Origin of the sequence: Pseudoalteromonas luteoviolacea NCIMB 1942 (genome assembly GCF_001625595.1) — a bacterium.
GTDB lineage: Bacteria > Pseudomonadota > Gammaproteobacteria > Enterobacterales > Alteromonadaceae > Pseudoalteromonas > Pseudoalteromonas luteoviolacea_A.
In genome coordinates this window covers 1-50,952 of record NZ_AUXT01000170.1, presented here as the reverse complement: position 1 = coordinate 50,952, position 50,952 = coordinate 1, and the positions used below count along the sequence as shown (strand labels likewise).

The following is a 50,952-nucleotide window of genomic DNA, read 5'->3' as shown; positions in this document are numbered from 1 at the left end:
AAATGTGTTCAAGAGAATGGATTGAAGTGACTTAATATTTAATGAAATTGGTATTAACAACGAATCTCTACAGACATGTATGTCAAGAAACCGTCAGCATTTGACATTAAATGGCATATTTTGATCAAGATCATATGCTGACTACCTTAATTAGTACGAAGATTTTCTTTGCGATACTATACTCGTGAAATGTCACGAGGGGGTATCATGTCTTCTGTTATTAAGCACTTTTTAAATGATCCTAAATTACTGCTCAATGCAGTAGGGGAAGGGATCTATGGTTTCGACTTATCTGGTAATGCTGTATTTATTAATCCCGCAGCTGAAAAAATGACCGGTTGGGAAGCGGGGGAGTTACTGGGTAAAAAAATTCATCAATACCATCATCATAGCCATGCAGATGGTAGCGAATACCCCGCAGATGAGTGCCAAATTTATAAAACCATGTTTGATGGCGAAACACGATATGTTAAAGGTGAAGTGTTTTGGCGAAAGGACGGCACATGCTTTCCCGTTGAGTACACATCGACACCTGTTTTTCGAGATGACCAGATCATCGGTGCTGTGGCTATTTTTCGTGATATATCACAACAGGTAGAGACTGAGCAGGCACTTAGAATTGCGTTGAAACAGGTTCAGAGCTTGTCAGAACAACTCAAAGATGAAAACAGTTATTTACTCTCGGAAATAAATCAAAATTGGCAGGGCTCTGGGCTGGTTGGTGAAAGTCATGTGTTTATCAGAATGCTCGAACAAATAAAGCTGGTTAGTAAAACGGATAGTACAGTTCTGATCCTCGGTGAAAATGGTACAGGTAAAGAGCTAGTTGCTAGAAATTTACACTTTTTAAGCGGACGCTCTGAGATGCCATTTGTACGCGTCAACTGCGCTGCTTTTTCCCCAAGTCTTTTGGAGTCTGAGCTTTTTGGTCATGAAAAAGGAGCGTTCACTGGTGCGCACGATAAGAGGAAAGGGCGTTTTGAGCTAGCTCATAATGGTACTTTGTTCTTGGATGAAATTGGGGAACTTCCACAAGAAGCACAAAGTAAGCTGCTAAGGGTATTGCAAGAGCAAGAGTTTGAGAGAGTCGGTGGCAGTAAAACCATTTCTGTGAACATTCGAGTTATCGCGGCAACGAACCGTGATCTGTGGAAAATGGTCGAAGATGGCGCATTTAGAATGGATTTGTACTACCGTCTTAATGTCTTTCCGATCAAAGTTCCACCATTACGTGAGAGAGTGGAAGACCTGCCAATGCTCTGCGCAAACATGATAAACAAATTGAACGTCCGCCTAGGAAAGCAAATTAAAGGCATTGCCAGACAATCGTTGAAAAAGCTGCAAGCTTACAGTTGGCCAGGTAATATTCGAGAATTGCAGAATGTGTTAGAGCGTGAAGCCATCTTGTCACACAGTCATACGCTGCACTTGTCCCAACCTTTAGATTTAGGTGCGATTGATTCGCATGATGACGATAAGAATCAAAGCTTGGAGGCGGTACAAAAACGTCATATTGCAAAGGTTCTAGCATTATGTGGTTGGAAAATATCAGGAAAGTTCGGTGCAGCAGAAAAGTTAGGTCTTAACGAAAGCACTCTGCGGTCTAAAATGAAAAAGCTCAATATTATCAAAAACCGTGATATTTAACGCTTGCTCGCGATATTTAACGAGTTCTTTGTACGTCAAAAACTATTAATTTAATATAAAACAGTGGCTTAGTAAACTTTCAGTTTGGTCTGAAAGTTGCAAAGTGTTGAGTGTATTTCACTATTGTAAGCAAGTAATATGAAGTTTGATATCAAAGAAGAAGATATGATTATAAAGCCCTATAAGCAAGAGGGCCCAATTTATATCCGTGAGCAAAAAGGCTTTTTCCAAAAAATCCGTCGTTATCTTGGTTGGATCCTTATGTTTGTGTTTGTCGCTATCCCTTGGATACCTTACAAAGGCCAACAAGCCGTTTTATTAGACGTAGCGAGTCAGCAGTTTAGAATTTTCGGTCAGACCTTCCTTCCCCATGACTTTATGATCCTTGCATGGGTCTTTATGGCCGGCGCGTTCGGCCTTTTCTTTGTTACAAATTGGTTAGGTCGTGTTTGGTGTGGTTACACCTGCCCTCAAACGATTTGGATGCTTATGTTTACTTGGGTGGAGCACAAGATAGAGGGAACTAGCAATCAAAGGATAAAGCTAGATAAGTCTGACTGGAGCATCCAAAAAGCAACAAAAAAAGTTGCGAAGCATGTTATTTGGTTAGTTATTTCTGTTTTTACTGCGACTTCATTTATGGTCTATTTTGTGCCTGCTAAAACGTTGTATATAGAAATGTTCACATTGGAGTGGTCGGGGTTAGTAAGCTTTTGGGTATTCTTATTTGCGTTTTGCACGTACGGTAACGCTGGATTCTTACGTGAAAAAATGTGCACTGTCGCTTGTCCGTACTCACGCTTTCAATCGGTTATGTTTGATAAAGACACCTTAGTCGTAGCGTATGACGCGATTAGAGGAGAAAACAGAGGTCGACGTAAACGCAAATCTGATCATAAAGCACAAGGACTTGGCGACTGCGTAGATTGTAATTTATGTGTTGAAGTGTGCCCTGCAGGGATTGATATCCGTAATGGACTGCAGTATGAGTGTATTAATTGTGGGCTTTGTATCGATGCTTGTGACAATACTATGGATAAGTTTGGTTACGCCAAAGGACTAATAAAGTATACCAGCGAAAATCAAACTGCTGGCAAAAAATCGAGCCCATTTAGACTTAAGTTAGTGGGTTATGCTGGTTTGTTTTGTTTGATTATCGTTACCATGGCTATTTGGACGTTCAATCGCACCCCGATTGAAGCGTCAGTAATAAGAGACAGAAATGCACTTTATCGAGTGAATTATGAAGGGCTGGTTGAAAACCCTTACACTTTGAGTGTTATTAACAAAACTCAGCAAATGATGCACTATAGAGTCAGCTTTAGTGGGATAGATAATGCTAAATTAACCGCGCCAGAGCGCATTGAGATTCAAGCAGGTAAGATGTTATTGGTTCCAGTCACTATAGCGGCTGATGGTTATGACCTGAAAGGCAAACGTATTCCAATTACTTTTACGATTTCCGCGAATGAAGATAGCAGCATTTCGATAACGAAAGAGAGCTATTTTTATAAAAACTAGTGTTTTAGTAGAGCACTGGGTTATTCCTCAAGGGCCATTAGGCCCTTTTTTAATTTCTTTCGACATAACCTGTACAATTAGTCAATCGATAGCTGTCAAATCCCCTTTGCTTTGATGTCAGCTTATGGTGGTTGTAAACTCAGCGGGGTTTTGCTCTTTTATTATGGTGATACTATAATCTTCAGCTTTGCCAAACTTGAAATCGCCACATGCTGCAAGTTGTGATTCTCCTTCACGTAGCGTGTTTGATTGAATAACACGCATTCGAGTCGTGTCCGCTAGTGTGCACTATCTGGAATTGTGATATCGGCAAGTATGGGTTCTGGAGAAGACTTGGATAGAGGCTCTGAAAAATAAATAAGTTCGCCTGGATCATCAAAGCTGTTGTTTTGGTTCAAATCAACATACACAGCCCCAATACGCAGAGAAGGGGCCTAACTTACTGCCACGGGTATCCTATTGCAGTTCAAGTCCTTTAGCCGAACCGGCGTAAACTGCAAATGGCTCTAGTTCTGTGTGATCGGTTTACTGCCTTCTATCTGACTGATATGCTTTGCCATTAACGGACACACTTTGTGTATATTGATGGACGTCATTTGTCCTTTTAGCCCCGCAGTAGCTTTGGCTTGATGTGGAGGTAATGGTGACTTGTTGTGAGGCTGAATGGATCAAGCCTTGGTTATCGGTAGCCGTATACCTAACAATGTAAGTACCTGGGAATAAATAGGTATGTCTAACAGAGTCACCTTGTGCATATGGTTTATTATTGTATACACCGTCACCAAAGACCCATAGTGTATAGACAATATTACCATCGCTGTCATTTGCTTGACCTGAGAAATTGGCTGTTAGGTTACCTAGAGTGATGATTGCTTGAGTAATCGTAGCTGATGGATCGTTGTGAGCTGAGGTTCGCAAAGCAGCCATAAAGGTAGCGCGTTCATTATGTACACGTGCGTTTTTATTAGACCAAACATTTAGCCTGTCTCCACAATCACTAATGGCCATAAGTGTGCGACAAGTTTTAGACTCATCACAAAACCCATGGCCAAAAGCACAAGGCGTGGTCGTTGAATCGTTGTCATGCCTTACGCCATAAAAGTGTCCAAGCTCATAACCAAAGGTGTTTTTACTCATTGTAAACAGAGCGATCTCGGCATCCGCTCGCCCAAGGCGAACTGGCATTTTGGTCCGCCAAAAATACCATGATATCTGCTTGGTGTTCATCTCGGATACACTTTAATTTCACGCCAAATACGTTTGGGGCCAGAGGATTATGTTCTGCCAGCCAACTACTGGTATTTTCATGTAATGGTAAGGAATTATCCTCAGACATATCACTGGTTGATACATAGCCAGTTTGATAGGAATGTAACACTCCAACACAGGCGTTAATGCCACTTGCTGCATAGCTGTCGTTAGTGTCTTTTTCCATTAGTGCTATGTTATGCGTCAACGTCGCCAACCCCTGCTGCGAGTAAAAAAGGCGATACCGCTGTGTCCCACTAAACCGTGAGATGAATCACCATGTTCTAGATCTAGTCTATCTGATGTTGAATCAATAGGGGGCGTTGTCTTATGTAAATTTACTTAATTTATAAAATCCATTTTCCGATGGTGTTAATAAGTAGCCTGTATTACCGATATAAATTTTTGCGCTGTAACTGTGATTTGTTTTTATCATTGCCAGCTTGGCGTGCCAATCTGCAGAACGGTCGTTAATGTAGGTTGCTTTAATGTTTTGTACCGTTACTTCTTGTAATTGAATTTGTACAAACTGTCCGTCAATTTTAAGGCTAAGCGAATTTTCCACTTGCAGATTTGCACCTAAAGACTGTTTTGTTTGATCTAATCTAAGATCTGTTTATGCCTTGTATGTGTTGGTTCAGTTGTCGATGATTGTGCGAGATTTGAAATTTCATTTTTGAAGCTCAATTACCTTTCGAATAAATAGGTTCCTGAGCCGAAGCTGAAAACGAAACTGTGATAGCCGTTGCTAGGACTAACTATCTTAATTGGTTTTTATGTTGCACTGTAACTTTGCTTTAACGAGTATGGGTAAAGCAAACATGCCTTACATGTTGTTAAAGAGGTTGTGATAGTCCCATAGGTTCATAGACATACCTCTTGCCTATCACACTTCAATGACAGTTTACAAGGTTTTTGTATGCAATATGTAATATGTAATATGTAATATGTAATATGCATTTAAGGTTTGTACATGGTTTTGTTGAATTTTTATCAACACATTTGGGCGTATGGATTAGGAAATAAAGCTAAGATATTCCTTTTTTATTAACAAAATCAATGTAGTATCAACTTAGGTATTAAAGGGGAAAATGAAAAAAGTTATTAATTTTTTGAGGAAGGCTCAAACGTAAATTAAGGCGCGGGATTAAAATTATCAGTCAGAAAGGGTAGAGGCTGAACAGAAAGCCTTATACTTTTTCATGTCAATTAGAGCAAACTCTAATTGGATTCACTAATAAGTTTCATGAAAAGAAAAGTCCGATATTTGCACCGGACTTATCAGTGACTATTATTCTAACGGGCTTTTATAACCATCAGGCTTGAGTGCTAATACATCGCAATCAAGGCTATCAATGACGTGCTCAGCGGTGTTACCAATTAAAGCAGCGCTAATACCTGTTCGCCCAACTGTGCCAATGACGACCAATTCTGCCGACTTTTTCTGGGCTATTGCTGGTATCACATCTTCGGGTAAACCTTCTTCTACTATACATGTCTCTTTTGCAATATTGAACTCATTGGCAAGTGACCAAGTTTCATCTTCGTGATGTTTCTTGACCGCTTCGCTATATTGAGAAGGGTTAAATTCTGGAATTTCTATTGCAATATTAACCGGTGTTGCTGGGTAGGTATTTACTAAGCTTAAGGATGCATCAGCTAGGTCACAAATAAACAGAGCGTCCTTAATAATTCGCTTATTTAATGTTTGATGTTGTTCATTGTCGCTGACAGCATTGACGGCGGCGATGATCTCTCCATGTTCTGGCCAAGCCTGATCTTTAACAAGTAAAACTGGAGTAGGGCACTTCCTGATTAAGTGCCAGTCAGTAGGTGTGAAAATCACTGATTTCAATGTGTCGTGTTGATGTGTTGATTTAATGACAATATCAAACTGAGCATTTAGCACTTCTTCGATAATTGCTTCGTAGGGTCGATTATGCCACACAACTTTAGCCTTGATATCAAGGCCTACATAATCAGTAATGAGCTCATTGATCCACTCTTCTCTATCTTTAATAACTGCTAACCGCATGGCTTCTCTTTCTTCTTTAGAAAGCATGGTGGTCATTTCATATGAAAAGTCATATATAGATAAAAATGCCGTGATTTGAGCTCTTGTTTTTTTAGCTAGACTGATAGAGCGTTCAAGACTATTTTGCTGCTCTTTAGTTGGGTCAATGACAGTGAGAATACGTTTAATCTTATCCATCGGAGCCTCCTATGGCGCTTGGCTAACCAGTATACTTTGAGTGTAACCGATATAGCCAAGGTATAAAGCTATTTCGATGGTAAAATTGGTTTAGATCAACTACTAATACTAGCTGCACTCGCTAATCCATCGGCTTCGAGAATTGTTATGAATTTCCCTTCCACCTTAATTAATCCTGCTTTTTGGAAGCGGCTTAAGAGTCGGCTGATTGTCTCAACAGTGAGTCCTAAATAGTTGCCGATTTCACCGCGAGTCATCGTAAATCTAAACTCTTTACGAGAGAAACCTCGTTCACCAAAACGGTTGGACAAGTTATAGATGAAAGTTGCGAGCCTCTCTTCAGCGGTTTTTTTGTTAAGTAGCAACAACATTTCTTGGTCATAATTAATTTCGCTACTCATCAAACGCATGATTTGTTGTCGTAACTTAGGAAGTTTACCCGCTAGTTCATCTAATGTATCAAACGGAATTTCACATACCATTGATGTTTCGAGCGCTTGAGCAAAGCTTTGGTGTTGCATTTTATTTATGGCATCAAAGCCAACGAGATCCCCAGCAAGGTGAAAGCCAGTGATTTGTTCGTCGCCTTGTTCTGATAAGGTATAAGATTTAAATGACCCTGACCTGACAGCATAAATAGCTTCAAGCTTAGAGCCCGACTCGAACAAAAAGTCACCTTTGTGCAAAGGCTTTTTACGTTCAATGATTTCATCAAGTTTGTCCATTTCATTCCCATTTAGAGAATAGGGCAAACAAAGCTGACTAATACTGCAGTTTGTACAACTGATCGTACACTGACTTTTGGAGCGATTATTTAAATCCATAATAAATCCATTACTCTTAGACGCACATAAAAAATATTAAATTCAAAAAGTTATTGGTAAATACTAGACAAACTAGAGTACTTTTGATCTCTACCACAAAACTTCCACGATTTAGGCGAATAAAAACTCCTGCTTCCAATCGCCTATTGTATGATTGGTATTATCTTATAATAACCACCATAAAACCAGATTAAAGTACTAATTTGTTACTAGCTATTATAATTAGATACAACCCATACCAAACAAACAAGTTTCCTAAAATTATTCGAGTAACAGGGTGGTTCAGAAAATTGTTTAACACTTGAGCTGACTGGCCCGCTACGATAAGAGCCGGAAAGGTTCCCAATGCAAACGCAACCATTGTAAGCGCACCCAAAAGTGGGCTAGAGGCTTGTAAACTCCAGATTAATGCGCTGTACACTAAACCGCAAGGTAGCCATCCCCACAGAGCACCATATGCTAATGCTTTTTTCTTGGTGTCGATGGGCAATATATATTTGTTTAATTTTACGATTCTTTGCCAAACTACAAAGTTACCTAATTTTTCTAACCAATTTAAGGTCCCCACAAAGCGCATAATATACAGACCGACCAGCAGCATAAAAATACCACTTAAGTATGAGAGTCCGAGCGCGAACGTTGTGTTTTGTTTCGCAAAAGATGTACCAAGTAAAGCTACTAAAGTTCCCGCCGTTGCATAGCTCAAAAGTCTGCCGAAGTTATATAAAAACGCGACCACTAATGGGTGTTGTCTGTCTTGTGCAAGCTGCAGACTAGAGGCGACGCCACCGCACATAGCTAAACAGTGTCCACTACCAGCAAGCCCCATGAAAAATGCGCTAGCCAAGTTAATTTCCATCATTACTCTTTTTGTGCTGCTCTTTGTCATCTTCAAACAGTATGCTGTGAGCCTGCTTGTTTAAATCAGAAAATTGCTCACTTCTTACTGCCCAAAAGAATACGCCAATAGCAATGACGACAAATAGAATCGCTATGGGAATTAATACATAGATAATACTCATAGTTTTAATAACCTCAATGAGTTAGAAATTACTACAATAGAGCTTGCCGACATACCTATTACTGCAAGCCAAGGTGGCACCATCCCCAAGGCGGCCAACGGTAAAATGGAACCGTTGTAGAGTAACGAAATCGTCAAATTCTGCTTGATGATTCGCTTTGTTTTAACCGCAACTGTTTGCAATGTCCGCAGCGAGTTTAAATCACTATTTAACAGTACTACATCGGCTGTATTTTTTGAAATATCGGCACCTGTTTCCATAGCAATTGATAAATGAGCGCTATTGAATACAGGGCTATCGTTTACGCCATCTCCAATCATGGCAACAATATCTTGGTCACGGGACCACTTTTCGACACTGAGCTGCTTGTCTTTGGGTGAACACGCTTGTTTGAATGAATCGAGCCCAAGCTCGTCAGCTAAGTCTTTTGCAGCATTTGAGCTGTCGCCTGTAAGCATATGGCAGGTTAGGTTTTTACTTTGTAAGTAGGCAACAACTTTATGAGCGCTATTTCGAACTTTATCTTGAAGATAAAAGTCAGCAATTGGCTGTTCGTTTATAAAAAGGGTTGCTTGCGCAAATGACGAGTGACTGTTAAACCAATTAGGTTTTCCTATTGCAATCTGCTCGCCATTCATTACACCAGCGACACCAAGGCCTGTTTTTACGGTAGGGGAGGTAATCTCAATGATTTGCGCGTCTTTTTGCGTAAATGCTTTTGCGATAGGGTGCTCTGAGTATCTCTCTAGTGCACTTGCGAATCCGAGAACTTGCTCAGCAGAATAATTCTGAGAGAGGATTGTTGTTTTTACAATTGAAAAACGTCCCTCTGTTAAGGTGCCTGTTTTATCAAAGGCATAACGTGTTACTTTGGGTGTGGTTTCAAGAACATGGCTTTCTTTAATCAAAATTCCTTTTTTGGTGAGGGTCGCAACGGCACACGTAAGTGCCGTTGGTATAGCCAAACTAAGTGCACATGGACAAGTTGCAACAAGCACAGCAATGGTTACCCAAAATGCATGTTCGGGTTCTACGTGATACCACCCAATCGCAGTTATTGAAGCGAAAACCAAAAGGCAAGCGACGAACCACTGCGCTACGTTATCCGTTACTTCAACAATTTTTGGCCTTTTCATCAGCGCATTATGTTGCAGTTTAATGATTTGGTTGAGCAAAGTGTTTTGTCCAACCTTATTGATGCGAACCGTAATAATGCCATCGTGATTTAATGTGCCAGCATATACTTGGTGGCTCTCAAACTTTTTGATGGGCAGATGCTCACCTGTCATCATTGACTCGTCGACGGTACTGTTTCCTTCGACGACTAGACCGTCTGCTGGAATTGCTTCACCAGGCTTTACTAAAATTATGTCATTCAATTGCAGGCTTTTCGCTGCAATTACTTCTTCTTTGTTGCCTAATATTTTTCTTGCGGTGAGCGGCAGCAGTTTTTGTAAATTTGCTGTAAATTCACTGGCTTTCATTCGCGCTCTAAACTCGAGGTACTTACCCAACAGCAATAAAAATGTAAACATGCAAATTGATTCAAAGTAAACCTCACCGACCGACATGACAGTGGCATAGCAGCTCGCGCCGTAAGCGCCAAAAATAGCCAGAGATACAGGTAGGTCCATATTGAGTTGTTTACTTTGCAGACCTTTTACCGCATTGCTCAAAAAGGGTAGAGCAGAGTATAGAATAACCGGTGAAGCTAAAACCAAACTGATCCATCGAAAATACTGTTCAAATCCTTCATCCATGCCAGAAAACATGCCAAAGTACATCGCAAAGGCAAACATCATTACTTGCATAGTCATGAGGCCAGCGACGCCCAGACGTCTCATATAAGCTTTGGCAGCTGCCTGTTTTTGACTTGCTTCTTCATCAGCTTGGAAAGGGTAGGCTTTGTAACCAATCTGCATAAGTGCAGCAATGATTTCACTGAGTTTGGCATTTTTGTCTTGCCACAAAATCATGGCGCGATGCGTTGAGGTATTGACATCTACTCGCTTGACACCTGAGATTGCAAGGAGTTGTTTTTCGATTAGCCAAGCGCATGCGGCACAACTTATACCTTCGACGCTTAATAAAACCTCTTTAAGGTCTCCCTGCTGTTCAACAAAGTCTCTCTGTATATCTTGGTTATCGTAACTCGTTAATTCTTTAAGTTTTTCGGGAACTAATTCTTCGACTTTGCCGTTGGTTTCGGTTCTAAATTTGTAATAATCGCTCATGCCTTGCGCGAGTATAGTGTCTGCGACGGCCTGACACCCTGTGCAACAAACAGGGTTAGAAACACCTTCAAAAATAATTTCGCCAGTAAAGCCTTTCGGTACGGGCTCAAGGCAATGAAAACAACTTTTTGCCATATCGCCTACTTGTACTGCGGTGTGATTGAAATAAGACTCTTAGTGGGCAGTTGTAGATTTTCTTTCATTTTCCAACTTCCATCCATAGGCTCGATAAAGACAGTAAAAGCGCCTTGGTGAGGTTTTTCAAGCAACCCAGTAAACGCACCACTGGCGTTGGCTAAAAGGGTAAGGGAAAAATCGTATTCTTTAATAGTGCGGTGGTAAAAAGAGACTTTAAGCGCGTTTACTTTGCTATGATCACCTTTGGTGAAATTGAAACTTACTCTGTCGTTTTCTACTCGTAAATCTCCGTGCAGATAAAGCGCTTTTGCTTTATTAAATTTGCTCAATTCTAAGTTGATAGCTTTGCCTTTTTTATAATAATCATCAACTACCATATCGGGTCCATTGCCAACGGCAAAACTGACCAAAATAACACACGCTATAATCGTAACAAGCGGGAAAAACATTAAAAACCAAGGCCAAAAATTCTTATACCACGGGGTTGGATTCATAATTGTTCACTACTTTACAATGTTGTTATGTACTTAAAGTACGGTTGTATAAATATTTTAAGTTTGGGTGTTTGCTTATTTTAAAAGTAAGCCTCTGAATACCAGAGGCCTACTAGGTTATATATAATCTAATTATTTGTCTTGTGAAAGGCTGTAGACATATGCAGTCAATAAGTGAACCTTATCTTCTCCTAGTATGTCTTTCCATGCCGGCATCACACCTGCGCGACCGTGACGCACCGACTCTTCAACGGCTCTTTGAGAACCGCCATAAAGCCATATATTGTCAGTTAAGTCTGGCGCACCAAATGGTAAATTATGTGCAACGGAACCTTTGCCGTCCATGCCGTGACATGCGGCACACATTGCAAATTTACTTTTGCCTGCATCGGCGTCTTTTTGATTGACCTTACGGCCTGAAAGACTTAGAACATAGGCTGTCATCTCTTTTACGCCTTGCTCGCCTAGTGCTGCTTCCCAACCAGGCATTGCGGCAACACGACCGTGCAACAGCGTTTCTTTAATTTGGTCTGGGTTGCCACCATATAGCCAGTCTTTGTCCGTTAGGTTAGGGAAGCCCAACCCACCACGTGCATCCGAACCGTGACACTGTGCACAGTTTTGAGCATATAAACGTTGGCCGATTTCAAGTGCTTCGCTATTTTCTGCTAGCGCTAATACGTCTTGCTGAGCAAAAGCTTTGAATATAGGTCCAAATCGCTCGTCTGCGGCTTCAAACTCTTTATCAAGCTGCACCCATATGCCACTTTCTTGTGCATCTAGTACGGCTTGCTTGGACTCTTCCATCGAAGTGACACCTTGGTTTGAACTTGTCCAGCCTAATAAGCCTGCAAAGTTGCCCAAACCTGGGTACATTGCTAAGTAGTAAACTGACCAAACAAAGGTTGCGAAGAACATATAGGTCCACCATTTTGGTAGTGGGTTGTTTAATTCTTCGATGCCGTCAAACTCGTGACCACAGCTTTCGCCTTCTTCGACACCTGTGTAGTTTTTCAGGTTCCAAATAAGCAGGCCAAATATCAGAGCCAGACATGCAAGGGTCAATACGATGACCCAAATACTCCAAAAGCTAGTCATTTTTCAGACTCCTTTTCCTCTTTTGAGATCGTGTTGCCATGTTTAATTTCGTCGTCGAAAATTGCTTTAGCGGCATCGTCAAATCTACTTTTGGTCCGCTTGCTATAAGCCCACACAACAATCACAATGAACAGTACTAAAATTACCAGAGTTAAAATGCCTCTGTATGTGCCATAATCCATAATTTATTACTTCAAATGCGTGCCAAGTTGTTGCAAGTATGCAATGAGTGCTTCCATTTCTGTTTTGCCCTCAACAGCTGCTTTTGCACCTTGAATATCTTCGTCGGTATAAGGAACGCCGAAGTTTTTGAAGACTTCAAGTTTTTTGGCGGTTAATTTACCATCCAGAATGTTCTCTTCGAGCCATGGATAGCCAGGCATATTCGATTCAGGAACTACTGAGCGAGGGTCGATTAAGTGTGCATAATGCCAATCATCAGAATAGCGGCCTCCAACACGGGCTAAATCAGGCCCTGTGCGTTTAGAACCCCATTGAAATGGGTGATCCCAAACAGATTCACCAGCTACTGAATAGTGGCCATAGCGCTCAACTTCATCTCTAAAAGGGCGGATCATCTGAGAGTGGCAGTTATAACAGCCTTCTCTCACATAAATATCTCGTCCTTCCATCTCTAGCGCTGTAAGTGGACGCAAGCCATCAACAGGTTGGGTAGTGTCTTCTTGGAACATCAGAGGTGTAATCTCCACGAGTGCACCAAAGCTGATTGCAAACACTGTTAAAATAGCCATTAAGCCGACATTCTTTTCTACAATTTCATGTTTATTAGTAGAACCATTGCTGCTCATAATCGTTACCCCTTAAGCCATTTGTGTGTTTGCATCGGTAGCTAAAGAGCCACTTTTCGCCGTAACAGTGCGGAACACGTTATAAGCCATAACTAGCATGCCTACGACGATGAACACACCACCTAAGAAGCGCATAACATAGAATGGGTAAGATGCTTCAAGCGACTGTACAAAGCTATACATTAATGTTCCGTCAGAATTAACCGCTCGCCACATAAGACCTTGCATTACACCAGAGATCCACATTGCAACTATGTACAGAACAACGCCCACAGTATGAAGCCAGAAATGCGTATTTACTAACTTAACGCTGTACATGTTTGAGTGTCCAAACAGTGCTGGAATTAGGTGGTAGATTGCGCCAATCGAAATCATAGCAACCCAGCCAAGTGCGCCTGAATGCACGTGACCAACAGTCCAATCAGTGTAGTGAGATAGGGCGTTAACCGATTTGATTGACATCATTGGGCCTTCAAAGGTTGACATGCCGTAGAAAGATAGAGAAACAACCAAGAACCTTAACACAGGATCGGTACGAAGTTTATGCCATGCACCTGACAGAGTCATAATACCGTTAATCATACCGCCCCAAGAAGGTACAAAGAGGATAATTGACATAACCATACCTAAAGACTGGGTCCAATCAGGCAGTGCAGTGTAATGAAGGTGGTGAGGACCTGCCCAAAGATACAGAGATACTAGTGCCCAGAAGTGAACGACAGATAAACGATATGAATATACTGGGCGGCCCGCTTGTTTTGGAACAAAGTAGTACATCATCCCCAAAAAGCCTGCTGTAAGTAAGAAGCCTACTGCGTTGTGTCCGTACCACCATTGAACCATGGCGTCTACTGCACCCGCGTAGATAGAGTAAGACTTAGTTAATGAAACGGGAACTGCCATGCTGTTTACAATGTGTAAAACAGCCACCGTAATTATAAATCCAGCATAGAACCAGTTGGCAACGTAAATGTGCGATACTTTACGCTTAATAAGCGTGCCAAAGAAAACCACGGCATATGTTACCCAAACGACAGCAATTGCGATATCAATTGGCCATTCTAGTTCAGCATATTCTTTTGAGCTTGTTATACCCAAAGGAAGAGTAATTGCTGCTGCAACTATGATTGCTTGCCAGCCCCAAAAGGTAAAAGAAGCTAGTTTATCGGAGAATAAACGCGTTTGACATGTGCGTTGAACAACATAATACGATGTTGCAAATAATGCACTTGTACCAAATGCGAAAATAACAGCGTTCGTATGTAACGGACGAAGTCGAGAGTAAGTTAACCATGGAATGTCGAAGTTTAAAGCAGGCCAAGCGAGTTGCGCTGCGATAAAGACACCTACACCCATGCCAACGATGCCCCAAATCACTGTCATAATAGCGAATTGGCGTACAACTTTATAATTGTACTCAGATTGTGATGCTACTGTTTGGCTCATTTTCTGGATTCCGCTGCAGTTAATGCGATTAGAAATGAATAACCTGTAAAACAGGCCCTATTTTTATATTTCAACAGGCTTGCTTTGAGTACGCTAAAGTGACAAAGCAATCCCGAGAAACCCTTATTTTTGCAAGGAAATAATAATTTTTTTGCAAAACAAAAGATACCTAAAACACCCTAAAGCATGACATCAATCAAATTTTCAGTGAGTAGACTGTATGTACAGAGTTTTGCCGCACCAAATCTAGACTCTGCCTAAACTTAACTGGCTCAAATCAATCGAAAAGCGTAACATTGAGCTTACTTACTAAGCCTGATGTCAGTTTAAATTATGCGCTATTTTTCAACATTCGCAGTGGTATTTTTAGTTTCTTTTCTAGTGGCTTGTTCAGACCGAGATATAAGTATACATGAAGTTTCAGAAAAAAGTGAACGTTCAGTTAAAACTAAAAATTGCACGCAGGCAATGCCTTGTGTTTTTCACGACAACATAGAGTTTTGGGTTGAAATTGATAAGCCCCAACCTGAAACATCATTTAAGGTTTTTTTTACTTCACGGCGGCCTATTGATATTAGCAATGCCCATTTGGAAGGCATTTCTATGTATATGGGTAAGATCCCACTGATGTTTGTAGAACAAGGGGATGGACGATGGCAATCTGAGGTAATAGTAGGGTCATGCAATTTGTCTGAAATGGAATGGAAACTCGTGTTGTATGATTCAAATAAAGACAAATTAGAGCTCTCTCCAAGTGTTTATACTTATCAATAACCACTCATCATTCGTTCTACTAAATTTACTAGCCAAGCTCATTAAACACACTATTAATAAAAATTTCATCCCCGTTTAATACTCTACATGTCAAATATCGCCTAGACCTCGTATTAGATGAAATTAACTTTTTAATTACCTTTCAAACTACAAATATCAATAAAATTTAATTTTCATGATTATTTTTTTAGGCGTGTTGCATTTTATTTATAAGTCTGGTCTCATAGGTTTAATATTTTGGGTTTTTTTACACTCTTAGCGCTTGTATTGTTGCGATTTTTGTTTTGTTTGTTGGGTATGTCGTATTTCGGTTTGGCCTGAATACAGTAATTAGGCTAGTCGAGTATAAGCTAAGTACAAAATATCCAACAAAAAATATGAACCATCGCTAGAGTTTTATTCTTTTACAACTACGCTTTATATAACTAAAAGAAAAATGTTGGGCATTTAAGGAGGCCTCAGTGGTGAATAATAAAATTTACCTTACCCCATTAGCTGCATCGCTAGCTTTAACACTTGGTTTAACTGGATGTAGTCTTTTTGACAGTGAAGACGGTGCCTCTACTGTACCAGTCGATCCAGTAACCCCCATAGACCCTACAGATGTAGAAGGTACGGCCACCGCAGAGTTCAATGTTTTTGTTTCGGGCAAAGCGGTTAAAGGAACTATGCGAGGTGCAGAATTAACCGTTAAAGAGCTGAAAGACGGTGAACTAATCGATATTGCTTTTAGGTCTGAGTTAGTGAGTGTCGAAGAAAAGGCTACTTCCTCAACAGAAAGTGAAGCCATCGCAAAAGCAAATACACAAATCATTGCTGGCAGTCCAAGTTCGCTGCAGACTGCTGACGATGGCACCTACGGTTTTTACATTGACCAGAGTTTTAGTGGTGCACTTTATATCACTGTTAAGACAACCAAATCCAGTGGCTCCATTAAATGTGATGCAATTTTAGGGTGTGGTTCTTTTTCAGCTGCTTCTGACCTTGACGTGAACGCCAATTTAAAAGTCGATTTTGATGAATGGTACCAAGATGACTTGACGTTAAATGTCGTGAAGGAAATAACCGCCCAAGCAAGTCAAAAAGCAAAAGGGGCTGAAGGTACAACAAAAGCATACACTGCCAATGCAACAATTTTTACAAGTCTTGCAACGGAGTTGCTGCAAGCGGAGTCTGAAAACGGAAATGCTGTTACCAGCGATGCAATATCAAAAGCGAGTTTAAATACTTTACTCTTGCTATTGGGTCCAGATGCTGCGAAAGAGGCGATTCTCCTTGCGGGTGATATTTCTATTGGAGGAGCAATCGACTTTACAAATGTTGGGCCTGAAGATGTGATTAATGCAGGTACTCTTACCTTAATCAATGTTGCATCGACGATACAGAATATCGCTTCCAATGGCGTTGGTTCTTCTTTAGATTCAGTTATAGGCGTTCTGAAAGAAGGGGTGTCTGGTGGCGCAGTAAAGGGTAGTAGTAACCAAGCTGTTGCAGCGCTTGCCGCAACACTTCAAGAGGAAGTAACGAAAACAGCAACTGTATTTGTGGCCATTGCCAGTGGAGATATTGAAGCGATAAAGAGTGCTTTAAAAGAAATAGCCCCAGAATTGGACGATGATGAAATTTCTGATTTGGCAGATAAAGCAAAAGAAGCGCGAGACAACGCGATTGAAGCCGGTGCAACAGATGAAGCGACTTTGAATGATGCTGCGGAAGACTCTAAAAAAGCTGTTGAAGATCTAGGTTGTACTGGCGATGAGTGTAATGCAGATGATCAAGCACTGATTAACGAAGGGGTTGCTCAGTTAAGCGAAGCACTGACAAATGCTCAGGCTAGATTCGCTGCATTGAATGAACAGTTTGATGGACTAAATACGAGCTTGGCTGCTGTAGTTACTGCGGGTCAAACACTTGATACGCAGGCTCAAAAAGAAGCTTATTTACAATTGGCGGATGGTTTAGTTGTAACGATTACTTCGAGTAATCTCATTTCTGATATTACGAACCTAATCGCACAAGTGACCCTCATTGAGAGCAGTGCAGAGTCATTCTCTTCTATAACGAGTGATGCGCAAGCTGTACTAACTGGTGCGCAAGCACTGTTACAGAGTGCCAACACTGTGAATTCTAATTATACTATTTTGGTGACAAGTGCGAATGAAGAGCTACAAAAGGCACTAAATGCGTTTGACGATGGTGACAATACCGCGAAAATATTAGCTGAAATCGCGCTAGCGAGAATTGTCGAGACTCAAAACAGCTTCAATGCTCAAAATAATACTTTAGATAACACGGTAGAAGATGCAACTAGCCAGTTTGCTGCTGCTACAGACACAAGCTCTCTTGAGGTTGCACTAGCAACAGCACAAAGTGCAGTTGAATTGTTTGGTGAAATAAATAGCGGTGTGGACGGAATTCTTAGTGACATCGCGTTGGCAAAAACGCGAGCTGAAAGTTATGTTTCATCTGCAACAGACTCCCAAAAGGAAGAGGCAGAACAAATTCTTGCAGATGTGCAAGGCATTGAAAGTCAATTTAACTCAAATCTCGCAGCATTTAGAGCGAAAGATCAGTCAATTCGCGCACTACGAACCCAGATTTCGGCAGGGTTTGATGTGGCGAGAGGTAAGGAAGGCACAACCAAACTTACTTCAATTGGGTTTGTTACAAAAGATGGCGCAGATGCAGTCTTTAATGCCGGCGAAGTAGTTTATGATGTAGTAAGAGACATTTGGGAGCAAGACCTTGGTTCTGGGTTTAATACAGGTACAGCGCCAAACTATCCGGCTTGGACGTATACATACGACACAGACGGGTATCGAATTGAATTGAGTAATGCTCAGGAAGGCACTGATATTTCGGCAGTTGCGCAAGTAAACTCAGGTGCCTCCAGTAGGATTATTTTGACTTGGAGCGGTATGTTAAAAGCGGTTGAAGGTCAAACTGTTGAAGTGAAGTCACCAGATTTAGCAGAGTGTGAACGTTGGGCTCTTGGCACGATAGATACACCTAACGCGTCATGTTCAGTAATTTCAATCGACGGCAACATTGCGACGATTGAAGACGCTAAAGATTTTGAGGCGTCCAAAGCTGAAACGTTCAATATCGTTGAGTTTATTGATGGTCAATATGGCTTCAATGGCACAGTGTTTGCTGAGTTGACTTCAGTGGATGCAAATGGCAATCCATCCCCTCTATTTGTTGATGACGCGATTGAAGTTGCAGATGTAAGAATCAACGGCACAACGCAAGACCTAGTAATGGGCCTTGAGCTAGCATTGAGAAATGAAGATGGCGTTGATGAACTGGGTATGGCAAAGGTGACGTTAGATTTGTTTAATGGTTACGCCTTCAATGTCAATCTAGTCGATTCAGATGCTCCGCTTGTAGGTGAGGTCTTAATCAACAATAACTCGTCTCCATTAAAAGTGGGTGATGTACTTGAAATCACCAATGGATTCCGAGTCACGTACATAGACGGTGTTTCAATTGACTACACTGACATTGACTTCTTAGGTCAATCGACCAATCAATAAAAAATAATAACACAGGAAAGGCGGCACAATAGTTCCGCCTTTGTTCTACTTGCTTATGATAAAATACAGCCTTTCTACTATGGCGCTGTGTGCGGCGTTTACTTCCAGTGCGGCAGACCTTGAGCTTCTTCACTCGTTTGAGTCTGAGGTTTATACAGAAGCACAGCCTGTAAAGTCTTTCCTTGATGAATTTAATCACCCGCTAACTTCAGGCGATAGTGCGTTTACTTACAATATTTTTGAACTAGGAGTGAAGTACAAAGGGTTTTCTTTGGGTGCGCAAAGTCGTTACAACTATGTTTTGGAATTCGATCCCGATACTGCACTATTCACTTATTTGGAGAAAAATGATTTATCTTTTGAAAAGAGAAACTATCGATATTTACTCAAAGGTAAGCAGTCTACAACACATGGCGTATTTTTAGCTTATGACATAGAAGCGCTCGGTAATGGGATCACGATTACACCCAAAGTGACATATTACCAAAGTGCACATTTCCAAGACGCCGTCGTCGATGGCAACGTATTCAGTGATGAAATTAAAGGGCAATTACAGACTGAGTACTATTTTTCACGAGATATACTGTTTAAGTCTTTCACTCCTACCGAAAGACCAGATGGAAAAGGGTACTCATTTGATCTTGAAGTTAAATGGCAAGTAAATGATGACCTTAAACTGTCGATAAGAGCAAAAGATTTAATCAATGAAACTAAATATGATGGGGTTGGGTTTGTAAATGGGTTTACAACAGAAGTACCTTTTACAGAGCAAGGAGATAGTATAGTTACTGAGCCATCAGTTCGATTCCAAACCTCTGCTTTTGGCGGTGAAATTGAGTATTCATTTGAACATGATGCTCGCTACTATTTTGATATATCTTACCGATACAACGATCAATTTTCATTTGATGTATTTACCCGAAAGTATAACAGCGACACATTTATTCAAAGCAATGTCCATTATCACTTTAGCGATAATTGGAGCATATTTTCTGGATATGAAACACATTCAAAGGCGGTAGAGCTTGGCATTACAAATAAGTATTTTGGGGTCTCGGTTAAAACGGACAAACTAGATTTAGATGATGCATATTATGCAAAAATTAACTGGTATTTTAAGTTCGCGTTTTAGGGAGTAATTATGAAAAAGTTAAGTGTAATATGCGCTTTGGTTGTCTCTCTAGCTGGTTGCGGTGGAAGTGGTGGTGATGCGCCAAAAGTATTGGATATTGAACCTGGGTTTGGCAATGATGTAAACGCGCAATTAGAAGCTGAAGTAGAGTTTTATTTACCCTCATTTTTAGAGCAAAAAGGTGAATTGGTTATCACTAATCTACAAGATAGCTCTATTTCTAGTCACACAACGGATTCCTTGAGTCAGTTTAGCATCACATTAGCTGTAGGCGGACAGTACCATATTAAATTTGAGCCACAAAACGACCAAATAATGTGTCCTAGAATGCTTGGTTGTGGCAGATCCAAGTTGAATGACCCCAACGATCTAAACGAAAATAATGAAATTGACTTTGGTGAACCAGTCAATGCTAAATTAAACTTAGAACTCATCGCGCTTCCAGTGCCAGGTCTGAATCAGCTTTATTTATCGCCTTATTCGAGCGCAGTTACGTTTAGTAATTATGATAGCCGACCACTATCATTGACAGCAGCGCCGCACTACCATTTAACAATTAACTCTGTGCTACAACGTAGAAAAGCAGAATATGTCGCCAGTGCAATTACTTACGCAGACATCATGCAGCAATACCAATCAGAAATTTCTAACTCGTCACAGTTTGTCGATGCGTTCAACGCAGCCATGTCTGAGGATAACGACATTTGGACTTCGTACTCGGAGTTGGCGAATGAATATCTATCAGACACGCTATTAGGTGAAGACACTAACACTTTATATCGCCAACACGCGGCAAAAACACTTCTCGAGGTTAATGAGTTATTTAGATTGCGACCACTAGATAAAATGCAAAGCTCCATCACGCCTTATAGTAATGAGCTGCTAAGTGAATTAAGAAATGCACTTGGCGTACTTAGGCTTCAAGATGAACAATACAGTGCAGAATTAAAAGAAAAACTTAATGATGTTGAAAACATCGCGAGTGATGATGCACAAGAGGCTTTAGTGACGATCGGAGAGGTGATAGGAGATGTTGTAAAGCACGTATCTCCTGCAGAGGGTTCTGAGGCGGGGCAGTATGAATTAACTGGTTTAGATATTACCTATGAAATACAGTCAGGTTTTCGTTGGAAGGTCACTGGAACTCGTCGTGGCTTCGATGTTAATATTGATGTTAGTGTTCCAGAGTGGCGAATTAGCCCAACCTTAGGAGATAAGGTAGTTGGTACAGGTGGCGGTGTCGTTACCAAAGCAGGCACAAATCTAAACTTTACATTTGAAACTTTTGAAATTGTGTCTAGTAGCAGTTTTGATCCAAACAATGTACAAGAGGTAACTGGTGTAGCGTCAGCTAAAGGTAGCTTAGAGCTGACACAAACGAATGCTGTTTTAACTGGCAAAATTGAGCTTAATGCGATTCGTGAAGCACTGAACATACGTTTAACTAAAACGATAATTCCATATCTGATGGTAGATGGTGTACTAACGACTCCAAATCAAACTACACCGATTAGGCTTTATGCCAGTGAACGGTCTCCGCATGCGTTAACTGAGGAACTTGATCTTACATTTGGAGTACAGTTAGAATTGGCGCTAAATGGTGGTAAAGATCTTCGCATGCAACTGGACGGGGAGCCCAACACTTTTACTAACTTTGGTACGATTGATGTCGCAATGATATTAGGCGGACATGTAAGCGAATTAACAGTAACAAATGTCGGTGGCAATATTAACTTAATCGTTCGCGGTAGAGACGGCTATTGGGTTGATATCAAGAAGAAAGATAAGCTCTATACTGGCGGATTTTATTTTGGTGATAAAACCGTTGGGGATGTTAGGACTATTCGAGGGATCCCTGGAGTGTTGTTTCCAGATGGCAGCTTCGAGTCTTTGTTTTAAATTTAATGAGTAAAAGCAAGAAGGGCCTATTGGCCCTTTTTACTTTTCAGAGGATACAGTGAAGAAAATAGTTGTTATTGAGGCGTTGAAACTCGCCCTAGAAGGTAAGTTGTATGAAGCTAAAGCTGCGGCTGATAGTGCTCGTCAGGATGCTATCCACGAACAGAGCGCCGCAGAAACTCAATATGACTCTTTGAGTATTGAATCGGGTTATTTAGCCGAGGGCCAAAGTGAGAGAGTTGAGCAGGCAATAAGTTCCATAAACGCTTTTAAAGAGGTCTATAGCTTAAATATAACGGAACATGTCGTTGAGGGCGCACTAGTGCGAGTGTCGGACGAAGAAACTGCTGCCTCGAGCTGGTATTTCATTGGACCGACAGAAGGGGGGCTAAAAATTGAGTTCGGGTCAAATCACGTTATGATTTTGACGTTAGCCTCGCCACTGGGACAAGCTATTACGGGTAAAAGCTCAGGTGACGAGGTCGAATTTAATTTTAATGGCCGTATTCAATATCTATGTATTGAAAACATTCTGTAATTACGAAAATAACTTTTTCCTGACGATTTGCCGGTAATTGCTTGGTGTCTGGTTCATGTGCTCTTTAAATGCTCGTGATAATTGACTTTGCGAGCTAAAGCCCACGGTCAGTGCGATGTCTTGAATACTCAAGTTGGTTGAAGACAGTAGATCAGAGGCCTGTTGTATTCTAACCTCTTGTACATAATGAATAGCCGTTTTTCCAGTTGCTGACTTAAAACGCCTATTAAAACTGCGATAGCTCATGTCAAACTGTTCTGCCACATCACTAAGCGAAGAGATTGAGTTTGCGTTATTTTTCAGCCAAAACTGAATTGCAGCGATTTGCTCATCACTATGTCTGTCAACAGCGCCTTCTAAATAACGCTGTTCCTCATACGGCTTTCTGATTTCATGAGAAAAGTTTTGCTGGACGTGATTGGCTGCCTCTTTGCCATAAAACTGACCAATTAGATGTACAATTACGTCAGCCAAGGCATTGAGGCTTGCTACTGTATATATGCGATCGGATTGTGTGATGAAGTAGTCAGGTTTCAGCTGAACATTAGGGTAGCGTTTTGAAAATTGCTTGGCGTAGTGCCAATGTGTCGTAGCAGAATGGCTGTCTAGTACTACTGATTCTGCTAAAAAGCACACTCCAGTGCCCACGCCAATTAAAGTTGCACCGTGATGCCAAGCCTCTGACAGACTCTCTGCAAGCTGAGGGTTATTGGCAACAACGGGTCTTGGATTACGCCAAATGCTCGGTAAAATCACATAATCATACTCCTTCAATGCTTTAAAATTGGACTGTATGTCCATAGAAAGGCCCATTGGTGTTTTTATAACTTCACCTGTCTGGCTTAAACACTCTATGTTAAGCGGCACGAATGAGTCTCGTGAGTGCCGTTTTGCAAATGCTTCGCCAGCGCGGAGCATTTCAATTGGTAAAGTTACGCTAGTGATTAATAATTGTTCATATAATGTTAGTGCTATTCTAATTTGATTCATTATAACTCATCTGACCACTCTATGTTGGCGAAAAAGGCATGATTAATGGCGAAATGTGTGAAGTTATATTATCTACTTCATTCTAGAATTATTGCAACAAATAAGTATTAAACGAGTTATATATGACAGCATTACCTATCATAGTCGGTATGGGCGGTATCAACGCCGCAGGTCGTACATCTTTCCACCAAGGTTACCGAAGAATCATACTTGATAAGCTTGATGATGCTGCGAGAAAGGAAACTTTTCTTGGCCTCGCCACGTTGATGAACTTAGTATCTTTTGAAGAAGGCAAACTAGTAACTCAAGACGGTGAGGTCGTGTGTCCTGAAGATGTTGAGAAAAAATTCGGTGAGCAGATAATTTCTGGCACTTTGATTAGAAAAATAGAAAAAAATCACTTTGATGTGGATGCCACACATTGGCACCAAAAGCTGACGATTACCGCAAATAGTAGTGACGGTATCTCTTTTACTTGTAGAAAACGCGACTTACCGTCACCGGTGCCTAGTAGTTGGGTTGTTGAGGAAATTGAACCAAAAATGGTTAGCGTTAGAGTTCCTGAGCAGCTAGAAATAAAACATGATAGTTATAGGGATAATCCGGTAAAAGCGGCAGGTCAGCTACCGACCGGCTTTGAACCTGCGAAAATGTACAATAGCCGCTATCAGCCAAGAGGCTTGCAAGCTACTATTTTTGCTGCAACCGATGCGATTAAGTCAACAGGCCTAGATTGGGACCAAGTAATTAACAGTGTAAAGCCTGACGAAATTGGGACTTACTCGGCTTCTGTGGCGGGACAAATGGACGCAGAGGGTCTTGGTGGTCTCGTTCGAAACAGATTAAAGGGTGATCGTGTAAGCACAAAGCAGCTAGCTTTGGGCTTAAACACTATGTCTACTGACTTCATCAATGCATATGTTACCGGAAGTGTTGGAACGACTTTTTCTACAACGGGTGCGTGTGCAACATTCTTGTATAATCTAAGAGCCGCTGTAAATGACATTCAAGCTGGGCGTACACGCATTGCAGTTGTTGCGAGTGTAGAATGTGCGTTGACACCAGAAGTCATTGAAGGCTTTGGTAATATGGGCGCATTAGCAAACGAAGAGGGCTTGAAAAAGCTTGATAACTCAGACGTTGCAGATCACCGTAGGACCAGTAGACCGTTTGGTGATAACTGTGGTTTCACAATTGGTGAAGGTGCACAAGTTGCGATTTTAATGGATGACAAGCTAGCACTTGAATTAGGCGCTGAAGTAATGGGTTCGGTCGTGGACGTGTTTGTAAATGCTGATGGTGTTAAAAAATCTATAACAGCGCCAGGGCCAGGTAATTACATTACGATGGCTAAATCCGTTGCGCTTGCACAGCAAATTGTTGGGTCTGAATCCTTACAAAAACGCAGTTTCATCCTAGCACATGGTTCGAGTACTCCACAAAACCGTGTTACTGAATCAGCAATTTATCATAAAGTTGCTGAAGCATTCTCAATTGAAGGATGGAAGTTAGCAGCACCAAAGGCATTTGTAGGTCACACAATCGCTCCAGCTTCTGGTGATCAACTGGCGATGGCATTAGGTGTATTTAGCCATAATATTATGCCGGGCATTACAACTATCGATAAAGTTGCTGATGATGTATGGAATGAGCACCTAGACATCCGAACAGAACACTATGACTGCGGTGAAATGGATGTCGCATTTATTAACTCGAAAGGGTTTGGTGGTAATAATGCGACAGCGACCGTATTCTCACCTAATGTGACTCAAAGTCTATTGAGAAAACGTCATGGAGAAGAAGCGCTTAAATCCTATTCACAAAAGTTGAATCAAACTCTCGTTAATCAGCAAGCTTATAAAGACGCGGCTGATCTTGGTCAATACGAGCTCATTTATCGTTTCGGCAACGGTATGATTGATGAGTCTGGTTTAAAACTTGATCAGGGTGAATTATATATACCAGGATTTGAACAGCCGATATCCCTAAATAATTTGAATCAGTATCAGGATATCAGTAAGTAATTAGAATTAATGTTAAGCAATTAAAGGCGCTAGGGAAAAGCGCCTTTTTTCTGTTTGTAGTTTAACAAATAACACAGCAGCGCAACGACACTCACTTTAAGAAATTTGCATGAAATTCAATGTGGTGTTCGATAAAAGAAGAAATGAAAAAATAACTGTGATCATAACCTTCATGGTTCTGATAATCGACTTCAAAGTTATTAGCACTTGCAGCTTTTACAAAGTTTTCAGGCTTTAACTGTGACTCCAAAAACTGATCTGCGGCACCTTGATCTATCTTGATAGGGAGTTTTCTTTCGTAAGATGATGTTTGCATTAATATAGTAGCATCGTACTCATTCCAAGTAGCAGTATCGCCACCTAGGTAACCTTTAAACGCTTTTTGACCCCAAGGACAGTTAATAGGATTAACGATAGGTGAAAATGCAGATATGCTCTCGTAATCTTGGCTATTTCGCAAACCAATGACTAATGCGCCATGTCCGCCCATTGAGTGCCCACTAATACTTTTTTTGCCGTTTAAAGGGAAGTTGGCTTCAATAAGTGCGGGTAATTCTTTGGTGATGTACTCATACATATTGTAATGGCGACTAAAAGGCGCTTGTGTCGCGTTGATATAGAAGCCAGCTCCTAAACCAAAATCATACGCACCAACACTGTCATCAGCAACATCTTCACCTCTTGGGCTTGTATCAGGTGCGATTATGGCTATACCATGCTCGTTTGCATATTCAAACACGCCGGCTTTTTGCATAAAGTTCTCGTCACTACAGGTTAACCCTGATAACCAATATAAAGAAGGAACCCGTTCACCACTTGCGACTTGCTCAGGTAAAAAAACTGCAAAAGTCATCACGCAATTATTAACGATGCTTGTGTGTTTATAGCGCTTATGCCAACCGCCGAATACTTTGTTTTCGCTGATCAATTCCATACTTACTAATACACCCTTACGTTATTTGGATTGAAGTTTGGTTTATTGGCGGTAGGAAAATCCACCGCCGCTTAGGCATTTAGTAGTGGATGACAGAGCGAATACTTTCGCCTTTGTGCATCAAATCAAATGCCTCATTAATGTCTTCAAGTTTCATTGTGTGCGTAATAAAGTCATTGAGTTTGAATTCGCCATCCATATATCTCTCTACGATTTCAGGCAGCTCAGAGCGACCTTTTACGCCACCAAAAGCACTACCGCGCCAAACGCGGCCTGTCACCAATTGGAAAGGCCTTGTAGAGATTTCTTGCCCAGCACCAGCGACACCAATGATTACCGATTCACCCCAGCCTTTATGACAACACTCAAGTGCGCTTCGCATAACATTAACGTTGCCGATACACTCAAATGAGAAATCAACACCGCCATCTGTCATCTCAACTATGACGTCCTGAATAGGTTTGTCGTAGTCATTCGGGTTGATTAAATCAGTTGCACCTAGCTTTGTGGCTAATTCAAATTTGTCAGTATTGATATCAATACCGATAATACGGCCTGCACCTGCCATCGTAGCGCCGATGATGGCAGACAGACCAATACCGCCTAAGCCAAAAATTGCAACTGTGTCTCCATTTTGCACTTTAGCGGTATTAAGTACAGCACCCATACCTGTTGTGACGCCACAACCGAGCAAGCAAATTTCTTCAAGCGGAGCCTCTTCGTTTACTTTCGCAAGAGAGATCTCTGGCAGTACGGTATACTCTGAGAACGTAGAAGTTCCCATGTAATGGTAGATTGGTTCACCGTCTTTATAGAAGCGTGTTGTACCATCTGGCATTAAACCTTTACCTTGAGTCTCGCGAATTTTTTGACACAAGTTAGTTTTACCTGAAGTACAGAACTTACATTCGCCGCACTCTGGGGTGTAAAGTGGAATAACATGATCGCCAGCTGCTAGACCAGTTACTCCTTCTCCAACAGCTTCGACAATACCAGCGCCTTCATGGCCTAGAATCGCAGGGAATACGCCTTCAGGATCGTCGCCAGAAAGGGTGAAAGCATCTGTATGACAAACGCCAGTAGCGGTAATTTTTACCAACACTTCGCCAGCTTGAGGCATCATTACATCTACTTCTTCAATGCTAAGTGGTTGACCAGGGCCCCATGCAATGGCTGCTTTTGATTTGATAAATTGTCCCATTTCTTTGTTTTCCTACTTTTATAGATGAGCTTAGTATAACCTTTATTGTAAATTTGATAATCTATAAAATAATAAAATACTTTTACGGATATGTAATAATGGACAGATGGGTGGGTATTGATGAATTCGTCGCGGTTGCGGTGTGTGGTTCATTTACTGGGGCCGCAGAACAATTGGATACATCCGTAGCGCAAGTCAGTCGTCGTGTGAAAGCATTAGAGGGAACGTTAGGCTACCAATTATTAAATCGTACGACGCGCAAATTATCTCTAACTACAGAGGGAAACGTTTTTTTATCTCATGCTAAACACTTGCAGCATGTCCTTGATGATGCAACATCTGCACTTCGGCAACGTGATGCGGAACCAGCGGGTAAAATAAAAATAACTGCACCTGTGATGTATGGAGAGCAATACATCATGCCACTCGTTAATAAGTTTATGTCTTTATATCCCAATATTCAGATAGATATGGAGCTAAATAACAATCAGCTTGATTTGATAGAGCAGGGCTTTGATTTTGCAATTAGACTTGGCAACTTAAAGGACTCTTCTTTAAGAGCGAGATTGCTAGCTCACCGGCAAACTTTGGTATGTGGCGCGCCCAAATATTTGCTTAACGTACCTAAATTAGAAAATCTGAATGATTTAGAGCACCATTACTGCTTGTTGGGCAAGTCAAGTGTATGGAGGTTTGTAGATGAAGGGAAAGAGGTGCATTTACATGTTAAAGGTAGACTAAGGTGTAACAGCGGGTGGGCATTAGTGAATGCGGCTGAGCAGGGCCTTGGTTTGGTGCAACTTCCACACTATTACTTAGAGGAAGCAATCGCGAACGGTGCATTGGTAGAGGTCTTACAACAGTTTGAGCCAGAGTCAGAAGGGATCTGGGCGGTATATCCACCCAGAAGGTATTTGCCCACTTCTGTTAGAGAATTACTTGAGTTTCTTGCTAAAGGGTTAGGAAGATACTAACACCCTTTTAACTTAAATTCATAACATCCAACGCTTTGTTTAGTGCTGATTCTCGGCTATGACAAAATGCATCATCGCCTAGCTTTTCACGTACATTAATCTTGTTTAACCTTTCACTCGTTTCCTGATTCGGTGAATAGATAAACACTTGTACGTTTGCATCAACTGCGTCTGAGATAGCGTTTTCAATAGCAAGGCTTACTGTTACGTCCAACATCGCAACGTCACTCAAGTCCAAAACCATCGTTTTATATTCGCTAATCTGCCTATGTTGACGAGCGATAGCTTTTGATACGCTAAAAATCATTGGGCCAGATAAGTAGAAAAATAGTAACTGACCTTGTGCTTTTTCAAGTAGAGATTTCTCATGCGAGGTTAGAGGTACATCCTCGTCAGTATCACTGTCACTGATTGCTTTCACGTGTTGCTCTTGCACACGGCTCAACCTCTCAATCACCATAATATTAGAAATGAAAACACCTAATCCCACAGCAACAATCAAATCAACAAACACGGTTAGTAGCATAACACCATACATGATCGCCATCTGGCTGATACTGATCTTGTGCGCGCGCTGAATAAAGCTCCAATCAAGTATGTTATAACCTACGTATACAGCGATACCTGCTAATACAGCCATTGGAATTGGTTCTGTCAGACTACCAGCTACAAAAACCACGGCCATTAGAATGAGTGCTCTGATAATACCAGCGAGGGGAGATCTTGCACCTACTTGAATGTTTACAACGGTTCCCATTGTTGCACCAGCGCCTGGCAACGCACCAAACAGCCCAGAGATCATATTTGCAATACCTTGGCCACGTAATTCTTTGTCAGAGTCGTGTTCGGTTCTGGTTAAACTGTCTCCAATAACAGCGGTAAGCAGTGTATCTATGCAGCCTAATGTACCAAGTACCAATGCGTCTATTACCATCGAGGTAAATTGGTCAGCAGTAAAAGTTGGCCACACTATCGAAGGTAGTCCGCTTGGGATCTCACCGATGCGATTAATACTGTCTGTATCAAACAATATGATCGAAAGAAGGGTAACTGCAACTAAGGCAACAAGCTGTGCAGGCATATATTGTCGATACTTTTGTGGCAAATAAAACAATATTGCAAGTGTAATTGCACCTAGAAATAATTCTGCAAAGTGCAAATCAAGTATTAAGGTTGGCAGTGCGGACAACGTGCCTAAAACACCACCAGCGGGCGCTTGATGCCCAAGTAATGGTGCAAGTTGCAAAATTATGAGGATCACACCGATGCCAGACATAAACCCTGATATCACGCTGTATGGCATAAGAGTGATGTACTTGCCTAACTTTAGTGTACCCAAAAGTATTTGGAATGCTCCAGCCATCATAACGACTGTAAAGCCCATAGCAAGGCCGCTTTGGGGATATTGAGCCATCATGGTAGTCAGAACAGCTGTCATAATAACAGTCATCGGACCTGTTGGCTCAGAGATTAAGGAGGTTGAACCGCCAAATAAGGCAGCAAAAAGGCCGACGAGAATAGCGCCCCACATTCCTGCTTCTGCACCGGCACCAGAAGCAACCCCGAAGGCAAGGGCAAGAGGGAGAGAAATGATCGCGGTGGTCACACCACCGAATAAATCTCCCTTTAAATTCATATGCTTAAATCTGTCTAGGGATAACATAGAACTTCCATACCGCAAGATTTCACGCATTTTACACTAAATTTAGACATTAAGTAGCGGATAATTAAAAATTTTTTACACAACTAGGTGTGACCGTAAATTCCTATCTGTGTTAGGATTAGCTCCTAGATGAAAATTCAGAATTAAATTTTTAATATGTTTCAATCGGTTAGCTTGTTTGTCGGGCTTAGGTACAGTCGTTCCTCGAAAGGTAACGCTTTTGTTTCTTTTATATCTTTCTTCTCAATTGCAGGTATAGCACTTGGACTTATGTCATTAATAACGGTCAATTCGGTTATGAATGGCTTTGAGCAGAGTTTGAAAAATGCCATGCTAGATTTAATACCGCATGTGCAACTTTCGAAAAAAACACCAGACCAGCCTCGAATAGAAGCTGAGCAGTTTGCAACATTGCCCCGTGTCCAGCATGTTACGCCATACATAACATCGGATGTAATCTTGCAAACAAATAAAGAGCTGGTGGGTGTAAGGTTACAAGGCGCATTCAAAGGTTACCCTAGTACTATTTCTAAGCATGTCGAATCAGGCAGTGTTCAATCCCTAGAAGATTCGCGTTATCAATTGGCCCTGAGTCGTTTTCTGGCAAACAAGCTTGATGTTAGGCTCGGGAGCAAGGTGCGTGTTATTTTTCCTGATATTACGAGCTACACTCCGCTAGGGCGGGTGCCAAAGCAGCGCTTATTTACAGTCGCCGTGATTTATAATTCAGCCAGTGAAGCCGATACTAGCTTAGCGTTTGCCGATGGCGCTAGTTTATTGAAGTTATTAAAGAAAAAGCCAGATGAGTACGATGTAAGTATCACACTTGAAGACGCTTTTTCTGTTGTGCAGTTTAAACAAACTAATCATGCATTGCTCTCTCAGTACGAATATCAAGATTGGCAAGTACAGCAAGGCGCGCTGTTCGCAGCAGTCGCTATGGAGAAGCGTGTGATGTCTTTGCTGCTCGCATTGATCGTCATTGTCGCGGTGTTTAATATCGTTTCAGCTCTTTCCATGATGGTCAGTGAAAAACAAGGAGAGGTAGCAATTTTACAAACTTTAGGGTTTACACCAAGTAGAATCGCTCAAGTATTCATGGTTCAAGGTTTATATAACGGAGTTGTTGGTACTGTAATAGGGTCTGTTTTAGGTATTGCACTTGCGGCCAATATAAATGAAGTGCTGAATTTAGTTGGCTTATCTCTTCTAGGAGGGATGGCGCTGCCTGTTAAGTTTGATTCAGTCAGTCTGTCTTTCATTATTTTTACAAGTTTATTATTAAGTTTTATAGCAACACTTTACCCTGCCAAAAAAGCAGCAAAAGTGATGCCTGCTGAGGTATTAAGATATGAGTGATCCCGTTATTCAGTGTCAAAAATTAAGCAAGTCTTATCAAGAAGCTGGCTCACAGGTTTCAGTATTAAAAGGTGTTGACCTATCGCTGAAACAAGGAGAAACCTTATCTATTGTAGGAAGCTCAGGCTCAGGAAAAAGCACACTGTTGCATATACTGGGGACGCTTGACGGCGCAACAGATGGTAGTTTAAAAATCAAGGGCGTGGCAGTTGACGAGCTTTCGCGGGCTAAGCAAGCTGAATTTCGTAATCGCCATATGGGTTTTATTTATCAATTTCACCATTTGTTAATGGACTTTAGTGCATTGGAAAATGTTGCAATGCCATTGTTGATAGCAGACAAGTCAAAAGCGGAAGCAAATCAAATAGCCACTGAAATGCTAGAAAAAGTAGGCTTAGCACATAGAGTTGACCATCGACCTTCTGAGCTGTCTGGTGGAGAAAGACAACGTGTAGCTATTGCTAGGGCGTTGGTGACTAAGCCTTCTTTGGTACTGGCAGATGAACCTACCGGAAACTTAGACAAACACAATGCGCTTAAAATATATGAGTTATTAAACGAGTTGAATCAAGAGTTTGAAACGAGTTTTGTTGTTGTAACCCATGATTTAGATTTAGCTGAAAAGTTGGGGCGGGTAGTGCAATTAGATGACGGTGTGCTAGTTGATTACCAAGGTGCTAATGGAATGAAGCATGCTTAGTTTATTTTTAAGCAAGCGACTTCGTGAATCAAAAAACCACAGTGGTTTATTTGGCTTTTTAAGTAAAGCTTCTACCATCGGCGTGTTTCTCGGTGTGACAGTCCTGATTGTTGCACTGTCGGTTATAAATGGCTTTGAACACCAACTTAAGGAAAGGCTGTTATCCGTTGTGCCGCATGTTAGTTATCAGGCTCCCTACGATCCAATAGAAAATTGGCCTGAGAAAGTCCAACTGCTAGAAGCACAGCCTGGCGTCAAGGCAGCGGTACCTGAGATAAACCTCACTGCAATGGTCCAGTTTAAAGGTCAATTAAAAGCTGCTCAGCTTAAAGCTATTGACCCTACTACGCACCAAGGTGTATCAAGTATTGGACTTTATATAAAATCGTTTCAGCTTAGCCAATTATCCAGTGAAGAGATTTTGTTAGGCAGAGAAATTGCAAAGCAATTGCAGGTTCAATTTGGCGACAAGGTGACCATATTAATTGCAAACCAACACGCAAAAAATGCTCTTGCTGCACCCAAAAGAGTGTCATTTAGAGTTGCTGGGTTTATAGCTATGGGCGGTGAGGTAGATAGAAACCTCGTGGTGGTCAGTTTGCCAAAGATCCAAAAAGCGTTATCGTTAACAGAAAACACGGTAATAGGATTAAGACTCTCTGTTGATGACGTATTTAATGCACATCCAATTGCTATGAGTGCAGGTAGAGCGCTGCCGGATCTTGTGTATGTTGAGAGTTGGTTTCGTACACAAGGAAGTTTATACCAAGATATTCAAATGGTAAGAACTATCGTATATTTAGTGGTCTTTCTAATCATAGCGGTTGCGAGCTTTAATATCATTTCATCCATGGTGATGGAAGTAAAAGAGAAACAAGCAGATATTGCGATCCTTAAAACCATGGGAATGCAGGATAAAACGATTTTTATGACATTTGCAGTACAAGGGCTGAGTTATGCCATGGTTGGAGCTTTTTTTGGGCTAGCACTCGGCACATTGATCGCGTTAAGTATCACTGATTTGTTCGCTTTGTGGATTTCACTTGATGGTGCTAACCCATTACAGGGCGTTTACTTCATAGAGTTTTTGCCGAGCAAACTCGTGTTTGCTGATATTATCATTGTATTGGTCGCAACGTTAATTATCTCTGTACTGTCGAGCGTGTACCCGGCATGGCAGGCTACTAAAATAGAGCCTGCTCGAGTGTTAGGTGGCGGGTAGTTTAGCTCTCAAAGTGTAAATAGCTGGACTTGTCTTCTAGCACGTATTCAACAAAGGCTTCGATGGGCAAGGGTTTACTGTAATAGTACCCTTGCACGTATTGTACGCCTTTTGCTTTTGCGTATATCATTTGCTCCATGTCTTCTACTCCTTCAGCGACGAGCGGCTTGTCGAGGTTTTTCGCTAATGAAACTATCGAGTTAAAAACTGATTGTAGTTTTCCATCTTTCACGACGTTTGTAACAAATGATCTGTCGATCTTGATTTCATCAAAATTAAGCTTACACAGATAACTTAAGCTAGAGAATCCGGTTCCAAAGTCGTCAATTGAAATTAAAAACCCCTTTGACTGTAATGACACCAATACCTCGTTCACATACGAAAAGTTGTCTATGAGGGCGGATTCTGTCAATTCTAGTTTGATACGTTTTGGGTCAATGTTATGTTCAGCTAACGCGGCGAGTAACTTACTTTCAAATTTAACATCTAGGATTTCTACGACGCTGATATTGATGGCGAACATATAGTGTTTGCAATCAATCCCCTCATTTGTTAGATGTTCAACTGTCTTTCTTATTTGAGTGAGTGTAAAGAGCGTTAATTTGTTAATATCACCCGTACTCTCAGCAATTGGTATAAATTCAGCAGGTGAAATTGGCTTACCTTCCAGTGTCCAGCGCATTAAACATTCAGCCCCGATGAGACATTCAGTTTTGGTGTCATGCAGAGGCTGCAACACAACAGTAAAACTGTTACTTAAATCTTGGTGGAATGAGTCTCTAAGCGCCGTTTCTATTTTGTTTTGGCGTTCAATTTGCCTAGCCAGACCCTCTTGAAACTCAACTAACCTAAGCTTGTCTGATAGAACATCAAATGTCGCCATTTCTGCTTTGTTCAAGCTCAATTCATGGTCATCTACATGACTTTCTTTGTAATAACCTAACGCCACGTTGCTGTAGAAGCTACTGTCGTTAAATTCAAAAGGCTCATTTAGGTGGTTGTATAAAGCTTCAATATTAATAGAGGTGGTGTGGGGGACAAATACACAAAAGCAATCTGAGGAATGTTTCGAAAATATCCCTTGCTCGAAATCTCCCTGAAATCGCGAAAGGACTTCCATAAACACTAAGTTGGCGACACCGATATTCCACACCTCGGATATTCGCTGATAATTGCATATTCGAATGCAGCACATAATGCCATAAGTATCTAGCTCTTGAACCTTGGATACGAACGCTTCTCTATAAAGTAGCCCTGTATGTGGATCTCTAATGGCCAATTGTTTGTTGAGTCTTCTTATTGCAACCAGTTCCTCGATCAGTTCAACTTTCACGAAGGTGTGCGTATTTTTGCGTGTATAATTAAACCTGACCCAATGCACATTGCTGTTGTCAACGCTAACCCCCACCTCCAATTGCTCAAAGCAAGTCTCAAACAATATGTCCTTACCGTCGAGCTCGGTGAACTCTTCGTCAAAAAATTTTAAAGTAGGGCTGTCTACGATATTGTCACCCACATTAAGTTTTATCAGGTCACTTGCTTTGTCAGAAATGCCGGTGATAGTACCGTCTTCTTCATACGCTACATAGATGATGTTGAGCAGCTCAATGAGGCTTTTTTGCATATCTAGCACCTTAGCACTTTTAAAATTTGATACGGAATATTGCTAAGAGAATACACTTTATCAACGGCTCCTCTAGCAATAGCTTCTTTTGGCATACCGAACACAACGCAGCTCGACTCACTTTCTGCGAAGTTGGTTGCGCCAGCTTGTTTCATATCCAACATGCCAGAGGCACCATCATCTCCCATCCCTGTTAAAATGACCCCAATCGCATTTCTGCCGACTGATTGTGCGACAGACCTAAATAGCACATCCACAGAAGGCCTGTGCCTACTGACCAATGGGCCATCCCGTATTTCTAAATAGTAGTCGCTCCCTTGACGTTTTACCAACATATGCTTGCCGCCCGGCGCGATGTACACATGTCCTGATTTCAGGCGCATAGCGGTCTCTCCTTCGACTACAACATGGCGAGTTATGCTGTTTAGCCGCTGTGCAAAAGCATGGGTGAATTTACTAGGCATATGTTGCACGACAACGATAGGCGGGGTTGTTGGCGGTAACAAAGAAAGAAAACCTGTCAAAGCTTCAGTCCCACCTGTTGAAGCACCAACCGCGATGACTTTATCAGAGGTGATAGGGGGTTGGAGTTCGTCTGGGCTTGTAGGAGGTAGCACTTCATCAGCAGTGTGGTTGCGTCTAACAGACTCTTCCGCCAAATAGCGCATCGGTTTGACCTTGGCTTTACCGGCAGCTTTTATTGCATCAACAATCTGAGTTACGCCTTGATTATTTATGAAGTCTGCTAGGCCTTGGGTTGGCTTAGCGATTACATCCACAGCGCCAGAAGCTAGCGCTTCCATTGTTATCTCTGTATTTTTCTGAGTAAGCGCTGAGCACATGATGATAGGGGTGGGCCTTTCTTGCATAATCTTTTTTAAAAATGTGATGCCGTCCATTTTAGGCATTTCGACATCAAGTAAGATGACGTCAGGCCAGTACATTTTCATTTTTCTTTCAGCCAAAATTGGATCCGGTGCTGAGCCAATTAATTTTAACTCTCTATCATGGTTAATGATTTCCCCAACTAGTTGCCTCATTACCGCAGAGTCATCAACTATGAACACGCTAATCATAATCGCACCTTTTTATAAATACAGGGCTGAATTAACTCTATGCCAGGACGTTTCTTTCGCAATGATTCAGAATGGCCTAAAAACAATAATCCACCGTGGTTAAGACGATGAATTATGTTGTCGATAATTTTGTTCTGTTTAGCTTCATCAAAGTAAATTAGTACGTTACGTAAAAATATGATGTCAAATGAATAGTCAACAGTTCTGAGTTTTAAAAGGTTATCAACGCAAAAATTGCAATGGCTCCTAATTGATTTATTGACTGTAAAGGTACCTTCGTTTTGTCCTGTCCCTTTAAGGCAATAAGCGCGTCGATACTTTTTTGGAATTTTTTGCACCGTTGATAATGCAAAGCAAGCTTCTTTAGCCATCTCAACAGCTGTTGGTGATATATCTGTGCCTGTTACAGACCAGTTTCCACTATAGAATAAATCATCGAGCACCATTGCAATTGAATAAGCTTCTTCACCAGTTGAAGAAGCTGCACTCCAAGCTCTAAGGGGCACGTTTCTGCTTTTTTTTTGACGAAGGTAGCCGTACATAAATTCGAATTGCACCTGCTCTCTGAAAAAATAGGTTTCATGAGTGGTCATTTTATCGACAAAAACATCGAGTTCGTCCTTTCCTTCAGGACTGATAATGAGTTGATAGTATTTATTAAAAGACGAACATTGGCTTGACCTCAACCTTGAACTCAAACGGCTTGCCATAATGTCTGCCTTGTTGAAGTTCAATCGTATGCCAGTATGTTCATCTAAAACACGGTTTAACTGATTGAACTCAAGTTTGGAAATTGGCATCTAATCTTGTTACCTTTGACAGTAATCGATAAAGAATTGCTCTTGTTCATGCTTAAGTGAAGAGTTAATTTCGTTTACGTTCAAAACCTTAGCAATATCTAACAGGGTAGTTAGCTTGTTATTGATTTTTGCCATTTTCCACTCATAATGACGAGGGATATTCGAACCAAAAGAAGGGGATGACTCGAGGTTACTTAAATCTATAAACTCGATAGAAACCACGCTATTGACAAGCATGCCCAAAGTCATCGACTCTTCTAATGAATGGTCATAGAAATCATATAAGACAATACAGCTATATTTGTCGTATGGTGTGGTTAATTTGAGCCCAAGCCGCCTTTGTAGGTCCAACACAGGGATAACACTGCCACGCACATTGATTACCCCACGAATAACGTCATAACACATGGGGACCATCGTGGTCTCTACTAACTCAATAACCTCTTTGACTGAGTCAATAGGAATGCCAAAATGGTCGTGCCCAACTTTAACGAATAGATATCTCAGTTCATCTTTTTGATGAATATGGGTACTGTCGGGCTGAGAGTCACTCATGATTTACCTCGGCTTCGTCATTTTCACACACTGTGTCGTGCGCTTTTTCATCATCTGTGTCAGTAATATCGTGATCAACTTCTTCACTTAGGTCCGCGTTATTGAGATCTTCAATGAGCTTCATATCATCCAGTGTGAGAATTTTTGAAATGTCCAAAATAGTCATTAATTTGTCAGGCAGCTTTGCTAACCCTAAAACAAATCGACTATGGAATTGGCCGCCAATACTTGGCACTTTGTCTATATCTGCACTGGAGATATCAAGTACTTTTGTCACAATATCCACTTTTAAACCAATGGTTATCTGCTGCTCGTTAAAAAGGCACTCAGCAATGATAATGCATGTTCTATTTGTGAGTTCCTGAGGTTTTTTCCCCAAGCGTAAAGACAAGTCAAATACAGGGATAACTTCACCTCGTAAATTAATGGCACCGATAATGAAATCAGGAGCCATCGGGATCGGATCGACCTCGACATACTCCATAATCTCTTTGACCAACGAAATATTGATAGAGTAGGAAGCATGATTCAGCTCAAAAGCCAGATACTTATCTTTATCGACAAAGCTATTTTGAGTTGCTTGATCAGTCATAGTCGTTACTCGTCAAATGGCGTATAGCCTTCTTCTGGCATTGAGCTTGAAGACTTTCCTTCTTGCACGGAGCGTCTGATCTTCATCATTTGCCTGTCATTGCTCAGCTTAAAGTAGTTGACTGTAGAGCGTATATCACTCGTTTGGTCCTGCACCATTTTAGCTGTTGAAGCGAGCTCTTCGGATGCTGAAGCATTTTGCTGTGCAATCTCATCAAGTTGAGAAACGGTCCTGTTTATTTCTGCAACACTGGTGCTTTGTTCTGTAGATGCTGCCGTGATCTCTTGAACGAGATCTGCTGTTTTACCAATATTCGGCACCATTCGGTCAAGCATACCACCTGCGTGCTGCGCAATTTTCACGCTGTTGTCGGCAAGAGTACTTATATCTTGCGCCGCAACTTGTGAACGCTCGGCTAGCTTTCTAACTTCATCAGCAACCACAGCAAAACCTTTACCGTGTTCACCAGCCCTCGCTGCTTCAATGGCTGCATTCAAAGCCAAAAGGTTCGTTTTATATGCGATGTCCTCGATGATACCTATTTTTTCAGCAATCTGAGTCATTGCTTTGACGGTATCTTTTACTGCACGTCCACCATCGTTAGCTTCGCTACTGGATTGTTTGGCAATGTCGTTGGTGACTTTAGAGTTTTCGGTATTCATCGAAATAGAAGAACTCATTTGCTCTAATGAAGCTGATGTTTCTTCAACACTTGCGGCCAGTTGATTGGACGTAGAGCTGAGCATTCTAGAAGTTGTTCCAACTTCATTAGTGCTATGCGCTATAGACTCAACAGATTCTTGAATGTCCAAAAGTATATTTTGAAGTCGTTCGATAAAGCCGTTAAAGCTGCGCGCGGTTTCGCCTATTTCATCATTGCCAAAATCAGGAATACGACGAGTCAAGTCACCTTCCCCTGAGCGCAAATCTTCTGCGGCTTCAGCTAGCGCATTGATAGGGATTACAATGCCGCGAATTAAGAATGCAGCGGTTGCTGTGGCGAGTATGATGGCAACGACGAGCAAAGCCCAAACCAGAGAGATGCTTTCTCGCGCCGCCGTTACGAGTGCATTTAGAGAGTCGTCACCTTCTTTGATGGCTTCATTAGAAATCTCTTCTAGTAAATCTTCAATTTTGTTAAACACTTCATGTTCTAAGCGGTCAACATCGCTAGATGCTTTAATTTTGTCGCGAGGGTTATACATGGCGAATATTTCTTTGCCGCCGTTGTAGAGCTCAAGATACATTCTTTCTACTTCACTGAGCGCTTTAATTTCAGGAGGTTTTCTTTCTAAAGGTTTCAAATCAGCAAGAAAACCTGTAAATGTTCTGGCATCTTTTTCAAATGCTGCGTCAGCACCAAGTGCACCACGCATGTAGGCGTTGAGAGAACTCATCATATCGCCTTGTTCATCAATAAGTTCTAAGTAATAACGTACGCCGGGGAGGTCATCGTTTACCACTTCATTAAAGTCACCGCTGCTACCAGCATCTGCAACTTCTTCTTCTTTCAAAGTATCTAGCAACTGCTCTAGTGGAATAGCGAACTCTTTGTTGAGATAGTCATATTTGTCTATTGCTTTGGCTTCTAGTAAGGGGTCAAAGCGGTCAAAGATAAGCTCTTGGTTCTCGTTCGCGTATCGACTGACTAACTCCTCTAATTGGCGGACCATGGAGTTGTTTACCGTACCCAACTGCTTTAAATCTTCAAGATAGCGAATAAACTCATTGTAGTTTGACCTAAAGTCTTCACTCTCATCGGACTCTCCGGCGATATATTCAAGGACGTTGCTGTTCATATCACCCAGTTCATCTAGCATGTTTAATGCGTAAATCGTTTCAGGTATATCAACCTTGCCCACATCTACCGCAAACTCTTCAATCTCTCCGTTTTTGAGTTGCACTGACATGGCTATAACTAACAACAATAGTCCCATGGTAAACATCGCAAGAATTATTTTGTTGCGAATGGTGAAGTTCTTAAACATGTTCGTTCTCCGGGCATTGCCTAATGTTTTTTCTCTAATGCTTCATATACTGAAATAGCTGATTTTATTAATGCAGAGACGTCTAAAATGATTGCGACATTACCGCTGCCTAAAATCGTTGCGCCACTAATACATTTGAGTCCTTCGAACAACCTTCCTAGTGGTTTAACAACCGTTTGAAACTCACCTTTCAGCGAGTCTACAACTAACCCTGCGCGCAGTGTGCCAAATTGCACAATGACCAAAGACTCTCGAGTATGGTCAATTTGCTCTTCTATTCCAAATAAGGTGCGTAATCTAATAAATGGGAGCACTTCTGTGCGAAGGTTTATGTAACTTTTGTCTTGAATATCTTGCTCGGATACCACCTCATGAAGCTCTAGGCATTCGACGACAGTATCTAATGGAATGACATAGTTTTCTCTATGTACTTCAAACATAAAGCCATCAATGATAGAGAGCGTTAGCGGCAGGCGGATCAGAATTGTTGACCCCTCACTTTGAACGCTTTCAACCTCTACACTTCCTCTCAAGCTATCGATGTTTCTTTTGACCACATCCATGCCTACACCGCGCCCTGAAATATTGGTTATGGACTCAGCGGTAGAAAATCCGGGTTCAAAAATAAGCAGGTTGATATCTTTTTCTTGTAAGGTTTGACTTGAAGAAATAAGCCCTCTGTCGATAGCGCGTTTGAGGATTTTTTCTTGGTCCAGTCCTTTTCCATCATCACTGACTTCAATTACAATGGAGCCAGAGTCGTGATAGGCTTTTAAAGTGAGTTGCCCCTGCTCAGGTTTGCCCTGCGCAAGTCGAGTTTCGGGGTCCTCTATACCGTGGTCGATTGCATTTCTTACAATGTGCATAAGAGGATCGCTGACCTTTTCTACGAACGTTTTATCGAGCTCAGTCTCAGCGCCAATAATTGTTAAATCGACCTGTTTCCCTAGTTCATCGGCGATGTCTCTCACCACACGTTTAAACTTATTGAATGTCTCACCAATTTGCACCATTCTGAGCTTGAGTGAGCTGTCACGAATATTTTCGACCAAACGTTCTAGTAACGCCATGGCTTCAATGAGCGTTTCATTCCCTGTTTCGTGAGCAAGTAAATTTGTTCTAGCACCTGTGATAACCATTTCACCAACTTGGTCAATTAGCCGATCCAATTTGAGTGCTTCCACTCTAAGTGTTTTACTTTTATGGATCTTCGATGGAGCAGGTTCTACCGGCCCGTCAGGCTCGGTTGGGACTGGGTCGTTGCTATCTGTTGCTTCGCAATTGAGGAGCTTGACGATATCCGCAAACGAATTATCTGCTTTGCGAAGCGCGTCAGTAATAAAGTCAAAGTCCTGATATTTTTGAATGCTTTGTTTCAATACATCAATGTTGCCTTTAGGAGGCAGCACTGCAATATATGCTTCACTTTGAATAAATTCAAATACATCCAATATTTCATTTTCTGTTTTATCGGAATCAAATGACAAAACAAAAGATAAATAATTTGACTCCGGATCAAAGTGTTGAGGCCCGAACATAGCGTCAACCCAAGTGTTAACTACCAAGTTTGATGTCTCTGAGCCCAAATAATGAATAAACGAGTAGGGATCAAGGCCATTTCTGAGAACATTTTCATTTGGTACAAAAAACAAAATCCATCGCTCGTTATCAAGAGCGCCTTCACTCGAACTATGGGCTGTAGTTTGCTGGTCATTTTGGGTATTTTCGGCGTCTATGTATTTTGAAAAGCAGGACACCAGATTGTTCACTTTGTTTAGCAGTGCTTGGTCTGGCTCTGTTTCAGCAGCAGCTAAAACAATAAGTGATTCAGTGGCATCTCTAGTTTCTAGGTAGAGAGAAGTAAGCTCTTTATCTAGTTGTAAATTGCCATTTCTCGCATCTTCTAAAAGGGTTTCGGCAATATGGGTGAGGGTAACGACATGCTCAAAGTCGAATATTCCAGCACTGCCTTTTATCGTATGAATTGCTCGAAATAGTGCATTGATAATTTCATTAGCATGTTCTTCTGAGGTCTCAGACTCAAGGTCTAGAAGCCCATTTTCCATTTCTTGCAATAACTCTTTCGATTCGGTTACGAAAGTTGCAATCGCCGAAGACAAATCAATAGACATGTTTGCCCCTTAGTTGTTTAGAGTAGGGAAGATCCCTACCCCCAATTTTTTACACCGTGTTTCTATTAGTTCATTGGTAGAGATAGCTTCTATATTTAAGCCAACTTTTTGGCTGTGATAAACGACCCAAATAATCAACTGCAAGCCGGCTGAGTCGATTTCAGTTGTTTCACTGAAGTCGAAAGAGACGCGCTCTTTGTCTGAAATATATGACTTTACTTCGTTAAAGGTTTCCTGAACTTCGTATATAGTTAGTTCAGACGGGAACTTAAAACACTCAGACATACTTAACTCTCTACATCATCAATAACTTTGAAACCGCTTGCAGCATTTGTGCTGGCTTAAAAGGTTTAACCATCCAGGCTTTCGCACCTGCTTTTTTCCCCTCTTCCATCATACTCTGCTGATTTTCTGTTGTGAGCATGATCACGGGTGTGAACTTGTACTGAGGCAACTGTTTTGCTTGCTTTACAAATTCGATACCGTTCATGTTTGGCATGTTTACGTCACTAATAATTAGATGGATTTTATTGCCGTTGAGCTTGGTCAGAGCATCTTTCCCGTCCCGAGCTTCCACAACGTCAAATCCGGCGCCACTGAGCGCGATATTTACGACTTGTCTGAGAGAATCAGAATCATCTACTACTAATATGGTTTTACTCATAATTTCCTCATAAAAAAGTTAAGTCATCGACAGTATCGTCGCCACCGTTTTTTGACAAAATATCTCGTTGCTCATTTGTGGCGGCTGTTTTTCTAAGCTCTTTACTGATCCTTTGGTGATTAAATTTAGCTTTTTTACATTCACGTCTGCTGGTAATAAATTGGTCAATTTCTTCTATCATGAGATTCAGTGCGATGGTCACACTGTCTTGGATCTGATCGACTCTATCCTGGAATTGTAGGTCCACGAGTATTTGCGACACTTTCTCTCTAATATCCAAATTGGATGTGTGTAACTCGGCAGCTTGTGCTTCAACTTGTTGGGAAAGCTCTAACCATTCATCCACAACCTGATTTATTTCTGTGCGGTACTTTTCGGTTAAAGATTGCTTTTTTTCGAGCTCCGCATTCATCATGTCCATAGAGGTTCTCATTGCATTCGCAATACTTTCAATCAACTGCCCAATACGAACACCGGTTTCACCACTGGAGTTGGCGAGAGACCTTACTTCGTCAGCTACCACGGCAAAGCCTCTGCCGTTTTCTCCGGCCCGAGCTGCTTCAATAGAAGCATTAAGTGCGAGTAAATTTGTTTGCTCAGCGATTTTTGAAACATCAATCGACATTGTTTGAAGCTCATTGCTTTTCAATACGAGGTCTTTTATTGTCTCGGTCATTTGAGCTTGAGAATCATTAGTCTGCTCAATGTATTCAAGCACACCATTTAATTTATCTCGGCTTGTTTCAGAAACCTCTTGTAGGCTATTACCATCTTGCGAATTCGTTCTTTCCAATGTTTCTGAGATGTTGGTCACCAACTGCGAAAACTCTCCCGACATATTGACGATGGACGTTTTTGTTTGATCTCTCGCTGTAGTAACTTGTGCGATTAGCTGAGGAATAATGACGCTACTTAGTTGCTCTAAGCATGCTAAGTCGTCTTCTTGATGTTGCTGAGGTTCAAAAGCACTGTTCACAGCATCTGCATTGTGTTCGTTTTTTTCATTCTCTTTGTTAGATAACGCTGTTTTTTGCAATATTAGACCCAGTAAACAAACCGCAGACACAACGATAGTTACAATTAGTGACTCAATAAAGAATAACCCAGTTACCAATGTAAAAATCGGCATAGTATAAGAGACAAACAAGAGCATTTTACTAAATCCTTTGTTGGATTATTTTTAGACTAGTAAAGTATGAATATTGTGCAAACTTTAATTTGTTTTGTGTCTTAGGCGTTTCTTTGTTGCAACGAGTTAACGAAATTAATAGAGTGAGTAAAAAAATTAGAGAAGTAATATCATGAGTGAAAATAAAAACGTCGAGCCAGAGCTAACTGAAGAACAAAAGCAACAAAGATTAGTACAGTGGCAGAGGCAACATTTACAAAATGCCCAGAAGTTTTTGGCAGAAAAAGGAATAATCACGACTAAAGTCGTTGAGAAAGAATGCCGTTTTCTACCGCCGGCAATAGCAATTTGGAAGTTCAAAGACCAAAAAGGGAAGGGGTATTGGGCTATTTCAGGGCAAATGCCAACAGATGCAACGGAAGAGTCCGCAGCAACTAACCCTAGAGATGTATTGAGGTATTTCTCTTTTCAATGGCAGATCAAAGCTGATGGCATCATGGCTTCAGGGGTACGAGACAAGACGCAGTTAGATTTTGCGAACTTGCTTGTTAATCGTGCGCATGCTCTGTATGACCTTTATGAAAGCGATAAACTATGGCCTAGTGAAGCATCGTAAACGGCTCTGAATTTATCATGGAGGCGGGGCATTTAAGCCTTTGTCTAGGAATGCCTGCTTCCATAAATACAGAGCCTTGCTTACTAAACCCAGACTTCAGAAAAGTTGGCACTTCTTCAAGGATACATTGAACAAACACTTCTTTGAGGCCTTTTTGCTGTGCTAAATCAGCTAGGTATCCAATAAGAGATTGGTAAGCCTCACGGTTTCTATGTGCTTTTACAATGGCGATTCTACTAATTAATCCATCACTACACAGTCGTCCGGTACCCACCGCTCGCTGGTTTTCGTCCCTGATAAGAACGTGGTCAGCTGTTCTGTCATGTTGATCAAACTCAACATGCTTAGGAAGATGTAATTCACACACAAAAACACGCTCACGTATTTGGCGCAGCTGTCCCTGAGTCTGTTTCCAACTCACTTTGTCGACGTGATAAATCATGATTACCTCTTAGCGAAAAATCATTCAACACGTCCTGACGAATAAGGGAAGTTTCAACCCCTATTATTATTAGGTGCCACTAGATAATGGCACCTTTATTCTCTGGTTGGCCCTGTAAGTCAGGCATTAAGACCAAGCTTCAATATAATACAGCCCGTCGTTTATAAGCGTAGTTAACGTTTGTTTGAATTCCAAGCAATTTAGAGCTGGTTTTACCTCATTAAATGAAAAAAATGTTTCATCCGTTAACAGTTGTATTTGTTTAAGGTATTTCCCAGGAATGTGGTAAGTTTCGCCGTTGATACTTAGAAGAATTTCATTATTAACGAGTTGGTACATAGCCCTGACTCCACCCGCTCTGTGAATCACATCTTTTTGGTCAATTTCATCTTCTAATAAGTCTGCTACTAGTGCATCGTCAAGAGGGGCGAGATCCATATCGTGTTTGGGCTGACTTAAGAATGTACCTAGCCAATGGGTATACACAGATTCATCATTTATCAGCGAGTTTAGAAGCATTCGAACTCTTTCTTTATCCTCAGGGGTAATTTCCCCAAGCGAGTCTCTTACTTCTATGTTTGCATCGCTATAGCGCAGCTTACCCACTTCTTCATCAATGACATGATCTGCGAAACTACTAATGAGATCTTTTTGGTCAGGCGCTCTAAAGCCCACAGAGTAGTTGAGTGCATTTTCCACTGCATAACCTTCATGTGGGCAGCCAGGTGGAATGTAAAGAATGTCGCCTAGCTCTAATTCGTGGTCAATGATGGCTTCAAATTTTTCTACTTGGAGTAAAGCCTTATCTTTTGCAAATTGTTTTAGGTTTGCATCAGGCAAACCAACACGCCACCTTCTCTTACCTTGCCCTTGAATGATAAACACATCGTATTGATCTAAATGAGGGCCCACACCGCCATGAGGCGTTGAAAAGCTAATCATTAGGTCATCAATGCGCCAGTTCGGAATAAATCGAAAAGGTTCTAATAATTCAGCAGCTACTGGGTGCCAATGATCAACCGCCTGAACGAGCAATGTACTGTGGCTGTCAGTCAGTTTTGAAAAATCCTCAAACGGTCCGTGATGGGCTTGCCAATTCCCTTCGTGATTTGTCACTAAGCGAGATTCAATCGCTTCTTCCATTGCTAACCCTGCAAGTTCCTCTGCTGTTAAAGGGTCCTCAAAGCCAGTAAATCCACCTTTGATTAGTAAAGGCTTTTTTTGCCAATAATGCGTCAAAAACTCTTGATGAGTCATACCATTGATAGACAGCTGATACATATTTTCCCCATAAAAAAAGCGAAAGTAACAAGCTCTGGGCTGTTTCTTTCGCTTAATTATATCTAATTTAGATTAGATTATTTTAGTTCGTCGATGAAAGCTTCAGCACGGCCAATGTAGTTTGCCGGTGTCATTAGCTTCATTTCAGCTTTAGCTGTATCAGGAAGCTCTAGACCATCGATGAAGTCTGCCATAATTTCCTTGTTAACACGCTTACCACGCGTTAATTCTTTCAGCTTCTCATATGGCTTTTCGATGCCATATTTACGCATTACTGTTTGGATTGGCTCTGCTAGTAGCTCCCAGTTATCATCTAGCTCTGCTAGTAGACGGTCGGCATTCACTTCTAACTTGCTGATACCCTTTAGCGTCGCTTGATAAGCAATAAGCGTATAACCCATACCAACGCCAAGGTTACGTAAAACCGTAGAGTCAGTCAGGTCGCGTTGCCATCTTGAAACCGGAAGTTTTTGTGCTAGGTGAGCGAAGATAGCATTTGCTAAGCCTAAGTTCCCTTCAGAGTTTTCGAAATCGATAGGGTTAACCTTGTGCGGCATAGTTGAAGAGCCGATCTCGCCAGCAATAGTTTTTTGTTTGAAGTGGCTTAGTGCAATGTAACCCCAAACGTCACGATCAAAATCTAGCAAGATTGTATTAAATCGAGCGACCGCGTCAAACAACTCTGCAATATAGTCATGTGGTTCGATTTGAGTTGTGAATGCGTTCCAAGTCAAACCAAGGCTAGTGACGAAAGACTCTGAATGGACATGCCAGTCGTACTCAGGGTATGCACTTAGGTGAGCGTTGTAGTTACCTACAGCACCATTGATTTTACCTAATATAGAAACGTTCGCAATTTGCTCACGTTGACGCTGAAGTCGCACATAAACGTTGGCAAATTCTTTACCCATTGTAGAAGGTGAAGCAGGTTGACCGTGGGTACGTGTCATCATTGGTACTGATTTGTACTCAATTGCTTTTTCTTTGATCGCAGCAAGTAGATTGTCGCAGTAAGGCAATAATACTTCGTCACGGGCTTCACTAAGCATTAAACCGTGAGATAGGTTATTGATGTCTTCAGATGTACATGCGAAATGAATGAATTCGTTTACAGCTTGTAACTCTGCATTGTCTGCAACTTTCTCTTTCAGCAAGTATTCAACGGCTTTCACATCGTGGTTAGTCGTACGTTCGATGTCTTTTACTCGTTGCGCATCTTCTTCACTGAAGTTGTCAACGATGCTGTCTAGTAGCGCGTTTGCTTCGTCGCTGAACGCAGGGACTTCTTTGATAGCGTCAGCTTTCGCCAATGCTTGTAACCAGCGAACTTCAACAGTTACTCGGTATTTGATTAGACCGAACTCACTGAAGATGCTTCTCAGTTCTTTGGTTTTGCTACCATAGCGACCATCCACTGGAGAGATAGCGGTTAACGCTGAAAGCTCCATAATTTCTCCTAACTAATTGGTTTTTTTTGAACGATATTTAACTAAACTGTTGTGCTGTGGCAATGATCTTCCTTTTAGAAAAGAAGAAATGACGACGTTTTCCACCTAGCTGTCGCCACAGCACTGCACTTCGGATCCCTGCTAATAATAGTGCACGGATCTTGTGCTGAATATGAGTTTGCTGAAGCAAGTCAGGTTTGCCAAAAACTTGAATTTTTGGTCCCGCTGGGCTGACAACTTGGGTATAGATATCAGCGAAAGCGCCAAGGATTTGCTCGTCATAAACATTAAAATGAAGCGTTTGTCGCTCCACTTGCTCAATACGTTTGGCTAATTCTGAAAACACTTGAGGGTTGGAGGAAAGGGCTCTTTCCAACTGCATCAAACTGCCAACGTATTTAACTATCTCAACATCTTTCTCACCTTCACTTGAAAGTTGAGAAACAAGCGCTTGATAACCACCTTTTAGAGCAAAATGGTCGTCATAGACATCTTCGGGGTTTTCTGGCGCCGTATTTAAAATACTCTGCAAAAAAGTGTGCACTTCATTTTCATTGAAAGTACCGTACCTCGCACACTTTTGTACTAGCTTTGCTATTTGGCAAATTGCGGCAAGAGGAATAACGACTTTTGGCTGCATTATTTAATCACCGATTCTATTATACCGCCACCTAGGCAAGCATCACCTGAATAAAACACCGCTGATTGGCCTGGAGTGACAGCTTTTTGCGGCTCATCAAATAAAACACGAGCCATGCCATCTTGACCAACTAATAACGTACACGGGATATCTTCTTGTCTATATCGCGTCTTAACGGTACAGCGCGCAGTACCTTGTGGTCCTTCTTGGTCAACCCAGTGAAGTTGGTTTGCATTTAACCCATTACTGTATAACCTTGGATGGTCTTTACCTTGGCCTACCACAAGCACATTGCGCTCAATATCTTTATCAACCACATACCAAGGTTCACCTGAGCCTTCTTTCATACCACCTATTAATAGGCCTTTACGCTGACCTAGTGTATGGTACATCAAGCCTTCATGTTCGCCGACGTGGTTACCATCGGTGTCTTCAATCTTACCGGGTTGAGCAGGCAAGAACTTTTGTAAAAAGTCTTTAAATTTGCGTTCACCAATAAAGCAAATACCAGTACTGTCTTTTTTATTATGTGTAATAAGGCCTTGCTCTTGTGCAATGCGACGAACTTCTGGCTTTTCAATTTCACCGATAGGGAAGAGAGTTTGAGCAACATGCTCATGGCTTAAAGTGTATAGGAAGTAACTTTGATCTTTGTTGTTATCCAGGCCTCTCAACATCGCGAATTTACCATCGCGCTCTTCTCTACGTACGTAGTGTCCAGTGGCAATGTAGTCTGCGCCTAGTGCTTCAGCTGCAAACTCTAAAAATGCTTTGAATTTAATTTCCTTGTTACACATGATATCTGGGTTTGGTGTGCGACCCGCACGGTATTCCTCTAAGAAATACTCAAATACGTTGTCCCAGTACTCAGCCGCAAAATTAACGGTGTGTAACTCGATACCAAGCTTATCACAAACCTCTTGAGCATCTTTTAGATCTTCAGCAGCGGCACAGTATTCATCGTTATCGTCTTCTTCCCAGTTTTTCATGAAAAGGCCTTCTACCTGATAGCCTTGTTCTTTTAAAAGATAAGCTGAAACTGAAGAATCCACGCCACCAGACATGCCGACAATGACTTTAATGTTACTGTTATCGCTCATAATATCGCTGTAAATCTATATGAATTTTTGAAAGGCCGTGAGTATAGCATGCAATTGCTCCCCCTCAAAAGCCACACTTTAGACTTTATTTCCTTGTAAAACCCTATATTGTCCGTTATTTAACCCAGATAGCGTGTACTTTCCAATACTATAACGGATCAATCTGAGAGTAGGGTGGCCAATATGTGCCGTCATCCGACGAACTTGCCTATTTCTCCCTTCGGAAATAGTAATGTTCAGCCAAGTGGTAGGAATATTTTTACGTTCTCGTATGGGCGGATTCCTTGGCCATACTTCGGGCTCAGGCATAACTTCTATTTTAGCGGGTTTAGTCATCCCATCTTTTAACTCAACGCCGCTTCGCAATTGATTAAGTACCTCTTCATTTGGTTCTCCCTCAACTTGAACCCAATAAGTCTTGTCGGTGTTTTTCTTTGGTTCTGTGAGTTTATGTTGCAATTTACCGCAATTGGTTAGGAGAAGTAGGCCTTCACTGTCTCGATCTAAACGTCCAGCAGCATACACTGACTTAATATCAATAAAGTCTGCAAGTGTCTTACGATGTTGGTCATCTGTAAATTGACAGAGCACATCAAAAGGCTTGTTAAACAGAACAACCTTTACGTCTTCGGGCTTTACCGGTGGTTTTTGCTTAGCTTGGCGTTTATATCTTATATTTTTGTTGAAAGGTTTTTTACTAGAAGATGGAAAAGGGCGGTTACGATTATTGTTGGTCATCTTGATACTAGGCTGGAACGTTGGAGGCTGAATTTTAGCAAAATTTAGACGCAGACACATCTACCTTAAAAATAAAAAAGGCAGCTTATTGCTTAATGTCGATCAATTTAGACATTATTTGCTCGATCAATTGAACGATTTTTTTATGCTCATATCACAAGCCTTAGATGTCATAAATAGTTAGAAACCTAATCAGGTAGAAACGCTTGCTGGTTTACTCCTTTAGAGTTGATTGAAGAAGCTTACTCTCTTACCGATACTGTCACGCATAGAAAGCGAAATTTGACGTTGGGGTCTATCGCTTGGCTGTTGATAGGCATGGCAATCTACAACGATAAATCCATGGCTGATATCGTTTTAACCTATTGGATATTGTAGATAGAGAAGGCAAACCATTTGTAGCGCCAAGCGCATTAACACAACGACGACAAACGCTAGGGGAAGCCGCAGCAAAAGCGTTATTTCAATGTACTCAGAGACACAGGCAA

45 protein-coding genes and 3 pseudogenes are annotated in these 50,952 nt (G+C 41.4%); 14 read left to right on the top strand and 34 right to left on the bottom strand.

Annotated features, from left to right (window positions below):
* Positions 1-207 precede the first annotated feature (207 nt).
* The gene (locus N482_RS13735) at positions 208-1,647 is read left to right on the top strand and encodes a sigma-54 interaction domain-containing protein (RefSeq protein ID WP_063377574.1); all 1,440 of its coding nucleotides are present in this window, start codon (positions 208-210) and stop codon (positions 1,645-1,647) included.
* Positions 1,648-1,785: 138 nt separating this feature from the next.
* On the top strand, positions 1,786-3,168 hold the full coding sequence (gene ccoG / locus N482_RS13730; protein ID WP_063377573.1) for a cytochrome c oxidase accessory protein CcoG: 1,383 nt from the start codon (positions 1,786-1,788) through the stop codon (positions 3,166-3,168).
* Positions 3,169-3,285: 117 nt separating this feature from the next.
* Here ccoG and N482_RS24885 read toward each other — a convergent pair.
* The 14 genes and pseudogenes from N482_RS24885 to ccoN all read right to left on the bottom strand — a co-directional run.
* A pseudogene (locus tag N482_RS24885) lies at positions 3,286-3,435 on the bottom strand (hypothetical protein); the annotation flags it as partial.
* A gap of 258 nt (positions 3,436-3,693) precedes the next feature.
* Complete coding sequence (locus tag N482_RS13725; protein ID WP_196763533.1) at positions 3,694-4,353, bottom strand: PKD domain-containing protein; 660 nt, start codon at positions 4,351-4,353, stop codon at positions 3,694-3,696.
* Positions 4,298-4,624 (bottom strand): hypothetical protein, encoded by a 327-nt coding sequence (locus N482_RS24880; RefSeq protein WP_155730591.1) that lies wholly within the window; start codon positions 4,622-4,624, stop codon positions 4,298-4,300. The genes N482_RS13725 and N482_RS24880 overlap by 56 nt, the downstream gene beginning before the upstream one ends.
* Before the next feature lie 120 nt (positions 4,625-4,744).
* The gene (locus N482_RS13715; RefSeq protein ID WP_063377570.1) at positions 4,745-4,981 is read right to left on the bottom strand and encodes a hypothetical protein; all 237 of its coding nucleotides are present in this window, start codon (positions 4,979-4,981) and stop codon (positions 4,745-4,747) included.
* Positions 4,982-5,707: 726 nt separating this feature from the next.
* Entirely contained in the window at positions 5,708-6,628 is a 921-nt protein-coding gene (uspE, locus tag N482_RS13710; protein ID WP_063377569.1) for a universal stress protein UspE, read from the bottom strand.
* A 95-nt stretch (positions 6,629-6,723) separates the two neighbouring features.
* Positions 6,724-7,452 carry an FNR family transcription factor gene (locus N482_RS13705; RefSeq protein WP_063377568.1) on the bottom strand — a complete coding sequence of 243 codons (729 nt, stop codon included), beginning with the start codon at positions 7,450-7,452 and terminating at the stop codon, positions 6,724-6,726.
* A 190-nt stretch (positions 7,453-7,642) separates the two neighbouring features.
* Positions 7,643-8,314: a sulfite exporter TauE/SafE family protein gene (locus N482_RS13700; protein ID WP_063377567.1), complete on the bottom strand. Its 672-nt coding sequence runs from the start codon at positions 8,312-8,314 to the stop codon at positions 7,643-7,645.
* Positions 8,301-8,474: a cbb3-type cytochrome oxidase assembly protein CcoS gene (ccoS, locus tag N482_RS13695; protein WP_063373912.1), complete on the bottom strand. Its 174-nt coding sequence runs from the start codon at positions 8,472-8,474 to the stop codon at positions 8,301-8,303. The genes N482_RS13700 and ccoS overlap by 14 nt, the downstream gene beginning before the upstream one ends.
* Positions 8,471-10,843 carry a heavy metal translocating P-type ATPase gene (locus tag N482_RS13690; protein WP_063377566.1) on the bottom strand — a complete coding sequence of 791 codons (2,373 nt, stop codon included), beginning with the start codon at positions 10,841-10,843 and terminating at the stop codon, positions 8,471-8,473. Before N482_RS13690 ends, ccoS begins: the two co-directional genes overlap by 4 nt.
* Before the next feature lie 5 nt (positions 10,844-10,848).
* Positions 10,849-11,340 (bottom strand): FixH family protein, encoded by a 492-nt coding sequence (locus N482_RS13685; protein WP_063377565.1) that lies wholly within the window; start codon positions 11,338-11,340, stop codon positions 10,849-10,851.
* Positions 11,341-11,472: 132 nt separating this feature from the next.
* Positions 11,473-12,438, bottom strand: a complete 966-nt coding sequence (ccoP, locus tag N482_RS13680; RefSeq protein WP_063377564.1) for a cytochrome-c oxidase, cbb3-type subunit III — start codon at positions 12,436-12,438, stop codon at positions 11,473-11,475.
* On the bottom strand, positions 12,435-12,620 hold the full coding sequence (locus N482_RS13675) for a cbb3-type cytochrome oxidase subunit 3 (RefSeq protein ID WP_063377563.1): 186 nt from the start codon (positions 12,618-12,620) through the stop codon (positions 12,435-12,437). The genes ccoP and N482_RS13675 overlap by 4 nt, the downstream gene beginning before the upstream one ends.
* 6 nt (positions 12,621-12,626) lie before the next feature.
* A complete protein-coding gene (gene ccoO, locus N482_RS13670; protein ID WP_063377562.1) occupies positions 12,627-13,247 on the bottom strand; it encodes a cytochrome-c oxidase, cbb3-type subunit II in 621 nt (206 codons plus the stop codon).
* A gap of 12 nt (positions 13,248-13,259) precedes the next feature.
* Entirely contained in the window at positions 13,260-14,693 is a 1,434-nt protein-coding gene (gene ccoN, locus N482_RS13665) for a cytochrome-c oxidase, cbb3-type subunit I (protein ID WP_063377561.1), read from the bottom strand.
* Between the two features lie 333 nt (positions 14,694-15,026).
* Between ccoN and N482_RS13660 the strand changes: the two genes are divergently transcribed.
* The 5 genes from N482_RS13660 (at position 15,027) to N482_RS13640 (ending at position 22,572) form a co-directional block, all read left to right on the top strand.
* A complete protein-coding gene (locus tag N482_RS13660; RefSeq protein WP_063377560.1) occupies positions 15,027-15,467 on the top strand; it encodes a hypothetical protein in 441 nt (146 codons plus the stop codon).
* 464 nt (positions 15,468-15,931) lie between these two features.
* Positions 15,932-19,003 (top strand): hypothetical protein, encoded by a 3,072-nt coding sequence (locus tag N482_RS13655; RefSeq protein WP_155730590.1) that lies wholly within the window; start codon positions 15,932-15,934, stop codon positions 19,001-19,003.
* Positions 19,004-19,058: 55 nt separating this feature from the next.
* Positions 19,059-20,135, top strand: a complete 1,077-nt coding sequence (locus N482_RS13650; RefSeq protein ID WP_063377558.1) for a hypothetical protein — start codon at positions 19,059-19,061, stop codon at positions 20,133-20,135.
* A 9-nt stretch (positions 20,136-20,144) separates the two neighbouring features.
* The gene (locus tag N482_RS13645) at positions 20,145-22,034 is read left to right on the top strand and encodes a hypothetical protein (RefSeq protein WP_063377557.1); all 1,890 of its coding nucleotides are present in this window, start codon (positions 20,145-20,147) and stop codon (positions 22,032-22,034) included.
* A gap of 58 nt (positions 22,035-22,092) precedes the next feature.
* Entirely contained in the window at positions 22,093-22,572 is a 480-nt protein-coding gene (locus tag N482_RS13640) for a GreA/GreB family elongation factor (protein ID WP_063377556.1), read from the top strand.
* Here N482_RS13640 and N482_RS13635 read toward each other — a convergent pair whose 3' ends face one another.
* Positions 22,573-23,562 (bottom strand): GlxA family transcriptional regulator, encoded by a 990-nt coding sequence (locus tag N482_RS13635; RefSeq protein ID WP_063377555.1) that lies wholly within the window; start codon positions 23,560-23,562, stop codon positions 22,573-22,575.
* A gap of 122 nt (positions 23,563-23,684) precedes the next feature.
* Between N482_RS13635 and N482_RS13630 the strand changes: the two genes are divergently transcribed.
* Positions 23,685-25,586: a beta-ketoacyl synthase gene (locus tag N482_RS13630; protein WP_063377554.1), complete on the top strand. Its 1,902-nt coding sequence runs from the start codon at positions 23,685-23,687 to the stop codon at positions 25,584-25,586.
* A 91-nt stretch (positions 25,587-25,677) separates the two neighbouring features.
* On the opposite strand, the gene fghA is transcribed toward N482_RS13630, so the two are convergent.
* Positions 25,678-26,520, bottom strand: a complete 843-nt coding sequence (gene fghA / locus N482_RS13625) for an S-formylglutathione hydrolase (protein WP_063377553.1) — start codon at positions 26,518-26,520, stop codon at positions 25,678-25,680.
* Positions 26,521-26,599: 79 nt separating this feature from the next.
* Positions 26,600-27,721 carry an S-(hydroxymethyl)glutathione dehydrogenase/class III alcohol dehydrogenase gene (locus tag N482_RS13620; protein WP_063377552.1) on the bottom strand — a complete coding sequence of 374 codons (1,122 nt, stop codon included), beginning with the start codon at positions 27,719-27,721 and terminating at the stop codon, positions 26,600-26,602.
* Between the two features lie 98 nt (positions 27,722-27,819).
* Between N482_RS13620 and N482_RS13615 the strand changes: the two genes are divergently transcribed.
* Entirely contained in the window at positions 27,820-28,695 is an 876-nt protein-coding gene (locus N482_RS13615; RefSeq protein WP_063377551.1) for a LysR family transcriptional regulator, read from the top strand.
* A 7-nt stretch (positions 28,696-28,702) separates the two neighbouring features.
* On the opposite strand, the gene N482_RS13610 is transcribed toward N482_RS13615, so the two are convergent.
* On the bottom strand, positions 28,703-30,358 hold the full coding sequence (locus tag N482_RS13610; protein ID WP_063377550.1) for a SulP family inorganic anion transporter: 1,656 nt from the start codon (positions 30,356-30,358) through the stop codon (positions 28,703-28,705).
* A 156-nt stretch (positions 30,359-30,514) separates the two neighbouring features.
* Between N482_RS13610 and N482_RS13605 the strand changes: the two genes are divergently transcribed.
* The 3 genes from N482_RS13605 to N482_RS13595 are packed head-to-tail and all read left to right on the top strand — an operon-like array spanning position 30,515 to position 33,639.
* A complete protein-coding gene (locus N482_RS13605; protein WP_063377549.1) occupies positions 30,515-31,717 on the top strand; it encodes a lipoprotein-releasing ABC transporter permease subunit in 1,203 nt (400 codons plus the stop codon).
* A complete protein-coding gene (gene lolD / locus N482_RS13600; protein WP_063377548.1) occupies positions 31,710-32,417 on the top strand; it encodes a lipoprotein-releasing ABC transporter ATP-binding protein LolD in 708 nt (235 codons plus the stop codon). The genes N482_RS13605 and lolD overlap by 8 nt, the downstream gene beginning before the upstream one ends.
* Entirely contained in the window at positions 32,410-33,639 is a 1,230-nt protein-coding gene (locus N482_RS13595; protein WP_063377547.1) for a lipoprotein-releasing ABC transporter permease subunit, read from the top strand. The genes lolD and N482_RS13595 overlap by 8 nt, the downstream gene beginning before the upstream one ends.
* 1 nt (position 33,640) lies before the next feature.
* Here N482_RS13595 and N482_RS13590 read toward each other — a convergent pair whose 3' ends face one another.
* The 10 genes and pseudogenes from N482_RS13590 to N482_RS13545 form a co-directional block, all read right to left on the bottom strand.
* Positions 33,641-35,263, bottom strand: a complete 1,623-nt coding sequence (locus tag N482_RS13590) for a bifunctional diguanylate cyclase/phosphodiesterase (protein ID WP_063377546.1) — start codon at positions 35,261-35,263, stop codon at positions 33,641-33,643.
* 2 nt (positions 35,264-35,265) lie between these two features.
* Complete coding sequence (locus N482_RS13585) at positions 35,266-36,339, bottom strand: protein-glutamate methylesterase/protein-glutamine glutaminase (protein WP_063377545.1); 1,074 nt, start codon at positions 36,337-36,339, stop codon at positions 35,266-35,268.
* Positions 36,336-37,139, bottom strand: coding sequence for a CheR family methyltransferase (locus N482_RS13580; RefSeq protein ID WP_063377544.1), 804 nt, complete (start codon positions 37,137-37,139; stop codon positions 36,336-36,338). Before N482_RS13580 ends, N482_RS13585 begins: the two co-directional genes overlap by 4 nt.
* Before the next feature lie 9 nt (positions 37,140-37,148).
* A complete protein-coding gene (locus tag N482_RS13575) occupies positions 37,149-37,694 on the bottom strand; it encodes a chemotaxis protein CheW (RefSeq protein WP_063377543.1) in 546 nt (181 codons plus the stop codon).
* A complete protein-coding gene (locus N482_RS13570) occupies positions 37,687-38,286 on the bottom strand; it encodes a chemotaxis protein CheW (RefSeq protein WP_063377542.1) in 600 nt (199 codons plus the stop codon). Before N482_RS13570 ends, N482_RS13575 begins: the two co-directional genes overlap by 8 nt.
* 5 nt (positions 38,287-38,291) lie before the next feature.
* On the bottom strand, positions 38,292-40,274 hold the full coding sequence (locus N482_RS13565) for a methyl-accepting chemotaxis protein (RefSeq protein WP_063377541.1): 1,983 nt from the start codon (positions 40,272-40,274) through the stop codon (positions 38,292-38,294).
* A gap of 20 nt (positions 40,275-40,294) precedes the next feature.
* Positions 40,295-42,406 carry a chemotaxis protein CheA gene (locus tag N482_RS13560; RefSeq protein ID WP_063377540.1) on the bottom strand — a complete coding sequence of 704 codons (2,112 nt, stop codon included), beginning with the start codon at positions 42,404-42,406 and terminating at the stop codon, positions 40,295-40,297.
* 9 nt (positions 42,407-42,415) lie between these two features.
* On the bottom strand, positions 42,416-42,691 hold the full coding sequence (locus tag N482_RS13555; RefSeq protein ID WP_063377539.1) for an STAS domain-containing protein: 276 nt from the start codon (positions 42,689-42,691) through the stop codon (positions 42,416-42,418).
* A 10-nt stretch (positions 42,692-42,701) separates the two neighbouring features.
* A complete protein-coding gene (locus N482_RS13550) occupies positions 42,702-43,070 on the bottom strand; it encodes a response regulator (RefSeq protein ID WP_063377538.1) in 369 nt (122 codons plus the stop codon).
* Positions 43,071-43,431: 361 nt separating this feature from the next.
* Positions 43,432-44,223 (bottom strand): annotated as a pseudogene (locus tag N482_RS13545) (methyl-accepting chemotaxis protein); the annotation flags it as partial.
* A gap of 148 nt (positions 44,224-44,371) precedes the next feature.
* On the opposite strand from N482_RS13545, the gene N482_RS13540 reads away from it, so the two are divergent.
* A complete protein-coding gene (locus tag N482_RS13540; RefSeq protein WP_063377536.1) occupies positions 44,372-44,815 on the top strand; it encodes a DUF4826 family protein in 444 nt (147 codons plus the stop codon).
* On the opposite strand, the gene N482_RS13535 is transcribed toward N482_RS13540, so the two are convergent.
* The 6 genes from N482_RS13535 to N482_RS13510 form a co-directional block, all read right to left on the bottom strand.
* On the bottom strand, positions 44,799-45,257 hold the full coding sequence (locus tag N482_RS13535; protein WP_063377535.1) for a GNAT family N-acetyltransferase: 459 nt from the start codon (positions 45,255-45,257) through the stop codon (positions 44,799-44,801). The two genes, N482_RS13540 and N482_RS13535, sit on opposite strands and share 17 nt — an antisense overlap.
* A gap of 126 nt (positions 45,258-45,383) precedes the next feature.
* Positions 45,384-46,538, bottom strand: coding sequence for a cupin domain-containing protein (locus tag N482_RS13530; RefSeq protein ID WP_063377534.1), 1,155 nt, complete (start codon positions 46,536-46,538; stop codon positions 45,384-45,386).
* 77 nt (positions 46,539-46,615) lie between these two features.
* Entirely contained in the window at positions 46,616-47,986 is a 1,371-nt protein-coding gene (gene purB, locus N482_RS13525) for an adenylosuccinate lyase (protein ID WP_063377533.1), read from the bottom strand.
* A gap of 37 nt (positions 47,987-48,023) precedes the next feature.
* Positions 48,024-48,626, bottom strand: a complete 603-nt coding sequence (hflD, locus tag N482_RS13520; RefSeq protein WP_063377532.1) for a high frequency lysogenization protein HflD — start codon at positions 48,624-48,626, stop codon at positions 48,024-48,026.
* The gene (gene mnmA, locus N482_RS13515; RefSeq protein WP_063377531.1) at positions 48,626-49,726 is read right to left on the bottom strand and encodes a tRNA 2-thiouridine(34) synthase MnmA; all 1,101 of its coding nucleotides are present in this window, start codon (positions 49,724-49,726) and stop codon (positions 48,626-48,628) included. The genes hflD and mnmA overlap by 1 nt, the downstream gene beginning before the upstream one ends.
* 78 nt (positions 49,727-49,804) lie before the next feature.
* Positions 49,805-50,464, bottom strand: a complete 660-nt coding sequence (locus N482_RS13510) for a pseudouridine synthase (RefSeq protein ID WP_063377575.1) — start codon at positions 50,462-50,464, stop codon at positions 49,805-49,807.
* A 145-nt stretch (positions 50,465-50,609) separates the two neighbouring features.
* On the opposite strand from N482_RS13510, the pseudogene N482_RS24375 reads away from it, so the two are divergent.
* A pseudogene (locus N482_RS24375) lies at positions 50,610-50,952 on the top strand (transposase domain-containing protein); the annotation flags it as partial.

Bases quoted from the DNA above. Each gene is read 5' to 3' on its own strand.
- N482_RS13610 (WP_063377550.1), bottom strand. From the start codon at position 30,358: ATGTTATCCCTAGACAGATTTAAGCATATGAATTTAAAGGGAGATTTA.
- ccoG (WP_063377573.1), top strand. From the start codon at position 1,786: ATGAAGTTTGATATCAAAGAAGAAGATATGATTATAAAGCCCTATAAG.
- N482_RS13595 (WP_063377547.1), top strand. From the start codon at position 32,410: ATGCTTAGTTTATTTTTAAGCAAGCGACTTCGTGAATCAAAAAACCAC.
- N482_RS13635 (WP_063377555.1), bottom strand. From the start codon at position 23,562: ATGAATCAAATTAGAATAGCACTAACATTATATGAACAATTATTAATC.
- N482_RS13705 (WP_063377568.1), bottom strand. From the start codon at position 7,452: ATGGATTTAAATAATCGCTCCAAAAGTCAGTGTACGATCAGTTGTACA.
- N482_RS13700 (WP_063377567.1), bottom strand. From the start codon at position 8,314: ATGATGGAAATTAACTTGGCTAGCGCATTTTTCATGGGGCTTGCTGGT.
- N482_RS13585 (WP_063377545.1), bottom strand. From the start codon at position 36,339: ATGATTAGCGTGTTCATAGTTGATGACTCTGCGGTAATGAGGCAACTA.
- N482_RS13540 (WP_063377536.1), top strand. From the start codon at position 44,372: ATGAGTGAAAATAAAAACGTCGAGCCAGAGCTAACTGAAGAACAAAAG.
- N482_RS13660 (WP_063377560.1), top strand. From the start codon at position 15,027: ATGCGCTATTTTTCAACATTCGCAGTGGTATTTTTAGTTTCTTTTCTA.
- N482_RS13555 (WP_063377539.1), bottom strand. From the start codon at position 42,691: ATGTCTGAGTGTTTTAAGTTCCCGTCTGAACTAACTATATACGAAGTT.
- mnmA (WP_063377531.1), bottom strand. From the start codon at position 49,726: ATGAGCGATAACAGTAACATTAAAGTCATTGTCGGCATGTCTGGTGGC.
- N482_RS13685 (WP_063377565.1), bottom strand. From the start codon at position 11,340: ATGAATCCAACCCCGTGGTATAAGAATTTTTGGCCTTGGTTTTTAATG.
- N482_RS13690 (WP_063377566.1), bottom strand. From the start codon at position 10,843: ATGGCAAAAAGTTGTTTTCATTGCCTTGAGCCCGTACCGAAAGGCTTT.
- lolD (WP_063377548.1), top strand. From the start codon at position 31,710: ATGAGTGATCCCGTTATTCAGTGTCAAAAATTAAGCAAGTCTTATCAA.
- N482_RS13630 (WP_063377554.1), top strand. From the start codon at position 23,685: ATGACAGCATTACCTATCATAGTCGGTATGGGCGGTATCAACGCCGCA.
- ccoS (WP_063373912.1), bottom strand. From the start codon at position 8,474: ATGAGTATTATCTATGTATTAATTCCCATAGCGATTCTATTTGTCGTC.
- N482_RS13675 (WP_063377563.1), bottom strand. From the start codon at position 12,620: ATGGATTATGGCACATACAGAGGCATTTTAACTCTGGTAATTTTAGTA.
- N482_RS13550 (WP_063377538.1), bottom strand. From the start codon at position 43,070: ATGAGTAAAACCATATTAGTAGTAGATGATTCTGATTCTCTCAGACAA.
- N482_RS13565 (WP_063377541.1), bottom strand. From the start codon at position 40,274: ATGTTTAAGAACTTCACCATTCGCAACAAAATAATTCTTGCGATGTTT.
- N482_RS13575 (WP_063377543.1), bottom strand. From the start codon at position 37,694: ATGAGTGACTCTCAGCCCGACAGTACCCATATTCATCAAAAAGATGAA.
- N482_RS13580 (WP_063377544.1), bottom strand. From the start codon at position 37,139: ATGCCAATTTCCAAACTTGAGTTCAATCAGTTAAACCGTGTTTTAGAT.
- N482_RS13605 (WP_063377549.1), top strand. From the start codon at position 30,515: ATGTTTCAATCGGTTAGCTTGTTTGTCGGGCTTAGGTACAGTCGTTCC.
- ccoN (WP_063377561.1), bottom strand. From the start codon at position 14,693: ATGAGCCAAACAGTAGCATCACAATCTGAGTACAATTATAAAGTTGTA.
- fghA (WP_063377553.1), bottom strand. From the start codon at position 26,520: ATGGAATTGATCAGCGAAAACAAAGTATTCGGCGGTTGGCATAAGCGC.
- N482_RS13735 (WP_063377574.1), top strand. From the start codon at position 208: ATGTCTTCTGTTATTAAGCACTTTTTAAATGATCCTAAATTACTGCTC.
- N482_RS13615 (WP_063377551.1), top strand. From the start codon at position 27,820: ATGGACAGATGGGTGGGTATTGATGAATTCGTCGCGGTTGCGGTGTGT.
- purB (WP_063377533.1), bottom strand. From the start codon at position 47,986: ATGGAGCTTTCAGCGTTAACCGCTATCTCTCCAGTGGATGGTCGCTAT.
- N482_RS13645 (WP_063377557.1), top strand. From the start codon at position 20,145: ATGAAAAAGTTAAGTGTAATATGCGCTTTGGTTGTCTCTCTAGCTGGT.
- N482_RS13650 (WP_063377558.1), top strand. From the start codon at position 19,059: ATGATAAAATACAGCCTTTCTACTATGGCGCTGTGTGCGGCGTTTACT.
- N482_RS13535 (WP_063377535.1), bottom strand. From the start codon at position 45,257: ATGATTTATCACGTCGACAAAGTGAGTTGGAAACAGACTCAGGGACAG.
- uspE (WP_063377569.1), bottom strand. From the start codon at position 6,628: ATGGATAAGATTAAACGTATTCTCACTGTCATTGACCCAACTAAAGAG.
- ccoP (WP_063377564.1), bottom strand. From the start codon at position 12,438: ATGACTAGCTTTTGGAGTATTTGGGTCATCGTATTGACCCTTGCATGT.
- hflD (WP_063377532.1), bottom strand. From the start codon at position 48,626: ATGCAGCCAAAAGTCGTTATTCCTCTTGCCGCAATTTGCCAAATAGCA.
- N482_RS13510 (WP_063377575.1), bottom strand. From the start codon at position 50,464: ATGACCAACAATAATCGTAACCGCCCTTTTCCATCTTCTAGTAAAAAA.
- ccoO (WP_063377562.1), bottom strand. From the start codon at position 13,247: ATGAGCAGCAATGGTTCTACTAATAAACATGAAATTGTAGAAAAGAAT.
- N482_RS13725 (WP_196763533.1), bottom strand. From the start codon at position 4,353: ATGCCAGTTCGCCTTGGGCGAGCGGATGCCGAGATCGCTCTGTTTACA.
- N482_RS13530 (WP_063377534.1), bottom strand. From the start codon at position 46,538: ATGTATCAGCTGTCTATCAATGGTATGACTCATCAAGAGTTTTTGACG.
- N482_RS13620 (WP_063377552.1), bottom strand. From the start codon at position 27,721: ATGGGACAATTTATCAAATCAAAAGCAGCCATTGCATGGGGCCCTGGT.
- N482_RS13560 (WP_063377540.1), bottom strand. From the start codon at position 42,406: ATGTCTATTGATTTGTCTTCGGCGATTGCAACTTTCGTAACCGAATCG.
- N482_RS13590 (WP_063377546.1), bottom strand. From the start codon at position 35,263: ATGCAAAAAAGCCTCATTGAGCTGCTCAACATCATCTATGTAGCGTAT.
- N482_RS13570 (WP_063377542.1), bottom strand. From the start codon at position 38,286: ATGACTGATCAAGCAACTCAAAATAGCTTTGTCGATAAAGATAAGTAT.